The organism is Methylophaga sp. UBA2513, assembly GCF_002341285.1.
Taxonomy (GTDB): Bacteria; Pseudomonadota; Gammaproteobacteria; order Nitrosococcales; family Methylophagaceae; genus Methylophaga; species Methylophaga marina.
In genome coordinates, this window is the sequence record NZ_DDNT01000014.1 from 1 (window position 1) to 57,671 (window position 57,671).

Here is a 57,671-nt window from a genome sequence, read left to right on the forward strand (position 1 = left end):
TGCTGATAAATATGCGAAATTGAGGATAAGAGAATTTATGAAGTCTGTCAGGGCACTTCATTTATCAAGTGCTTTCTTATTTGAAACACTATAATTTTTGTGGGGATCGTACAGACTCTGACCCTATTGATTTTTCAGTCGCCCTGTTGAGCGTAGCGAAACGGGGTCGGCTGCAAGGCCTTGTTAGATTCTGTCTGTTCAATGTCTCTTATATATTCTGACGAAGATAGCTCACCCTTAAACCACAACCCGAGTTGATCCAATCTGTGAATGATTGATTCCTGACCAAAATCATGCTCTCCAGGGCTAGCCGACCTCGGAATCCAATCTTTATCTCCAATATGGCTCTCAAATTTCACTTCAACTGAATCAGTTGACATTAAGTCATTAAAGCCTTTCTGAGCTGTTCTTTTTGAGTAAAAATCACCGTCAAGATAGTCAAATAGAGTGGCAATAAATGCTGCAGTCTGCACATCAAGTCCATTTTCATCAGTTATTGAATATAGGCTGGGCACAATATTTTTGCCTTCCTTTCCTCCATGGTACGCATACTTTGTAAACAAAAAATGTTCATTTAAAGCACACACTGCGGTCACCTCATGATAGAGATACGGCACCTCTCGCGTCATTTTCGATTGGACGGCCTTTTCAAAATATGGCTTTCTGTAAAATCTGTTTATGGATTCCGCTACTTTCTTTGAATTCTCGAAATTCGAATTAAATGCGTACACACCTTTAAATATAGGAAGGCTTGGCTTAAATAACCCCGCTCTAAATATGTCATAGAATAACTGAAGTGAGCCTTTCAGTTTTTCACTATCGAGGGTTGTCTTTACCTCTATTATGCCTCTAACCGCCTCTTTATGAACAACAATCAAATCACCTTCTTTAAAAACGACGGGAAAGTTCACTTTGTCATATATGATGATATCCAATTGTCTAGACACATCCTCAATAAAGCCAGTGCCAACACCAAAACGAGAAGGCAGATATTTTTCGAGCAATGAACGTAGAATGTATTCTCTATAGTTGCCAGCAGTTTGGCCATGAGAAGTTAATAATGATATTTGCTTGCTCTTAACCGCTATTTCTTGGGCTAACGACCCATAATATTGCTTGCTATTTTCTGATTTTGTTTTTAACTCTGTGAACTCGATAAACTCCGACGTTTTTGTAGAGGCGTATCGATAAAGAAGCTTTTCGGAAATAAGAATTTTTAGAATAGCGGATATTCTTTCTGCTTTTTCATTTGTCTCTTCTTGGATCTTGCTTTCTGCTTTTTTTATTTCAATGCGATTAGACTTTGAATCAATAAGCAATTTTTTAAGGCATTCCTCAACAGCAATGTAACTGCTTAACTCATCATTCAGACCAGAAGGTCTTTTCCCCCTTAATAGGAATGAGGAAAAACTAGGAAAAAAAGGCCCATCCAGCTCATCAACAGGTACTTTTATAAAGCGCTCATCCTCTGGATGCTCAGGAGTTTTATAGTAATAAGCTATTAGGACTCCATCCTTCTCATATGTCAGATAGAGCCGTGCGTCAGCGTACGATGTATTTTCACAAATGAAAGCTTCCCCTGCTTCTGGTTTATATCCCATATGCCCTCTAAATTTGATAAAGAATCTAACGCCGCGCTCTGCGGCAATTTTGGAGCGCAGCGGTAAAATTGTCCGACAGCAGCGCTTTGTTATAAGCTCATACCACTATCGACCAGCAGCCTTTGCAGCCTTCTCAATCCAATCACCCATGTTATTGTAACCGTCATCATCAACCCAATCATATGTTGGATAAGTTATTACTTTTCCAGCTTTTTTGAACTCCCAATTATCAAAAGGATTTTTTCCCTTTTTACTAGTATTACCATTGCTATCTTTCTTTTTATGAATATAGATACCCAACATGCCATTTCCCTTTTTATGACTTGCTGTTATTTCGTAGTCAATCCACTTCTTGCCTGCTGTATCAGAACCGATTAAAACTACAGTAACTGAGGTCCCCTTCAGCTGCTCGTCAATCCATTTTTCAATATCAGTGTCTTTCTTCTTCTTTACCTCTTCCCATTTGGCCGTATCAAAAAAGCCTGATGCTTTTCGATCTTGGGTTACCCAGCTATTTCTAATATTTGCTGCTCGCCAATTGTCAGCCTTATATCTAAAACTAAAAAATGATTGTCTAGCCATTGATTACTCCCTATCCATTAAGTTAATAATTTTAATTACTGATTCGATTAATTCTTCAGACTTTGCTTTACTATTACCAATATCTGAAAAGAGTTTTTTCATTTCGTCTGAAGTCTCAGCGCAATTTTGTATTTCAGAGTTTTTCTCGTTCCATAGTTCTTCAGCCATATAACCAGTAGCTCCAACAGGAATCAAAAAAAGTCCCTTGCTCTTAGCAATTTCATACTCTTCACGCATTCCATTTGATAACAAAAGTTTTTTACCATCGGACTTATTACCAAATAAAAATAAAGCGATTCCAGCATGGTTTATCATGTCTTCTCTATACTTTGACCATAATGCAGACAAGGGCAGTCCACCTTCTGTGGACTGAGGAAAAGGGCGCAATACTAGTTGGTCTTCTACTTTAGCTTTAGGGCTGGTGAAAGTTTGCTCTAAGACTCCAGATATTACAGAGCTTCCAACCCCCAACCCAAATCCAGAAACAACACGAATACCTTGTGATACGAGTTTTCGACTTAATTGATATACAAATTTTAAGGCGTTGTGTTCCCCCATTTCACCATATTCATGGGCGGCACCTGATATAAAAATAGTTTTAGATTTATAATTCTGCTCTAATCGCCCCAGCAACTCTGTTATTTCAGAAAAATCGTCAACCAGAATTGTTTTTACGTTGAAGCGTTCCAAATCTTTCACAAAGTAATCTTGTTTTCTCTTTCGATACTCAAAATCAACTACCTCTTCAGAGTCTTTTTTCTCAACACCTCTTATGAAACAATAATGACGTCTTTGGTTTCCTTCATAAGCAACTCGAACCCGGCTGAGAATGTAATCCAAATTTGGATCGGTAAAACTGAATCCTATAAATATAAATGTTTTTGAAATCAGATCGCCTTTAAGATTCGCTAGATATTGATCCATCTTGACGTGATATCGTTCATAATCATCCTTGGTCAAGACAGCTTGGTTGGCGTGGTCGACATCGCCATGCATTTTGTATACGACCGCATCACGCTTTGGCTTTGTTGTAGACAAATGCTCTTTTGTATATTTTACATCTGCTATCTTTCCAGAATTATCAAGAGCATTTTCAATAATCTTGTCATAATTTGTTGTCCAGTAGGTTCTAATTGGTAACCTACAAAGTATTTTATGATTTTCTGTTTCTGAAGCCTCTCTTGAAAACTCTTCTATAAGTCTCTGGTTAAGCTGGCTTCGATTATTCGCATTGTCGTTGCAATGAAACTGCGCTAAAGCTACTAAATCATTTTCTTTATCTACATCCAATCCAAGCTCATCTGCGATTGGTCGTAACAATTCGGCCCAATTTACGAATCCAGCACCCGCTGACATTCCGGCCCCTGCAAAAACAGCCACGTTTTCTTCAAGTAGTTCTTTACCCACATCCCTTAAAAATGCTTGTTTCTTTAAATCCATTACTAATTTCTCAATTTAATTCAATTCTTACAGGGCTTATAACAGTCTGTTTTAAAAGGCCACCGGCCTCATAATAAATATTAAACAGGCCGCCTCATAATTCCTTTAGAAGAACTTTAACATATTGATTATTAATGGAAGTAATTTCTTATCCATGGAATTATGAGGCCAAAGTATTGAACTATTGACGAAAAATAGTGCCAGTCCTTAGGTATCTTCAGATACTGGTATATATACGTAAACTTGTTAGTTTAGGTTTTAATTACACTTCTCGTAATAAATGCATCGGTGGCACGCTGGATACTTTTCTGCTGGCAAATAAACCAATTGCTGAAATAACGATTACACCAATTAGTGGCCCTAAACTCCATAACAGAGGATGCCAGCTTGCTTCTGCTTTAAAGACAAATACCTGTAAACCATACAGGCAGGCTTCGGCTCCAGCGGCGGCAATCAGTCCGGAAAATAATCCCAGTGCACCGAACTCGACAAATAAGGCTTGTTGTACCAAAGATTTTTTAGCACCCAGCACGCGTAATAAAGCCCCCTCTTCCAGGCGCTCTTCTAATGTTGAGCGTACGCTTGCCAGTAATACCAACGCACCAGCACTTAATATGCACAGCAACACCAGCTGAATCGCCTGTGATAACTGCCCGATTACGGTCTGCACTTGTTTTAATAAATCACCGACATTCAACATCGAGACCGTAGGGAATTGAGACATAGCCTTATAAAAAGGTTGTGCATTTTGCTGGCTGATAAAGACACTACTGACAAAGTTAGCAGGGTAATCTGCTAAAGCCTGTTTAGGCAAAATCAGATAGAAATTGGGCTGCATTGAACCCCAGTCAACCTCCCGTACTGAGGTAATAGGTAAGGTAACGTCATTACCACCAATATTAATGGTGAGCATGTCGCCCATTTTCAAATTCGCTTCTTGCATCACCCGTTGCCCGATAGACAGGCCATTCGCATTAAAGTCACCGTCAATCAGCTTGCTACCCTTACCTATTTCCTCAGACCAGGTCAGGTTTAACTCACGTTCAAACAGTTCCGGCTCAGGTTTATCTTCAGGGTAAAGCGTTTGCACCGCAGTATCATTGATAGTGGTAACACGACCGCGAATCATGGGGTACCAGTCTGAACGTTTAATATTCAATGAGTCAGTGACCTTATCTATCTGCTCAATCTGATCGGCCTGAACATTAAACAAATAGTGATTAGGTGCATCTGCCGGCAACTGCTGTTGCCAGTCTGAAATCAAGTTGGATTTCACGCCAACTAATATCAGCCCCAGCATGATTATCAGCGTAAACACCAATAACTGAAATAAGTTAGGAAACAATCGACGATATAAAGCAGCAAAGCCAATCTGCCAACCACTGGTCGCCCCTGAGGTGAGTGAACGACCGAAGCTAAATACGCCATACCCGAGTAAGGCGACTAAGACGCCAATGCCCACAATGGCTAACATCATAATGCTCGGTAGAATTAAGCCGCCTGTATACAGGTACATCAAACCAAACATACCGACAAAACCAATGCCATAAATGATGAGGGTGTTTTGTTCTACTTTAAAACCGGGCTGCAACACGGACATCGGTGATACCTTAATCAGACGCTGCATTAAAGGAAAACAAAATGCCAGCATGGAAACCAGCCCTGTCGCCACACCCAGCCATAAGCGACTTAATGAAGGTTCTGGCAAGGCGGTCGACATTAGCCCCGCCAGCATGGATGAAATAATCAGTTGCCCTGCCCACCCAGCAACCAGACCAATGCCAGCCCCTATTACAAACAGGGCGATAAACTGGATAAGGAATACCTGCACTAGCTTTTTCGGTGTCGCACCTAGTGTTTTTAACACGGCAACCTGCATCAAGTGGCGTTTTACAAATCGAGAGGAAGCTAAGGCCATAGCAATTCCAGACAGGATAACCGCCAGTGTTCCAGCTAATAATAAAAAGGATTGTGCTTTACCAATGGTGTCACCTATACGCTCACCTTTTTGTGTTGGTGTTCGCCAGCGTTGCCCCTCATTCAGTTGTGGCGTCACCCATGTTTCATATTGCTCTAGTAAGTTCTTATCACCGGCCAGTAGCAGGCTATAACGCACCCGACTACCAGGAATAATGACTTGTGTTGCTGTCAGATCGGCCATATTAATCACCGCACGAGGTGATATAGCAAACGCTGAACTACTAGCATTGGGATCTCTGACCAGAAAGTGACTAACGGTTAAGCTTGTCTCGCCCACCTCAACCTGGTCACCAATCTTGACGCCTAATAAACTAGCAAGGCGTGAGGACAACCATATTTTCCCCGGCTGTGGTGGCTGAGTATATTCATGCCCAGTACCGAACAAGGTATCGTCAACCAGATAAACACCTTTGAGAGGATAAAGTGCTGTTACCGCACTAACCTGACTGAGTTGTAAATTATCACCGGCAAATATCATGGTTCGGAATGAGGTGCGTTGCGCCTGTTTAAGCCCCAGCTCATCGGCTTTTGTTTGCCAGTTGTTTGGTATCGCATCATCAGAGCTAATCAAGCGATCAGCCGCCATTAAATTGGCTGACTCGCTTTCAAATGACAATTGTAAACGGTCGATAAATAAACTAATCGCAGTGACGGTGCTGACAGAAATAATCAACGCAAAAATCAGCGTTAAAATGTCGCCACTACGGATATCACGCAGCAGTAATCGTAAGGCAAATTGCATTAGTTTTTTTCCACCAGCTGACCAGCAGACATCACGAGTTGACGATCACATTTTTCTGCCAGATGGTTGTCATGTGTCACCATCACCAGTGTCGTGCCCTGCTCTTTATTCATCTCAAAAAGCTGTTCAATAATGATGCGACCGTTACCTTCATCCAGATTGCCGGTAGGTTCATCAGCAAACAGAATTTTCGGACTGGAGGCAAACGCTCTGGCAATGGCAACACGTTGCTGCTCACCACCGGATAACTGGTTTGGATAATGCGTTAAACGATGTGAGAGCCCGACTTTTTCCAATAAAGCTTCTGCTTTTTGACGAGCGTCTTTATCGCCTTTTAACTCCGCTGGTAACATCACATTTTCAACCGCCTGCAAACTCGGTAACAAGTGAAACGACTGAAAGATAAAGCCAACATATTGCCCGCGAAGTAAGGCACGTTGCTCTTCATCCATGGCTGAGAAAGCATGGTCATAAAGATAAATCTCGCCCGATGTATTCACATCTAAGCCTGCCAGTAAGCCCAGTAAGGTCGACTTACCTGAACCAGATGCTCCCACAATGGCGACCGACTCACCTTCCTGAATATCTAAACTAATTCCTTTTAATATGGTCAAATCGCCTGTATTTGCCGATACCGTATGGGTTAAATTGCTTACTTTGATTGCAGTTGTAACTGCCATGTTTTCCACTCTTGAAGGTTTGTATGTTTCTAAAAAGACAATATTGGTTTGTGTTACTCATCAGTTTATTGATGAGCAACGCAGTATCAGCATCGACATTGCTTGTTATGGGAGACAGCCTGAGTGCTGCCCATAATCTACGACCAGAATTAGGTTGGGTTAGTTTACTGGAAAATCAACTATCTGAGTCTCATCCTGAAATCAGCGTTGTGAATGCCAGCGTCAGTGGAGAAACAACGCAAGGCGGTTTAGCCCGCTTTAAACAACTGTTGTCAGAACATAAACCCAGCTGGGTCATTCTGGAACTGGGCGCCAATGATGCCTTACGTGGCTATCCACTGACACAAACCAAACAGAATCTTGAATCCATGATTGAACAGGCACATAAAGCTGACGCCAAGGTGCTGTTAGTAGGCAACCAGATTCCACAGAATTACGGTAAACGCTATACAGAGATGTTTTTTAATTTATACAAAGAGTTGGCAGAGCAATATCAATTGGCTTATGTGCCTTTTATGCTGAAAGGCGTCGCTCTTGATAAAACCTTGATGCAGGCTGATGGCTTGCACCCAAATAAAGAAGGCCAACCTGTTGTATTACAGAATATTAAGCCGGCATTGCTGCCACTACTGGATGAGGCTAAATAAGAATAGTTTTACCACACACTGTTATAAGTGATGACAGAAAAAAGGCTACTCAAATGTTTATGAGTAGCCTTTTTTATTAATGGCCGAAAACGATCTTATCTTCTTGTTTGGCCTTTTTTGCTGCTTTCTTTTCTTTCGCCGTTAATAGCGGTGCTTTTTTCTGATTCTTTTTACTATCTTGACCTTTACTCATGATATTCACCTGTTAATTGAATGCATTAACCTCAACTGCTTATTAGCAAATTTGAGGACATGTTCTAGGTAGAAACATCAACGCCAATCAATGTCGGTACATAGATAGTCAGTATGGGCGCAATCACTAAGAAGTGATAGTTTATTTATTCGCTCAACCTCTTTATGTGAGCCCTAAAACATCACAATGACTAAATCATGTGATTAGATTTATGAATAAAGGCTAATCGCCATATCGATGCCAGGATTCAAAAGGGATATTGTGCTCTTCCAGAAACGACAACACATCGGCTGATTTTTCATCACTGAAACGCGTTTCAAGCAAGTTGATGATATCTCCCCCCTTACCCAGTGATTTTTGTAAGATCGTCGTATGCTCAGCTTTTATCGTCCACCGCCATTCATACTCTGAGGAGCCAAAAAACTCTTCAACAACAGGCCCTAGATCTTGTCCTTCAAAAACCAGATCGCCATTATGCTGAAGTTCAGCACTCAGAAACCGAAGTCCTCGCCTGTCGCGCTCATCTCGAAGAACGGTTTTCTTTTTATTCCTTGCTCCACACATTGATTTCTCTTGAACTTCCTCTTTAATTAACTAGCATACTTAATCACTTATACTCTGGTACGCCGCACAAAAAGACGCAGTTGCTTTTCCATTTCAATCGTAATAAATAACATCACACCAATAGCTATCACCAGAACACCATCCCAAAAAGAAATACTTTCAGTACCAAAAATAGTCTGAAGCCACGGATGATAGGTAATGACAAACTGGGCACAACTAATCACAAAAACCACCCGCCAAATGACTTTTGTGCCACAGATAGCTTTCCAGGTGATCGATGTACCGTGAATATTCCGAATAAAAAATAAGTGGAAAATTTCCATTACAACCAGCGTATTGACGGCTAGTGTTCGGGCAAGTTCAAGCGAATATCCCTGACTGATAGCATAGTCGTAAATACCGTAGACACCACCCAAGAAAAGCAAAGACACCAAAACAATATGCCACAACAACTCAGCACTTAATAACGATTCATTTCGCGATCGTGGAGGCCGGCGCATGGTATTTTCTTCTGTCGGTTCAAAAGCCAGAGCAATACCTAAAGTCACTGCTGTTATCAGATTCACCCAGAGAATCTGAACCGGTGTAATAGGCAAAGTCATACCAAACAGCAAAGCGACAATGATCGTCATGGCTTCACCAGCATTAGTGGGTAAAGTCCAGCTGATGATCTTTTTCAAGTTGTCATAGACCGTTCGCCCTTCGCGGACAGCTGACACAATCGTGGCAAAGTTATCATCGGCCAGTACCAGTTCAGCCGCTTCTTTTGCTGCTTCAGAACCTTTAAGTCCCATGGCAATACCGGCATCAGCACGTTTAAGTGCAGGGGCATCATTCACACCGTCACCGGTCATGGCAACAGTCAGATCATGTGCCTGTATCGCTGTAACAAGCCTTAATTTATGTTCAGGACTGGTACGGGCAAAAATATCGCAATCAATAACATTGGCTTTTAACTGCAAATCATCCATGCCATCAATATCTAATCCTGTCAGCACTTTATTCGGATTTTTCAGGCCAATTTGTTTACCTATTGCAGCAGCAGTTTCGGCATGATCGCCCGTAATCATTTTCACACGGATACCCGCCTGGTGACATTCAGCCACAGCACTTATGGCTTCCGATCGGGGAGGATCAATCATGCCGACCAGTCCTAACATTATCAGAGACTCGTTGAGATCATCCTGCTCCAAAACAGTGTAGTCAGTGTTAACGGGTTTAACGGCAAACGCCAACAAACGTTGGCCTTTTGCTGCAATAGTCAGCATTTGTTGCTGCCAATATGCCATATCTAATGGCTCAACTTTGCCATCAGTGCTGCGCTGACTGCCACACATTTCTAATAGGCGCTCCGGCGCACCTTTAACAAAAATACAGGCATGATGTTGATGATCATGACTTAGTGTTGCCATAAACCGGTGACGGGCATCAAACGGGATCGCATCACTCCTTTTCCATACGGATTGTTCCTGCCTGACATCGAGATTCATTTTGCCAGCAAAGGACAGTAAGGCGCCTTCCATAGGATCACCTTCGCTATGCCAGACACCCGACTTTTCTACCAACGAAGCATCATTACAAAGCGCGGCTGCACGAGCCATTTCTTCTAATGCACTATGCTCTGTTGGTGAAATACAGCGATCATTTAACTTCAAATCGCCTTCAGGATTATAGCCCTCGCCCTCTAAGGTAAACGCGTGCTGATAAGTGACAACCGAGGCCACCATCATTTCATTGCGAGTCAATGTGCCGGTTTTATCAGAACAAATCACAGACACCGAACCTAATGTTTCAATCGCGGGCAAGCGACGAACTATGGCCTGGCGTTTGGCCATAGCTTGAACGCCAATTGCCAGAGTAATTGTCAGTACCGCAGGGAGACCTTCCGGGATAGCTGCTACAGACAACCCCACCACGGACATAAACATCACAGCAAGATCATGCTGAGTAAAGAGATAACCAAAAACCAGCAGTAGTGAGGCGAGTACCAGAATAATCAGCGTTAACCATTTAGCAAACACATTCATCTGCCTGATGAGTGGCGTCGTTAACGTTTCCACCTCTGAAAGCAAACTACTGATACGACCAATCTCAGTATTTCCACCAGTAGCAACAACAATGCCTTTCCCCTGTCCAGACGCCACCAATGTTCCAGAAAAAGCCATACAGCTTCGGTCACCGAGCGCTGCTTGCTCATCAACTGAACGGGTCAGTTTTTCTACCGCTACAGATTCCCCCGTCAGAATTGACTCTTGTATAGATAAGCCATGGGCATCAAATAAGCGTAAGTCCGCAGGGACTTTATCGCCTGCTTCAATCAAGACAATATCACCCGGAACCAGCTCTTCACCCTCAATACTGACTCGTTCAGCACCACGAATAACATGGGCAACCGGTGCCAGCATTTGTTGGATCGCCCCCATAGCTGATTCTGCTTTACCCTCCTGAATAAAGCCAATAATGGCATTAGCCATAACAACGGCCAGGATGACACCTGTATCAATCCAATGGGCAAGAGCGGCAGTAACAACAGCAGATCCCAGCAACACATAAATAAGAATATTATGAAAATGACTGAGAAACCGGATAACAGCACTGCGTTTTTTTGCTGTTGGCAGACTGTTTTTTCCGTACTGACGAAGTCTCTCACTGGCTTCCTGCGAATCCAGTCCTGCTGCTGAAGTCGTTAATGCTTCAAATGAAGAGTCGACACTCAAGGTATGCCATGCTGTAACGCTACTTTTTGATGAACTCATCTTCACAGTGCCTCACATCATTAACTGTCTATCCGTGAATCTCAGTAAGTGCCGTCTGAATTCACTCTATTTAACTACTTTAATTCAAATGTCATTCAAAGAGAAAGTTGTCGAACTTAATTTAAGGACAAAAAAATGGGCCCCAAAGGACCCATTTTTCAGATGAACATTGTGTTGGTACTACCAACGCATCATTCTTCGCACAATGCCATCATTACGGAAGGCATGATAAATCGCGCCACTGACATGCACGGCAATAATGCCCAGCAGTGCCCATGCCGTCCACATATGCAGCTCACCCCAGAACTCGTTCATTTCCTCATCAGGTGCAGCAATGCGAGGGAACTCAATCGACCACCAGAACACGGTGTCCCAACGGGTATGAGCGGATGACAGATAGCCGGTCAAACAGACCGCAAGCACTAAACCATATATTGCCACATGTGCAGCAATGGCAGACCAGTGCATCCAGGGTGCCATATCCGTTGAGTCTGGTGGTGTAGGTCGGTGCCTGAGACGGACATACAGCAACATCAGAATAATGATCACTAATGTGATACCAATGTTTTTATGTAACTGAAATGGAAATGCCCGGAATTGTAATTCCGGTGATGGCAAAGGTAAGCCCATCATCCACCAGCTTGAGATAAATAAAAAGAAAATTGAAACAGCCAGCAACCAATGCAGGATTACCGCCGTTCTACTAAAACCTTGTCTTTGCATAACAGCTTCCGTTTATATTTCGTTGCAAATGTGGGAGATTAAGCATTGGCTTCACTGTGTCTGCCAGCTAATGTACCCACGACTAACATTAAATGCAGAATGAACCAGAGCAAAATACCGCCCAGATACACTTCACGTAGCGTTGGTCCTGTATTGACTACAGCAGCAAACTGCAATAAATCAATGGCTGCGAGACCACTAAAGACGACAATCGCCGCTTTCGATGCCCATGGCGTGTAATTCACTAAGGCGCCACCGATGATGACAGAAATAAATGCCAACACAGCCCCAATACCAGCCAGTGTCATTTGCACATTCGGGAACCAGTCTGGCGCTGCTAAAGCCACGCCTTTGACATGCTCAATGAGGTATTCACATTCAGCGATGGTAATCCCCTCCTCTTCCAGCTCTTCCTCTGGACAGTCAGCTGCCGGCATCACACCATCTGCTGGCATATTGCTGGTCACCACGGCCTGTTTCATCGCCTCATTACCATGCACAGCCGTCAGAAAGACACCGAGCATAATCGCGACAACACCGAGGATACTTGCCCAGTGTGGCAGTGAAGTCTTGTTGTTTTCATTAGACATGCAACACTTTTCCTCTTGTTATAGTTAATAAAATTTCTCTCTCTTGAATTGAAATAAAGCTAAAACAGTTTTGTGTTTCAGCTTTATATTCAACCTATTAGATAGTGCCAAAATGCTTGTATTAGCACAATCAGTTAAGTGACAGGAAGAAATCAGAATGGTTCAGAGGAAAAAAGAAGTGAGCATAGAAATCAAAACAAACGCCGAACATATCCATAAAATCATGGACTACAAAACATATGGAGTCGCTTAAAACACCTCTGTCTGACTAAGCAACCTCAGCTTGCTCTTTCATCAGTTCAATCAACGCTTGCGCCGGAATCGGTTTACTGAATAAATAGCCTTGCAACTCATCACAGCGATGCAGACGGAAGAATTTTGCCTGTGCATCTGTCTCAACCCCTTCAGCAATAATACGAAGATTGAGTCGTTTAGCCAGGTCAATAACCGACAAGGTAATTTCAAGTGAACTTTTATCTTCAATATCACGAGTGAAACACTTGTCGATTTTCAAGCAGTCCAGTGGAAACAGTTGTAGGTGTTTGAGTGACGAGTAACCTGTACCAAAGTCATCAATCGCCAAACTCATACCATGTTTTTTAATATTCATCATCGCTTCAACGGCGGTATTCATATTTCGCATCAGCGTGCTTTCAGTGACTTCAAGCTCCAGTCTTGAGGGCTCAATATGGCTACTTTTTAATATCTCGGCAATATCATCAGCAAGCGACATATTGGCAAACTGTAATGGTGATAAATTCACAGCAATGCGTATATGTTCCAGTCCGGCTTCTTTCATCAGCTTAAGATCGTCACAGGCTTTTCTAAGGACGAATTCACCCAGAGAATTAATCAATCCTGACTGTTCTGCAACCGGTATAAAAGTCTCAGGTCCAATTGGTCCTAAGTCTGGACTATGCCAGCGTAGTAAGGCTTCTGCTCCGATTATCTTTCCTGAGCTGGCTTCCACTTGAGGTTGATAGCAGAGTTGGAATTCGTTCCTCTCTAATGCCCCTGTCATCGCTTTTTCCAGCTCGACCCGGGCTTGTATTTCTTCACCGATATCGGCCGTGTAGAGACAAATCGGTAAAGACTCATCCATCCTGGATTTAAACATCGCGGTGAACGCTTTGCGAAGTAGTTCCGAGCTATCTCTGCTATCCATTGGCCAGACACTGATACCCATATTCGGCGACAGCACAATTTCTTCATCCAGGTAATGAAAAGGGGTTTGAATTTGAGCTAATAAAGCATTCGCTGATTGTTGAATAGAGGCAAGATCGCTTTGTCCAGAGAGTAAAATTGCAAAATCGTCTTCTTCTAAATGCGCTACAAAGACATCATCTCCTACAGCCGCTTTAATACGGTCGGCTATTACTACCAGTAAGGAGTCACCAATTGCACGGTGAATCACACTTATCGCTGATTCATGCTTATTCACATGAATAATGATCAAAGCGGTTAATTTGGCCGGTTGGTCGAGCGTGCCTAGTTTGTATAGCTCTTCCTGCAACGTAATGTGATTGGGTAAGCCGGTAATAATATGCTGTCTAGCTTGTGCATCTAACTGAACAATCAGTTTTTCAATAAAACGATCCGACATACGGTTTTGCCAGACAGTCCATAAAGGCCAGGCGATGGCTGTCAAAATGAATGCTGTCGCTGGAGCAAACCATAGTTTGTAAACCAACAATAAAAACAAGGAACAACTGAGAATGAATATGAGGCCAGAAACGGCTGTTATCAATGAATATCGTAGTGGTGACAGGACGATAGCACCCACACTTACTATAATCAGCAGTATGGTTATGCCGGACTGCATGGACGGCGATAACTCATACAAGTGTGAACCTTGTAAAAGTGTATTCATCTCCTGAGAAATAATCTCAACCCCTGGCATACGTTGATGAGAACGACTGGCTGGTGTTGAAATCATGTCACCGATGCCTGCTGATGTTGCGCCTATTAATACATACTTGTCCCTGATAAGCTCAGGGTCGACACGCCCCTCCAGCACATCTTTGAAAGAAATACGTTTGGCGAGATTGTCAGCGGAAGTAAATGACAACATCATCTTATGACTTCGTACCCAACCTGCTACCGAGTACTCACTCACGGGCTGACTTGGCGAGCCATAATCACCCGCATCCTTCCCCACTTTAAGCATAGCCAACGCAACATTAGGCCAGTGGGGATTCCCCAGTCCTGCATATAGATAAAAATGACGATTAGTACCGTCAATATCCAATTCCACATCAACATGCCCCAGAGCCGCTGCGGCTGACGCTAATAAGGGAATGGGTAAACGTTCAACAATCAGAGAATCAGAGGTTTCTTTGATGGGCGCCACCACTAGCACCGTGTGTTGATTCTGAAGCATAGCCTGAGCGAGAGACTGATCAGCATTACTGTTGATTTCAGGCTCAGAAAAGATCAAATCAATGCCAATAGCTTTTGGCGACATTTTTTGAAGTTCTTGGAGTAATTTCGCATGCTGGTGACGCGACCAAGGCCACCTTCCTAATGCCCGTATGCTGGCATCATCAATAGCAATAATCACAATTTGCTCACTCATTTTCGGTGAATGCAAAGGCAGCATCACGTCATAAATCAGCAAGTCTAATCGTTGCAGTGTTTTTTTCTCAGATAAGAAAAACCCTGCTGCAACAAAAAAAAGAACTAAAAATGAGCCAATAATCCAACTACGATGAGAGTCAGAAAGCCTCACAGTATTAGATAAGAATAATGGTAAAGATAGTCCACATACCCAAAGGCCAGTAGTTCACTGGTTCTTCAGGCAGAGGCTGGATAGTTTGTGTCGAACCCCATGGTCCTTCGTAGCCATCCTGCTCAATACTCTTGACACGAAGATAGCGTTCATCCCCCTTAAACGGTTCAAATGCATATTCAGCTTTATCAATTGTTTCATCAATAATGATGTCATTGAATGCCTTATCATTTGCAATTTGCACACGATAATTGGGTTGGCCCATCCCAACATTCCAGCTAGCGACTAACTGACCACTCTCTTCTGCCGAGACAGCCGCTTCAACTTTCTCAGGAATCGGTTTGATTTGATACGAACGTGCTGGTCCGACAGGCCCAACTTCACCGTCACTAGCAATACTGGATAAACGCCAGTAGTAATATCCCAATGCTGATAAAGAGGCAGTATCAAATTCTGAATCACTGAGCGTTTTGTCCAATAGCGGCTGGGTGAACTTGTCATCAGCTGCGATTTCAAGGCGATAGGCTTTAGCATTATCCGCTGCTGTCCATTGTAAGCTGGGCGACTGCTCACGGAAAACCTGCTGATCTACCGGTTTCAATGCAATCGGTGGTTGCGGCTGAGCATTAAGCTGAATCATGGCCTGCTGATTAATGCCCTCAAGCCCCAGTGAGTCAATGGCACGAACGCGGACAGCGTAGTGGCCATCGAGCAGATCGGGAAAAGCAGCACGATTGTATTCAGTGATGCCTTCCCAAACCAAGGTGTCAAAATCATTTTCTGTCGCTACTTCAACTCGATAGGCTTTTGCCCCAGCAACTTCTGACCAGGCTAATCGCCAATTGATTTCAGTGATGGTGTCAGGAATTGGCTCAAAAATGGGCGCAGGCAAAAGTGCTTTTGGCGGCAAAGGTGGTTGACCAGTGGCAACTTGGGTTCCATAACCTTTGTTCACCAGTAATTGCTTGTTGGCGCCTGAAACAGCGACCTTCCCGTGTAAGACTTCTATATTCGACTTATCGCCATTATCCATCACCAATGCTCGGTAAACCGTACCTCGAACAGCACTAATAGCAGAGGGTGTTTCAATTTCAAATCGTGAACCAGGCCCCACAGCAGGCGTGACTTTTGTGTCCATACGGCCTTTTAACAAGTTCAATCTGGAGTCGACCATGCCGGTGACACCATGAGCACTTAAATGGTCAAAATGCACAAGACTATTCTCATGAAGTGATAACACCGATTTATCGGCAAACTCGATAGCCACACTACTGTCATCCGCTGTCGATAGTTGATCACCAAGCTGCATTAACGATCCGACTTTTGCTGGCTCCGTTGTCGAGCTTCTGGCACGTTGAATTTCAGCGCTGCCGGTAATGGAGATAATTTTTGCAGCAACCGGATTGCTACGAATCCAGGCTAGCGGTACTCGGATTCTGGTGCCAGGCTGTAAATGTTTGGGGTTCTCAATATTATTTAGTTTGCGTAACTGTTCAAACCGAGTGACTTTATCAAGATGTTGTTCGCTTAGATTCCAGAGGTTGTCACCGTCAACAACGGTATAAATCCAATCCTGAGCATAAGCACTACTTGAACACAGCAACCAGATAATGGCTAAACAGATAAAGCGGTAAACACTAAGACATGACTGTTTCATTGAGGGTCCCACGTTCAAATAGATTTGTCTTTTGAACTATATACTAGCACTCTGCTTAAATACAAAAACACTGTTTTCCTAAAAAATCAGGTGTGTCTTATAAAACGAGATGATGAACTGTGCTTAAGCCTTTGCGTGACTGGGTCTCATCTCTGTCTGTGAAGATAAAATGCCCTGCCTCTCACAGATAATTTCCGATTTTTTCAACAATTTTCTATCAATTTAACAATTGTTAAAGACGGAGCATTCAAATAGCCATATCTTGGCGTCCTTGATGATCATCAGTCACTTTATCCCAAGGTTGGTGTGAATTTTTGATGATTGATATTTATTTCATCGTTCATCTAAAACGCTCAGCAATTTATGAATGATGATTATAGGAGACATGCTTTCCCCCATTTCCGAGGGAAGTAGCGCTTTCGTTTAACATTTTTCATGTGAGTTTTAATGGATCTAGCTTTTGGTAATGTACGGAGTTGTATCGTTCATCAATTTGAACGGGTGGTTGATTTAACGGAAGATGAAGTCAACTTACTGATGACACTAGAAAATAATGAACGTGGATTTCAAGTCGGTGAAGAACTGACACGTAAAGGTAAGTACAACAATTATTTCTATACACTCCAGTCAGGTCTGGCATGTGCCATCAAAACCCTGGCTGATGGTCAAAGACAGGTGTTGGATATTTTCCTGCCAGGACAAATTATCGGCTTACAAGAAATTGGGTTGAAAAACTCATTCACAGAATTTCGTGCGTTAACGAGGCTGAAAGCGCATCCATTTCCCAAACAATCACTAACGAAAATTTTTGAACAATCGCCTAAGCTGGCTAAAATTTTCTTCACCATCATGGCCAGAGAGCAAGCCATGTTAATTGAGAGAATCGTCAACATCAGCAGGCGAAATGCGCCTGAGCGACTGGCTCATTTTCTGGTAGAAATGAAAATGCGGCTGGGATCATGTGCCTGTGATTTTCATCTACCCATTAATCAAAGTCTGATTGGTGACACGCTCGGGATCTCCTCTGTTCATGTCAGCCGTACCTTAAAACACTTACGTGATTTAGGATTAATTGATAATAAACAGGGTCATATAGTGATCACTGATGTTGATGGACTGATAAAATTGTCTAGTTTTGATAGTGGCTATCTGGAAACGTTAGCTGAGTGGAATTAAGCATCTAACGCCAATCAGAACAGACTTTAAGCACGCATTTTCTAAACACCATCATCAGCTTGCTTTAACTGTTTATTTAAACCACTTTCACGTTGATGTCGGGTTTGAATGGTGTGACGCAGCGTGCCTTCTTTACTCAGAATAAACACCTGTTGTTTGGCTCGGGTAATCGCGGTGTAAAGCAGTTCACGGTTAAGAATAGGGCTGATTTCATCCGGTAATAGAATACTGACGCTATCAAACTCTGAGCCCTGGCTTTTATGCACCGTCATGGCAAAGGCGGTTTCATGCGCGGGAAGCCGGTTAATTGGTACCCAACGTACCTCCTCATCAAAACAAAAACAGGCGCGGAGCTGGCCGCTATCGTCATACAAAATAATACCGGTATCGCCATTAAACAGCCGTTGCCGATAATCGTTTTGGGTGATCATGATTGGTCTGCCAGCATAAAACGGTAAGCTTGTTCGCCAGCCGCGTTGTGCTAATAAACGCATCAACAAGCGGTTAACCGATAACACCGATTGTGGCCCTTGTTTTAAGGCGGCCAAAATTCTGAATGAATCAAACGCTTCTACCACCGTTTGCGGGGTTTGTTTAGACTCAACCGCGTCGATAAAGGCTTGGTACCCCTTTAGAAACCGTGATTGCTGTTGCTTTTCATCCGTGTCATACCAGATGTCACTGGCTGCTGGATTCAATAACGCGAGTGACGCTAACACATCACCATCATTCACCTGTTTAGCTAATTGTCCGATAGTACTGTCTTTATCAAAGCGGTAACTGTGTTGCAGACGCACAAAGCTATTGAGCAAAGTGGATGGCGCTGATGTTTCGGTCACTGGAATCTCCAGCTCAGGAAACTGCTCACTAAATTCAGCTGTGAACTGCCCTTGTTTACCTTCACTTAAATTTGCCAGCACTGCACCCGACTCAACTGAAGCTAGTTGCTGACTATCACCTAATAAAATCAGTCTGGCTGACGGCGATAAAGCTCGCATTAATTTGGCCATCAAACTGATATCAATCATTGAGGCTTCATCGATAATTAACACATCTAAAGGCAGCGGTCGTTCAGTATGGTAACGGCCCTGATCGTTATGCTCGGTAATGCCCAATAAACGGTGCAGCGTTTTGACCTCATAAGCATGCTGCGTACTAATAGATTGTTGCAATCTGGCAGCCGCTTTACCTGTGGGTGCAGCCAAACCAATATACAGCTCGGGAGATTGCTGCTGCAAACTATTGAGCATGCTTAATACTATCGTGGTTTTGCCCGTACCAGGACCACCGGAAATCACAGCAAACTCTCTGTTCAATGCCACCGCCACAGCGATTTTTTGCCAGTCTGGCCCTTCAATCACACTGGTCCAACGGCCTAAATCCTCATTTAGCTGTTCAAGATCAATATCATTCACAGGCTGTAAACGTTGTTGAATCAGACTGGCAACATCCTGCTCATCACGGTAATAGCGATAAAGGTAAAGCAAGCCCTGCTCTGTCAAAATCAGCGGTGTGTAATCGCCGGGTTGCCCGACTGTTTTGGCTAATGACAAGATTTCCATCCAGTCATCAACGCTTTCAGGTAATACCGGTTTCAGTGGCTGACAAAATGTCGGTAATTGCTGCAAATTCAGACAAACATGACCTTCCGCAATCGCTTCAGATAATAATGCTGCCGTGATACTCACCACTGGGCGCATGCCCTGCTCTTTACGATCAATATAAGCGGCAAACTGGCAGGCTAATTCGCTTAAACCGTGCTGGCGTAATAACTTCAGCAAATCAGACATCGCCTACCTCAGACATGCACAGATCAAGTGCCTCAAGTAATGCTGGCGATGGCCGCTCAAAATACACACCCGCTTGTCCCCAATCAGGATGCATGCCACGAATAAATAAGTAATACACTCCACCAAAATGCTGTTCAGGGTCATAGTCAGGCAATCGTGTTTTTAAATAACGATGCAAAGCCAGGCTGTAAATCAGATATTGCAATGGATAACTATGTGCCACCATCGCCTCATCCAATAGCGCTTGTTGATAGTTTTCTGCCTGAGTCCCTAACCAATTGGATTTATAGTCAGCAATATAAAAGCGACCATCCTGCTCAAACACCAGATCAATAAAGCCTTTCATAAAGCCACTCAAATCGGCGAAATGTAATGACTTCACGATAGGATTGAGAATCGGATAATCAGCCACAAATGGCAGTAAGGTGTCTTTTAAATGTTTTGTTGTTAAATGCGTCACTGGAAAGAAAAATGCCATTTCATCTAAACGCTGATGTGGCTGAATATCACGTAAGGTCAATCCGCTTTGCTCATCTAATGACGTGGTGACAACGGCTTCTAACCACGATGACACGGTGGCAGACCATTCTGTGTCAATGCCAAATTGGCTTAATGTTTTATCTACCAGCACATTGAGTTCTTCATTCTGCTGCTGGAAATCCCAATGCTCAAACAAGCTATGTAAACAGGTCCCCGCATTAGCGCCTTTTGGAAAACCAAAACGATCCTGGCGTGGTTCACTGCTAGGCATTTCAACTGGCAGCAAGGGTGCGTCATGATCTGGTAACTCCATATGCTGGCCATGACTCAGGCCAGTAAAACTGCCGATATGCCATGGTGTCTGAATCTGTCCCTGAAACTCTCGGGCCTGTAATGTCTCTGCTGTCGTTTCAGCTTGTTTGACGATAGGCGCTGCTTCCAGATCCCAGTTCACCCTATCCATATTCGTGTTTTGTGCGTTGACCATGTCTTGCAAATCTTGCTGCATCTGACCCGCATCAACACTCTCTAACTCGGGATGAAGTAGCTGAAACAACGCACTCTGCTGCACATTTTTCACTGGTGCCCAGACAATCACACAGCGCTCACGAGCACGAGTCAATGCCACATAGAGTAAGCGTAAATCCTCGGCTTGCTGTTCTTCAGCCACAATCGGTTGAGCTTCAGAGAAACCAGGTTCACCAAATGCCACACAAGCTTGATTATCGTCTTCACGGTGAAAGGTCATGACGGTCGGTGACTGATTGAACTGGCTCTGATGCCAAAGGAAGGGACAAAACACAATGGGGTATTCCAGCCCCTTACTGGTGTGGATGGTAATGACTTTGACCAGTTGCTCATCACTTTCCAGACGAATCTGAGCTGCATCGCCACTTTTATCCGCCGCCTGACGCTGTGAAGCTAACCACATCAAAATGGCTTCCATCGTATTATTGCGGCGGGTCGCATACGCCTGAATCAGTTCGGCTAAATGCAATAAGTTAGTTAATTGCCGTTCACCATCCGCCAACGCTAACCAGCGACGCTGCACATCCAGTGCAGCAATTAAGGCACGAAACATCACAATAAATCCGGCTTGCTGCCACTGCTCATGCAGAGAAACAAAGAAATCGGTTTGTTGTAACCAAAGCTGTTCGTCTTGTTGTAACTGATAGATATCCAACGCCGTTTTGGCAAATAGTGGCGTGGCTAAAGCCGTGGCAATCAAACTATCATTGCTCGGTTGAGCAATCGCCATTAACACCCGCTCCAACATTATTGCCTGATGGGTTTCAAACACACTGTCACGCGACTGTTGCACACTGTTCACACCACGAGCACGTAATGCTTGTTGAATCGTTGTCGCTTGTTTGTGACTTCTGACTAAGATAGCAATATCACCACCATTCAAGCGACGCTGACTGCCATCTTTATCGGTCAGCATGACCTCACCAGCAGCAGATTGATTTAATAAATCAGCTATCTGATCAGCTGAAATATCTGCCGCGTATTGCATCATATCACTGACATTAAATGGCTTGTCAGATGCCATCCATACCCACGATAAGGGCGACACGGCTTGTCCAGTGATGGTTAAACACGCTTCATCAGGAAGTGCAGCCTTGACCGGTAGAAACGGAATGTCTTCATATAAAAAAGGCTGTGGCACGCGTTCGAACAGATGATTAACGGCCTGCACTAAACGTGGATGAGATCGCCAGTTAGTATCCAGATTAAACTCATTACTAGCAGCATGTTTGGCTTGCAGATAGGTAAAAATATCAGCGCCACGAAAGCTATAAATCGCCTGTTTAGGATCGCCGACAAAAAACACGGGCTGTTCGGTATTTGCAAAAATCGTGTGAAAACAATCGTATTGAATCGGATCGGTATCCTGAAACTCATCAATCAATGCTGCTTGAAACTGTTCACGAATTTTAGCAATCAGCTTATCTGCCTGCGGTCCGTGAAGCGCCTGTTGCAAATTAAGCAGCAGATCATCAAAAGCCTGCAGTTTTAATTGCTGCTTGCGTTTTGGTAGCTCACTCGCCAGATATTCCGCTAACTGCTGACGTAGTTGTTGCAGCTGCAAAGAACGAGCTGTTTGCAATTGTTGATCCGTATCAAGCAAAGCATCACATGCCCGCCATAAATCGAGTTCAGGTAACTCCTGACCTTTTTTTAATGCCTGATTCAGTTCAGCCTGGCCAAACTTGACAAATTTCTCAAACAAGCCCGCCTGTTTTCCGGCTTGCATCAGGCTATCCATTTCAGCTATCCAGCTGCTGACACTGGCAGTACGATATTTATTACCGTTAAGTAAATTTTTGTCCTGCAATACAGCAATGGCTTGTTCACGCTGTAGCCACCACAGCGACTGTACGTGATCGAACTGCTCATTAAATAAGCTTTGTAATGGTTCGGTTGCCATCTCAGGTAGTGGGATGACTTCAAGATAAGGCTTGCCGATCACACTGCTCACCGACTGCAATAAGCTTTCCGGATTTTGGCGGTTTTGTAATAAATATCGAGCAAAGGCTTTATCAGCTGAGCTGACATGACGACGCCAAAAGTCATCAGCTACCGCTTGTCGAAGCTCTTGTTCATCAGCCACCATTTCCATATCGAAAAAATGGCCGCTCTCAAATGCAAAGTCTTGCAAAGCTCGCTGACAAAAGCCGTGAATAGTATAGATAGCGGCTTCATCAAAGCTTTGAATCGCCAGTTGTAAACGTTTTATCGCCTGAGGATCTGCCTGCTCTTGTTGACTCAGTTGTTTACGTTCATCAACCAGTCTTGCCCGTAAACGTCCTCGTAACTCTTCGGTCGCTGCACGGGTATAGGTCACTACCAGAATCTGACTGACCTCCAGTTTTTGTTCTACCACCAACCGGCAATAAAGCTCTGCCAGCGTAAACGTCTTGCCTGTGCCAGCACTGGCTTCAATCAGATTAATACCTTTGAGTTCAACCGTATTCACATCAAATTGGGCGCTCATAACTGCCCGCCCTGAATGTGTTGTTGAATCGGCTCGTACACTTGCAAAGCAATATCGGCAAAGCGTTCATCCAAAGGATTAGCAGGAAAACAGTATTGATAATAGGCATCATCCTGCTCAGCCATCACAAACTCATTAGCTGGGGCCCAAGTTCGTTCAGCAACCTGCTGGGCTTTTTCTCGTTGCTTACTCAAGGCTTGTTTGGCATAAGCCAGGCTGGTTTTATCAAACAAAGGCAGAGGTTGCTGACAGCCTTGCCAATATAAGTTTAGGTAATGTTCTAATAAAAACTGAGCATCGATGACTGGGGTAAAGGTAATCTCTTCGTCTTCAAACACCAGTTGTGTTTCCAGTGTGACGCCTTCGGGTTTAACAATATTGAGAATCAAATGCTCTAACCAGCCGTTAATCAGATCGCGGCCTTTTTTACGTGATAAACGGTATCGCAATAATCCTGATGCACTCAGCTTATCGAGCTGACCACTTAGCGTGAATTTGCCAATCTCTAATTCAAATGGCACAGCAGGAAGACGCTGCTCAGTTAAATATGGCGTTAAGATATCAAGAAATGCCTCGACTTTCTGATTCTCTTGTTGCAGCCATTCATCACCAAACTCACCTTGCGGTAACATGCCCGTTGCCTGCACCAGCTCAGACATATTCAGATCCGGCGTATCACTCAGTTTGTTTTCTAATAACCACTGCCGCAGTTGCCAGGCTTCCAGCCCGTTTAATTCAAAGGGTTCTCGGCTGCTGAGTTCATCTTCATCCAGTTCCAATCTGACTCCCAATCGTTCACGACAAAGGAATCTAGCCGGATGCATAAAGAACTGATTAAGTTGCATCAAATTGATATCACGCCATGAGTCATCCGCTTCTGGCAACGGCTCTGAAAACCAGTCTTGAGGTGCTGTTATTGCCTGAGAAACCGGACATTGCAAAGCATTAAAACTAAACAGTTTCTTATGTTGCTGATCAAAATAACGACGGCTAAATGCCTGTAATGGATGATATGTCACCAGCTGCTTTATTACCGACTGGCCTTGCTCATCGATAAATCGCTCATCCAGATAATCCAATAAATCACTAATTAACACAGACGGTGGAATCTCGGCATTATCAGTAATGCTGGCACCGATATAACTGATATAGAGCGTTTGCTGAGCAGATAATAAAGCTTCGAGGAACAGATACCGATCATCATCACGGCGAGAACGATCACCTTCACGATGATGGTGTGCCAGCAAATCAAAGCCTAAACTCGGTTGGCGGCGTGGGAAAACATCATCGTTCATTCCAATCAGGCATACCACATCAAAAGGTATGCTACGCATCGGCACCATGCCGCAGAAGGTGACACCATGTCCCATAAAACGATGACTGTTATCCAGCGGTTCCAGGTGTGATTGCTGCCAGCTCAAGATCACGTCAATGCTAAGTGGCTCATCAAATCCGGCCAGTTCAGTACTTTCAATTATACGATCGAGCTGGGTACGAATAGAAATCAGCTCGCGTTCTGCCAATGGATCATCCAGATGCTCGGCATCAAAAAAACTATCCATGCACAGATTAAGCTGTTGTTGCCAATCTTTTGGTGTACGAGGCTTAGCTAACCATTGTCGCCAGTTATCCAGTGCCGCAATAAACTGTGATACTGCTGCCACAATCCGGGCTTTATCACCAGTAATACCATCCATAGCAAGTTGGCCATCAAACAAGCGCCAGGGTTCGCCCTGCTCGGTCAGCGGCATAGCATAGCCCAGTAATAAACGGTCCAAACCTGCTCGCCAGGTATTGGCGTCATTAGCAGGTAAATCCAATGCCATTTTATCTTTGGCATCATGGCCCCACCGAATCCGGGTTTGCTGACACCATTCGCGTAGCCATAATAAGGCATTTTCATCGAGCTGGAAACGTTGCTGGATGGCCGGACATTCCAGTAATGCCAGCACACTTTCCACATCAAACCGCGACTGTGGCAAAGCCAGAATAGTGAACCAGGCATTGAGTAAAATACTCTCTTGCTGGCCGCTGCTATCAGCAATACTAAAGGGAATAGCATGGGCAGGATCAGCGGCTCCGAATACAGCTTCAATCCACGGTGCATAAACATCAATATCCGGCGTCATCACCACAATATCGGTGGGTGATAAATCAGGGTGCTGTTCAAATAAGGCCAGCAATTGATCCTGCAGAATTTCCATTTCCCGCATCGGGCTATGGCAGACCTGAATCAGAATAGAGTTATCGTCAGCACTCACTGCTTGCTGTTCACCGACCTCCAGCTCAAACATATCGCTTTTCAACATGCCAAGCATGGTGTCTGGTATGGGCGCAACAAAACAGGTCTCGGCGTCATGAGGCAAGTCCTGACACTGGCGAAAAAACTCCTGGCCTTGTTTGCCTAAACTTGCCAATAAAGGGTGACCTACATCCGCATTCAATTCTGGCTCGGGATCGTCCAGCATCAATTCCAACTGCTGACGTTGTTGCTGTTTGGGGTCGATCAAATCCCCCCAATAATGCTGGCTGGGTGATAAATAAAACAGCGTGATATCGACAAACTTCGCCATCAGAGAAAAGGTCTGTAAATAAACAGGTGGTAGCGAAGAAATACCAAAAATACTGAGTCGTTCTGGCAGACCTGCTGGCTTTTCTGTGGCTGTTTGTAAAAGCTGATTGAGCTGGTTTAACAATCTGGCGCGATGCATGGGTTCAGCATCGTCAGCTGTTATTTTCTGCCATAGATGCCCTTGCCAGTTTGCGCTTTCTCCCTGCTCCCACTCAGCTATCCAGTCCGGTCGATACATCAGATATTGGTCATAAGTATCAGCCAGCCGTTCTGCTAACTGGAAACGCTTTAACTCATCTGTTTGCTCACCCAAATAGGCGGCAATAGCCTCAAACTCGGGCTCATTGGCTAACTCAGGCAGCATGGCAAATAAACGCCAGCTAATCGGCGCTTTAGCATAAGGAGAATGTAAAGGAATATCGGGCCAGATTTGCCGAAACAAACGCCAGATATAGGCCGAAGGAAAAGGAAACTCCGTGTTGGCAGCAATGCCTTGTTCATTGGCGATAAATAACGACAACCAGCGCGCCAGCTCGTTACTTTGCACAATAATATTTTCCTGCTCAAACGGGCTGAGCGGTTCAGACTGAAGTTGTTCAGCAAGCCAGGCAGCAAGTTGTCTGCTGTCATTACTGTAAACAATCTTCAGCATGTGGATTCCTTCACGTCAAAAGCCACATATTACGGGATGTTGCAGTTGAAACAAACTGCTTTTCTGATTCTTTGCTTAACTTGGTCTCATCGTATTGTTTTCGACAAAAGCATCATTGATACACACTTAAAATTTATATTCGATAGCATATTTTATTTTTCTCATTTGTGTCATAACTCACATTAATTCCAAAATTCATAACATTGTCATAAAGCATCACTACTCTAGCCATCGATATCCATTATCTGACCTGGAGGTAACGTGAAAAATACACATAAACTACTTTTTGTTTCGATGCTAGCAGCACTCTACAACGCACCGGCTATGGCGGCGGATTGTGTTGAAGGTGGCACAAGCGGCTCACCCACTCTGCTATGTACTGCGACAGACAGCAATAATATTGATGACGACCGCGACAATTTATCTGTGACCGTTGAAAACGGTGTAGAGCTGGTTGATGCCAATGATCGTCCAGTGCAACTGGAAGGTGCAAACCAATCTATCGTCAATTATGGCCTTATCGAAAGCGGCGATGATGATGCGATTCGTGGTAAAGGCGCCAATCTGACCGTTGATAACTCAGGCACTATTATTGGTGGTGACCGTGGCATTCGTCTACAAGACGATGCTGACAACTTCACTTTAATTAACCGTGAAACAGGCATTATTTCAGCTGAAAATCAGGCCGTCAGATTAGATAACGATGCCGAACTGGAAAATGCCAGCATCACCAATTACGGCCTTATTGAAAGTGAAAAAGGACGTGCTATTCAAAGTCGCGGCCCAGGCACAACAGTCGTGAACTACGGCACTTTACGTGGTGATGAAGAAGTCATCGAAGCACGTGAAGACTTCACACTTGAAAATCACGGCACTATCGCTCTGAATGGTTTGTCATGGGATGCAGGCACTCAAACATGGACAAATGCTGGCGCGACGGATGATGAAGACGGTGTGCAATTTGCCGGTGGTACAGCAGATAACTACGGTGTCATTCTAGGCACGGACGACGGTATTGATATTGACGAAGGTAAAGTACATAACCATGCTACAGGCGTCATCGTTTCTACCGGCACAGCCAGTGACTCACTCAATGGTGGTAATGGTATCGACATCGATCCTTTATTCGAACCGACCAAAGGTGATGACCGTGTCGCAGGTCCCCTGACTATTGTTAATGAAGGTTACATCGAGGGTGTCCATGCCATTGGTGCAGACGAAGCCGCTACATCTGAAGTGACGGTAACGAACAGTGGCACTTTAGTCGGCCGCTCAGGCACCGCTATTCAATTTGCGCCTAACCAAGGCAACAGCAGCCTGACACTGACTGGCAACAGTGAAATTGCGGGCGATGTGATATTTGGTGGTGGTGACGATAAAGTCGTTGTTGATGGACTGACTTCCACATCAGGCTTATTAAGCACAGGCATTTTTGACGGTGGTGAAGGTATCAACAGCATTTTCTTCAATGATTTCGAGCTGTCAGATATTTTGTCATTTGAGATTTCTGATGCCCTCGTCTACTTATCATTAGGTGTGGATAGTGGCGAACTGTTATCAGGCAAGTTCAAAAACTTCTCATCATGGGGCTTCGGTGGTGATGGCATGTTCTCTACTGAGTATCTTGCTAGCCAATTCTCTAACCCAAGCGCCGTACCATTACCAGCAGCACTGCCTCTGTTTGCTTTTGGTTTAGTAGGTATGTGGGCTGGCCGTTCACGTCTGAGAGGGGCTAAAGCAGCCTAATTTGGTTGTCATTTAAAGACCTGAGTTTAGGGTCAGTGTAAACACTTAATATGGCGTGTTTGCACTGGCCCTAAATTATTTTTAAGCCGAAAAAACGCTTGTTAAAGCAACCACCATTTTAATTAGGTATGTTAGTGTCTCACTCACTATTTCAGTGTCAGAAAGAGGCCAGTTTTGAATTCTCGACATATTATTTGGTTCACTTTTTTATTGCTGCTTCAGGCATGTTCCTCGATACCGACGACACAAAACCGCTTGGATACCGCATTACACTTGGCTAACAGCCAGGGCTGGCAATCACAGATCCTCACCACGTCTTCATTTCAGTTGCAAAGCTTTGTTCCTAAAAACAGCAAACCATCAAAACGTTTAACAATTTATATCGAAGGTGATGGTTTAGCCTGGTTAAATCGTCGAAAAATATCTTCTGATCCCACTCCGGTCGATCCGCTGGTACTCAAACTTGCAGTGCATGATAAACAAGCAGTCTATCTGGCTCGCCCTTGTCAGTATGTGAAGTCAGACCGTTGTGACAAAAAGCTATGGACCTCAGCCCGATTTTCAACCGAGGTTGTAGAATCCATGAATCAAGCTGTGACTGAACTCAAAAATCAGTTTCAGGCTTCATCGCTACGCCTAATTGGTTACTCAGGTGGTGGTGCTATCGCTACTCTCTTGGCAGCTGAACGAAATGATGTCGACCAACTGGTCACCGTGACAGGTAATCTTGATACAACAGCCTGGACAGAGATGCAGCATATTTCAGCGTTAACAGATTCACTTAACCCGGCAGATGCCTGGCAAAAACTCACCGATGTGCCACAAATTCACTTTGTCGGCAGTGAAGACAAGATCATGCCTGAGGCCGTTGCCAGATCGTATCAACAACATTTTCCTGACGCGAAACAACCCGAAGTCAGAGTGATTACCGGCATGAGCCATCATTGCTGCTGGGTAGAGCATTGGTCAGAATTACGACAAGAAGTTCAATAGCATCAGCATCAAATTGAATAAGCAAATACAAAAAAGCCCCAGCAATATCTGCTGAGGCTTTTTAGCTTGAACAGTCAAGTTTAGCTTAGAACGACATACGTAAGTTCACAGAAGCCGTTTGGTTTAAAAAGTCTTCACGACCTTCTACATCGTATTGAGCGGTGATATCAGTGTAATCGTTTAAATTAACGGTGGCACCGACACCAGCTCTAGCTAACCATGGTGAAGGATCAATCCCATCCGTAGTAAAGGCAGTACCACCACCAGTATAAGATGCTGTCAGACTAGTATCGTCATTGATGACGTCATAGCCCACGCCGATATTAGCCAGTAAAGTCGTCTTATCATTTAACTGATGGTCGATATCGGTTTGTACCATTAAGATAAATTCATCGGAATGAACGCTGTCCACATCAAGGTTAATCGCCCCTGCGCCTTTTTCTGTGTAACTTTCATCACGAATATACGCATAATCGGCACGAAGGCTTGGCATTACTGTGCTGCTGTCATTCAGCTCAAAACGTTTGCCAATACCCACACCCACATGGGCAGTGTAGCTATCGTAATCTGCTTCAGCGGTACGGCCAATAAAACTGATTTGGCGTTTGCTATCATTTTTATTCATACCTACATCGGCTTGCCAGTTCAGTTCCACATTTTCAAACTGGGCTAAGTCATGGCTACCGTAGGCAATCAACTGATAGGCATCAATATCGGCTTTGTTACCGGATGACATACCATTACCATCAACGCGGGTGTTCATATACGATAAAGCCAGACCTAGTCTGCTTGATTCGGTAACATCACCGTCCATACCTACCACAAAACCGTAAGAGTCGGCATCATAACCACTGACGCCATTACGTTCTTGTTGACGGGTCCAACTACCCACCGGTTTTAACCACATATTTTTATCGGTCAGGAAGGCATCACCCGATGATAAACCACGGGTATTGGCCTGACGACTTTGAATCACACGGTTAGTACTGTGCAAAGTATTGGCAGCGAGTTTTGTGGTGCCACCCACCAGTAAAGGCAGTGTTTCGGCCACCGCTTCTGTGATTTTCTGGTCATTGGAAAGACGCCCGAATGCTGTTGACACGTTTGCAATATCTGTATTTGTAGAGCCGCCGTTCACAAAACCGTCTAATACACGTGCTGCACCACGACCGGATTTAAAGCCTTCACTGTTGACGCTTTGAAGTACACTGGTATTACCATCTCTTGTTACACGTAAGCCGACAGTATTCCCTTCTTTTTCTGCAGCGAATGAATAGAGTAATGAATTATCCGTCACTTCAAAGCTGCCTGCATCCAAAGTGCCTGCGCTAATCACCTTGCTGAGAAGGCTCCCATTAGCGAGCGATGGTGCACCTTTAACATCTACATCAAGCTTCGAACCATCAGCAAAAGTAGCAGTGCCCGTCACATTTAACTTACCGTATTGACTTGCATCGATAAGTCCCAGCCTGAGAAGGCCATTCAACGTTTGAGTATAGTCCGCCGTTGCTCCAGCCTGCCCCAAAGTTAAGGTGTCACCCGCAGCGATCGATAGAGTACCGCCATTCACCTTAGCCGTACCTGAAAAACCTTCTAAGTCACCAGTTAAACGTGTAGTACCTGACAGAAAATTAATTTCGCCATTACCGTTGACGTCTACCACATCCTGAGAAAACACATAGTCAGTATTAGAGTGATTAAAGTTAATGCTGCCACTGCCAGCACCAAATTCAACAGTGGCTGCATCCAAAGTACCGGCAGCAACAATAATTGAATCACTCTGATCGGCACCAATATTTAGTTTGCCGGTTCCAGTCGCCTGATCACCTAAAATGAGTGTGCCAGTGCCGTTGTGTATATTGAAGCTACCACCAATAACCAGACTTAAAGTCCCTGCCCCTGAAACACCGAGTTTCACATCCTGATCCACTGTAAAGCTAGATCCGGTGCCAGTTATCAGAATTTTTCCTGTAGAACCATTTGCGTATGCGATATCAATCGATGTTGTGTCTAAAGCACCACCATTTTTTATGATTAACTCACCATCACCTGTGCCGCCAACTGTGAACATATTAGAATTAAGCACAGCATTGGCTGAATCGATCTGTAATGTATTCTTTGTGTCTGCTTTATCAGCAACGGTAGTCCAGTTCGTTGTGAGAGAACCATTCGATATCGTGAGGTTACCGGTTCCACTCGCAGTTCCCCCGAGTCTTAAATTAGTCACGTTTTGATTTGAACCATCGCTAATCAAAACGGTACTACCATCAGACACATTGGCTTCAGAAGTGGGTAAAGAGTCACCAACCCAGTTCGTCGTAGTTGACCATTCACCATCACCAGCCTCATTATCCCAATCTGTCGCCAGCACAGTCATTGGTGATGCAGCAAACAGGGCTGCTGATAACACAACGGCATGACCGACCGTTTTGGTCTGAACGTTGGTCGTTTGTGTTTTTGTTTTACCTTTAGCTGATGTGAACTCAGAGGCTACCATCCATGCTTGCCTACTGACATTCCAAACGATGCGATATGCGAGGTTCATACTACTTTTCCATTCCTGTTTTAATTAAGGGTCTACCGAAAACGTTTCTTACTAAAACGAATTTTGTGGTTTGTAAAAAAACGTTAAAAACGAATAAACACTAATCAATAGAAATGGTTTTTTTAAGCTTATTTTTGTATCAATTTGTATCAGACAATCGCGATCGGTTTGGTCAGCTGATAACCAACGTTACGTATGGTTTTGATGGGAAATTGAAAGTCATCCGAACTGAAGCGTTGGCGCATCCGTGAGATATGTAAATCCAGGCTTCGACTCTCAGGTGAATAGTTAGGATTACCCAGTGCACTATAAAGCGCCTCACGTGAGGTCGCCTGATTCTGCATAGACTGTTTAGCTAATAGTGAAAGTATGGTCAGTTCACTATTATTGAGTGGGTGAGGTTCACCATCAGGTGTTATCAATAACCAATTCACCGTATCCAGTTGCCAGGAATGTGTTTGCTTAGGCTGATGTGTTGTTAATGCTTGAAAGCGATTATTGATAACGGCCAGAAGTTCACGAATATCAACCGGTTTTGCCAAATAATAATCGGCACCAGAAGTAAGACCATTGACGCGATGCTCAACCTCCCCTAATGCAGAAAGCATCACCACATCAATACGCTGGTTTTGCTTTAGACGACTAACAATATTGAGGCCACTGTCATCCGGCAGATTCACATCAAGCAGCACCATATCGGCATCAAAATCATTCAGAATGGCATCCATTTCTTGTGCTGAAGCAGCTTCATTGACTAGCAGACCTTCGCTAGTCAAAATCGCTTTAATTGGTGCACGAAAATCAGCATCATCATCAACAATCAAAATCTTCGGCTTAGTCATGAGACACCTCATGTTTTGCTATTCGCACACTGAAGACAGTGTGTTGTTCACAACTGAGTGAGATAACAGCCTGATGCATATCGCATATACGCTTGGCAAAATATAATCCCAGACCTGAACCGCCCGCCGAGTCAGAGGATTCGACTCGAAAATATTTATCAAATATATAGGGGCGATGCTCTGCAGAAATACCGGAGCCATCATCCACAACCTGAATAATGTAGTCACCGTTACTTTCTATCAGTTCCATATACACGGACGATCTGTGTCGAGCATTTTTAAGTGCATTTGAGACCAAATTAGAAAATAACACGCTGAGGAACATCTCATCGCCGAGCACATTAGCCCCTGAAGGTAATGAATGAATAAGAGGAATGTCATATTCCGTGGCTATATTCTCCAGAACAAGAATTAGCGAAGTATCGTATAGAGCCTTCTCCTCCTGCTCAATCGAGTGAGCCATCCATTCATCATTTAAACAACGCTCGACCAAGGCATTCAGTCTCTCAGAAACATGCTTTATCCGATGCAAACTCTCATCGACGATAGGCGTTTTCACTTGCTGCAACATAAGAGCGGCATCAGCATTTGCTTTAATCGCACCGATGGGTGCTTTAAATTCATGAGATAACATGGAAAGAAAATGTTGTTGTTCTTTCAATGATTGATGAGCAATATCACGTGCCTGAGTGACTTTATTCACCTCATTCCGCAATTGGTTGTGTAATTTTTCTGAGGTCAAGACAATAAAGCCCACCGTGATGACAAAGCTGCTGACAATAGCCATCAAGAAAATCACATAGGCGGCATTGAAATCCAAAAACGAGATGTCTTTTACAGGTGCGTAGAGCATATTGGCTATTCGCCAGAGACTGATCATTCCCAGCACCAAAAAAGTGAGAGACATACCTAATCGTCCAGGCAGGTTTCTAGCATTTTTCCATAAAACATAGCTTGTCATCAGTGTAAGAATAGCGACACCGGTTGCTGAAATAATGATACGTTCTGCTAGATAATGGCTGCTTTGATACCACCAAAAAAGTGGCGATAAACATATAATCAACGAGACAGGAAAAAGCCAGGCAGGCTTTAACCCGGTTAATTGTCTTGAGGCTTGATAATAAAAGAGTAAGGCGAGGAAATAACTGACATTCGTCACCATGATCGATAAAGTGACATCCATACTATCTCGAAGCAGTAAAAAATAGGAGGCTATAGCCTGAAAACCTGCGCCGATAGCCGCGTATTTCAAGCCTTCCACGTCTTTCAACAGACGATAAAATAAAAATAAAGCGATAGCTGAAATAGAAGTAGTGATGACTAAAACAAGAACGATGGTGCGTAAATCGGGTAACAAAAGTAACTCACTTTTACAAAGGTACTAAATGGTATATGTCTGCTAATTGCAGCAACAGAGCTGCTGCAAGCAGAAAATCACCACAGATTATGACAAACCATCACCGTAAAGTGAAAAACGTTCTGATCAAGGGCACTCTCATTGCTCATAAACTTGTTTCGCCAAACAGATTTAGTGAGAGAATTTAAGCGTCTGTTCTAAAGATTTATGCCACTTTCACAACGATTATGTGTCAATACACTTACAGCAAAATAATCAAAGGACGAATATGACGAAGATATACCATAAAAACGACGCGGCCATTTCTGAGCTTGATGAACTGCAATATCACGTCACTCAGCAATGTGGTACCGAGCCCCCTTTTAACAATGCCTACTGGGATAACAAAGAACCGGGTTTATATGTAGATGTAGTGTCTGGCGAGCCTTTATTTACCTCGTTAGATAAATACGACTCGATGTCTGGCTGGCCTAGTTTTACCCGCCCACTCGATGCCAACAATATCACTGAGCATAGTGATGACACGCTAGGCATGGTCAGAACCGAAGTGCGTTCAAAATATGGTGACTCGCACCTGGGTCATGTCTTCCCTGATGGGCCAGAAGAACATGGTGGCTTGCGTTACTGTATTAACTCGGCCAGCTTACGCTTTATTCCAAAAGACCAGTTAGCCGCTGAAGGTTACGCTGACTACCTGCCCTTGTTTGATAATGACGAGTCAACGGATACCGACACTATTGAAACCGCGATCTTAGCTGGTGGCTGCTTCTGGGGAATGGAAGAATTATTCCGTCATCAACCCGGCGTGATTAATACCCGTGTAGGCTACACTGGTGGCCATGTACCTGATGTCACTTATAAAGATGTAAAACAAGGTGATACTGGTCATGCTGAGGCGATTGAAGTGATGTTTGATTCTTCACAAACCAGCTACCGTGACATCCTGGAGTTTTTCTTTATGGTGCATGACTCCACCACTAAAAACCGTCAGGGAAATGATATCGGTGACAGTTATCGCTCAGCTATTTTTGTGGAAAATAGTGAACAAGCCAAAGTCGCTGATGAGTTAATAAGAGAACTCGATGCCAGCGGGATTCTCCCCGACCCTATCACCACCGAAGTCACTAAAGCCGGCCCATTTTACGAAGCCGAACCCGAACATCAGGACTATTTACAGCATTACCCCAATGGCTATACCTGTCATTGGATTCGAAAAGACTGGAAGTTGAAAAAGTAAACCACCTCAATCAAACAGGGCATCAAATGATGCCCTGTTTTTAAAGATTAATACGTCCAGGTGACTGAACCGATGGCACTTCTCGGTGCCCCGTAATTCGCTTGTCCCCATTGAGGACTTTCCAGGTACTTTTCATCACCGACGTTGTATAAGTTCAGGGCTAAAGAGACATTTTTATTTAGTTGATATTGAGCAAATAAGTCGACTAAAGCATAACTTCCCTGCACTTCGGTATCACCATAGTAAATTTCATTCTGCCAACGAACACCACCGCCTATGTTTAATCCGTTAACATGAGGCACTTGATAGCTGGCTGCTAACTTGAATTGTTTGGTTGGAATAAACACACGCGTGTCATCACCGTTTTCATCTTCCATATTGAGATAGGTATAACCTGCACTCATATTCAGTCGCTCGATAACCTCACCAGATAACTCGATCTCATAACCTTTGCTCTGTAACTCTATACCACGGTAAATATTGAGTCCTGTTGCATCATTACGTGTCACATATTCACCAAAGTTTTCTTGCTCGGATTCAAAGCGTGCAAGGGTCAATACGGCATTGCCGTCATTAAACTCCTGCTTGATACCAAACTCGCGGCTTTCTCCTTTTACCGGGCCCAAGGGTGCCAGACTGGCATCAACCCAAGTTTGTGCTTTAAATACTTCACTGTAGCTACCATAAAGCATCGTGCCATCAATCACTTCATACGTTAAACCCGCATAAGGCACGGTTTCAGTATCGGACACTTTTTGAGGTGCACCATAACTCACCCCATCCTGCTCAATCTTCACGGTGCGTGCTCCTAGCAATACAGACAGTCTGTCAGTTGGTCGCAGGCGAGTTGAAAAGTAAGCGGAATCTTGTTCTTGATCGATATCGGTAGATTGTTGGGAGGCATCATAAACATCAAATACTGGTTTTGGTGTCAACCCAGCTGACCAGTTGCCACCAATGGGATCATAATTCCATGTACTTGAATAAACTGAACGTCCAGTCAGCTGGATATCTGCGACATTAATCCCTGCAACCACTTCTTGCTCTCTGCCAGCTAACTCAAACTTACCGCTCACATATAAATCAAATATTTTTTCTTTGTCCTGCGCTTTGTAATCACTGGCCTGAGCAGTCAAACCTGACTCTGTAATTGGATCAGGATTGCCGGCTAAATACAGTGAGTTCCATTGCTTTTCTTGTTTGTTTTGGGTGTACATGGCTTTGATTGCCAAATCATCACCTATTCTTTGTTCCAACTCGATGAAACTTCGAGTTTGTTTCACATCTTGCTGAGCCCAGCTAGGCGCCGTATTGGTTGACTCATCGTAATCGGTCAATGTGCCATCACTATAGAAAAGTGGTAATGCTCCTGATGAGTTACCATCACTATGATGGTCGTTCACACTGTGAGAAAAAGTTAGCTCAGTGCTGTCCGTCAGATCTGCTGAAACAATGCCGTAAAAGACATCACGGTCTGTGGAGTAGCGATCAAGGTATGAATCTCCTTTTTCTTTGGCAACGACTAAGCGACCACGAACGCGATCATTAATAGGCCCGGAAATATCGGCATCAACACGACGAGTATTCCATGAACCATAAGAGGCTTTAGCTGATGCCTGAAATTCATCAGTGGGGCGTTTACGCACAAAATTGATGGTGGCCGAAGGATTAGCTAAACCAGTAATCAGACCACTCGCCCCTTTAATGACCTCCACTTTTTCATACATCGCGGTGTCATCGTGACCTTGTGTCAAACCATATGAAAAAGGCACACCAATGCCGTCATACTGAAAGTTAACGATATCAAAACCACGTGCGGTGTAGTACGTTCTACCCGTTTCTACCTGCTCCACCGTCACACCCGGCACATATTTCAGTAAGTCATTCACCTCATTTAAGGCAAAATCTTCAATCTGATCTTGTGAAATAACCGAGACAATCTGAGGCGTTTCAAAGATGGTTAAATCCAGTTTTGTTGCTGATTTGGTTTCCTCTGGTTCGCCATAAATGCGCAATGAATCCAGACTAATCACTTCGCTAGACTCAGATACTTGTTCAACTGGCTCCGCATTAGCTAAGCCGCTATACAGCGAGACCAATGACAAGCTAATGGCATATCGTGTGCTCCGTTTCATATGTCTTATCTCATGATTTGCTATTTAAAAAATGACAGCACTTTACAGATCATAAAATCTAAATACAAATCATTATTATTTAATAACTAATATGAAAACACTGGTATTCAGTCTCCTAATTCAATCAAGTGAGTAAGTTTGAGAGTTTCCTGAGATGAAAAGAGTGATTCTATTTTTTCCAAATACATTTAAAAATCTGGCATGCTACGTATCAACTAAAAATAGAAATATTGAACAGAAAAGAGTTATATGAAATCTAGACAAAATATCAAACACAATGACCCAATTGGTTTCGACTAGAGGCAAGGCTGAGATGTCAGACGATATACAAAATAACCACACCATGCCAGCAGATGCCAGCCCCGAGTTAGTGTCAAACAATATGCCTGCCACCAACATATTTAAGTCAAGTTCACACTGGGCAATAGTCGGTATATTTTTACTGCTATTACTGGGCAGTGTTGCTCACGCTCGTGATTTTCTCGTGCCGGTAGCGCTTGGCGTGTTATTGGCACTAGTGTTTAGTCCGGTGCGACGTTTCCTTGAGCGCCGACGACTACCACCAGCTGTCTCCGCGTTTATTATTGTCAGTGGACTGATGACATTAATAGGTTTGGGTTTAAGCACGCTCGCTGATCCCGTGCAAAGTTGGATTAAAGAAGCCCCCACCATCGGCTTTAAAATTGAACAGAAATTGCGTGGTGCGAACCAGTCAGCGAAAGAGGTCATTGATGCTGGCAAACAGATTGAGCAGATCGCCTCCCTGGAAAACGAGACAGAGCAAGTGCAGAAGGTCTCACCACGCGAGCCGGGAGTGCTTGTCAAACTCGCTACTTCGGTGCCTGAAATTCTGGCACAAATGGTATTTACCCTAGTGTTGCTGTTCTTTCTGCTGGCCTCAGGTGATATGTTTTACGAAAAGCTAGTTCACATTATGCCGACGTTTAAAGATAAGCGTAATGCGGTCAGAATTAGCTATGACATCGAACGCAAGTTGTCGAATTACTTATTCACTATCACTCTTATTAATACTGTGCTCGGCATAACGGTTGGCGTATCAATGTGGCTGCTGGGCATGCCAAATGCCATCCTATTTGGTGTGTTAGCGTTCGCCTTTAATTTTGTACCGTATCTTGGCGCTATCGTCGGCGTTGTGATCGCGGCCCTCGTAGGTTTACTTACCTTTGACCATACCGTTACCGCGCTGCTGCCCGCCTTAGCCTATTTGACGTTAACGATTATTGAAGGACAGCTTGCCACGCCTTATTTCGTAGGGCGGCGCTTAGAAATGAACCCCGTCGTGATTTTTCTCTCGGTCGCATTATGGGCCTGGCTGTGGTCCATTGTGGGTATGCTTGTCGCAGTGCCGTTATTGGTCGCTGTTCGTACCTTTTGTGAACATATCCCCAGCTTGCAGGCATTTGGTACTTTTCTCTCCGCAAGAGGTAGTGAAAACTTTCACCCAGAAAATGCCGAGACAGAAACCTGATGTGTTACTAGAGGAAAAATAGAGATAGCATCTGAAAAGAGAAGCATGAAAATAAAGAAACAAAATCAAACATTCTGACTATATTGAGTCGTGCCCCTATTGATTTAACCTCATTGATTGAGTGTACTTATGGAAAAATCAAAGAAGAATTTGCTCCTACTAGAACGGGCACTGCACGATATTGAATTACCATGTAACGATAAAGTTATGGTTGCTAGTGCGTATTACTCGATATCTATGGAACACTATCGCTCAATTTTAACTTTACTCGAAATACAGCTTTATAGCTCAGCAGGTGCACTTTTAAGAAGCCTTTTTGAAAGTTATGTTAAAGGCCTATGGTTTTACTACTGCTCCAATACGGAAGACATCGTTCGACTAAGAAAAGATAAGTTTGAAAAGCCATTTTCGATGTTAGTTAGTGAAATTGAAGATAAAAAAGGTAAGGGGCTATCAACCGCTAAGAAAAATTTGTGGCGAGCTTTAAATGGATTAACCCACTCTGGTGCAGGGCAAGTTTCGCGAAGAATTTCTGACGAATCAATCGGTTCAAATTTTGATGAACTCTTTATCGAGGATGTAAAAAAGTTTACAAATAACTATGGCTTGTTAGTTGCTGGCGAGCTAGCATTAATTAGCAATGATAGAAATGCTCAAAACACTGTGCTAGAAGTTCAGGAAACTCTAGGTTTCTCGAAGTTGAATTTATAAGAACCGATGGGGGCAGAGCGTTATGACTTTTGAATAATAAACACATCTAACTAAAAAGCCATCTGAATTAACTTGAACTTGTCGGCACAAATGACGATTTGAAGAGCTTCCCTTCTCCCGTCTATTGCCGCCAAAAATTAGGTTTGTTTGATGGATTGAGTGGTCGAATGTCTGACCGAAGGGAGTTATCGACCACGCCATCAAGCAAAGTTAATTTTTGGATCAAAGGCAATATCGGGTGCCCTTTTGTTTGGTTCGTTTATTTTGGGCATACAAAATAAATGAACGCCTCGCGGCAGCGTGTGGTTTAACAAAAGAGACTATCCGTTGGGTTTCGTTCCTCTACCCAACCTGCATAACCAATCGTTTTTTCTATAAAAATAAATTCGTTATACAACTTAAAATATTCTCTTATAATTTAAAGAAGGGTGCGCTTGCGCGCACCCCGGATGAGTTAGGCTGCTTTAGAAGTGTCAACGTTTTTATCTTCCACATCATGTTCCAAAGCTTTGTTACCTGTTTGACTAATCGGAATCGATTTAGGCTTCATCGCTTCAGGAATTTCTTTCACAAGGCTGATAGTCAGCAAACCGTTGGAAAGATCGGCGCCAGTCACTTCGACGTAGTCAGCAAGGTTAAACTTACGTTCAAATGAACGATAAGCAATGCCTTGATGGAGGTATTTACGCTCTTCTTTAGCCGCTTTTTCACCTCTTACAGTCAGCACACCATTTTCAACCTGAATATCAAGCTCCTCTTGGGTGAAGCCGGCAACGGCTAGCGTGATGGCATAGCGGTTGTCCTCGATGAGCTCAATATTGTAGGGAGGGTATCCACTGGAAGTGGAGTCTGCAGTAAGTGCATGGTTAATCAGTGATCCCAAACGATCAAAACCAACACTACTACGATAAAGAGGGGTTAGGTCAATTGCATTCATGGTATATCCTCCGTTAGAAGCAATATAAAACAAAAACAATCAATGGTGAGGGCCCCTTCATGGCAGCCTCTCACGTTATTTTTAATAAGGTTTGACTCAGCAGATTTCAAGTCGTTTTATGAAATTTTTTATCTGGACAATATGAAAATGGCAATGTACTTATCAGCACAAACGGGGATATGAAAAGCTCCTAACCCCCCGTTTATTGCCGCCAAAATTTAGGGTTGGTTGATGGATTAAGTGGTCGAGTGTCTGACCGAAGGGAGTTATCGACCACGCCATCAAACAAACCTAATTTTTGGATCAAAGGCAATATCGGGTGCCCTTTTGTTTGGTTCGTTTATTTTGGGCATGCAAAATAAATGAACGCCTCGCGGCAGCGTGTGATTTAAAATAAGAAACTATCCGTTAGGTTTCGTTACTCAACCCAACTTAGTATCGACACCCAAGAATTCAAGGAAGAAAATGAAGTTTCAAGGCAAAATCTCAAACTGGAATGATGATAAAGGCTTTGGTTTTGTTGAACCCAATGGCGGCGGAGAACGCGCCTTTGTTCATATCAAAGCTTTTAACCCCAGAACACGCCGACCAATCAATGGTGACGTTATCATCTATGATTTATTGCAAGATAAAGACAAGCGCTATCGAGCTGAAAATATTCGTTTTGCTCGTGATTCAAGACAAAAAAACAAACCACAAGCTAGCAAGAAAAACCGATAATTTGGTGGCGTTTTAATACTACTTTTTAGTATTGGACTCGTGATATCAGTTTTAACAGGAAAGTTGCCTTTAGCTATTCCACTTGTTTATCTCGTGATGAGTGTCATTACCTTTATCGCTTATGCTATTGATAAGTCAGCGGCTGAAAATGGACGCTGGCGAACGCAAGAAAACACATTGCATTTATTGGCTTTGGTTGGTGGCTGGCCCGGAGCTATTCTTGGTCAAATGCTATTACGGCATAAATCCAAAAAGAAAGCTTTCCGTCAGGTGTTTTGGTTAACTATCATCTTAAATATTGCTGGTTTAGTTTGGCTTCATACTTCATCAGGAAGTGCCTTTTTACAGAGTCTGGGCATGTAAACAAAAAAGGGAGTCAGCATCGGCTAACTCCCCCTCTTTTATTTCTACTAATTTTTATTACTAATGCAAGGTGTTGGGATCACTCGCAGAAGCGATGGTGTCATTAAACAACTTGGCAACATCGACTTTATCGAAGGTGTAATGTTGATTACAGAACTCACAAGCGACTTCGATTTCACCTTCGGTAGCGATAATGTCATCGGCCTCTTCCTGCCCTAACATGGCGATGGTTTCTTCTACTCGCTGACGTGAGCAAGTACAGGAGAAACGTAGATCAGTTGGTTCGTATAATCTGACTTGTTCTTCATGAAACAGGCGATGTAATAAGGTTTCTGATTCCAGGGTTAGCAACTCTTCATCGGTAATGGTGCTTGCCAGTTGGCTGATACGGAACCAGTCTTCCTGGGCATCCTCTCGTTGGTTTTCTTCGCTGGGTAATTGCTGTAAGAATAAGCCAGCCACATTATGTTCATTCGCTGATAACCAGATTTTGGTGGCTAATTGTTCTGAGTTCTCAAAATAGCTTTCCAGCGTTTCTGACAGATTGTCACCGTGTAAACTGACCACGCCCTGGTAAGGTTGTTTTGCGCCTTCTTGTTCAATGGTGATGGCTAAGGTACCGCCGCCCATCATATCAGTCAGGCTGGCATCGTCGGCGATATCCCCATCCCACTGAGCCAGACCACGTAAGGTATTTTGGCTGGTGCATTCCACCATCATTAGAGAAACCGGGCCTTCAGAACGCACTTGTAAAACCAGTCGGCCAGTAATTTTGACTGTGGCGGCTAACAATGCTGCCGCGCCCATCATTTCACCTAAGACATTGCGTAAGGCTTGAGGGTAGTCACGACGCTTTAGGACTTCCTGCCAACTTTCCTGCAAATTGACCCATTCACCACGAATCGCTGCATTATCAAAAATAAACCGTTGTAAACAATCTGATTTCACTACTGTGATACCTATTTCTTTAAGTTTGGGAGTGAGCGTTTTTTAGCAAATCAGGAGATAAGAAATCACCACATTTCTTTCACCCAATAAAAAAGCCGGACAACTACTTGCCCGGCTATTCTATCGCATATGCGTGTTTTAACTAAGCAATCTTCAACAAAATTTCGTTGATACGTTTGACATAGGTAGCTGGGTCTTCCAGTTGTCCACCTTCTGCCAGTAGTGCCTGGTCAAACAGAATCGATGTCCAGTCGGTAAAGCGACTTTCATCTGATTCATCTTTCAGTTTTACCACCATTGGATGCTCAGGGTTCAGCTCCATAATCGGTTTAGTCCCTGCCACATCCTGGCCGGCCGCTTTTAACATACGCTCAAGATTCATACTCATATCGTAGTTATCGGCGACTAAACAGGCTGGAGAGTCTGTTAAACGATGCGTGATACGCACGTCTTTGACTTTGTCTTCCAGTGATTTTTTGACTCTTTCGACTAAGTCTTCGAAGTTTTTATCGGTTTCTTCCTGCGCTTTTTTCTCTTCTTCGTCTTCCAGTTCACCTAAGTCTAAGTCACCTTTTGCGACAGATTGCAGGTGTTTATCATCAAACTCAGTCAGAGAATTTACTAGCCATTCATCGACACGGTCAGTCAGCAATAAGACTTCGATACCTTTCTTACGGAAGACTTCCAGGTGTGGGCTGTTTTTCGCCGCGGCATAGCTTTCTGCGGTGATGTAGTAAATCTTCTCTTGCTTGTCTTTCATCCGGCTGACGTAGTCTTCCAGAGACACGGTTTGGTCTGACGAGCCAGATTCTGTGGTAGCAAAACGGAACAGTTTCGCTAATGTTTCTTTGTTAGCAAAGTCTTCGCCTGGGCCTTCTTTTAAGACCTGACCAAACTCTTTCCAGAACTCAGCATATTGCTCAGGCTCATTTTTCGCCAGTTTGCTGATTTCACTCAGCACTTTTTTCACTGATGCTGCACGAATGGTGTCAATGGTTTTGCTGCTTTGCAGAATTTCACGTGACACATTCAGTGGTAAATCGTTGGTATCAATCACACCACGAACGAAACGCAGATAACGTGGCATTAATTGTTCGCTGTCTTCCATGATAAAGACACGTTTTACATACAGCTTGATACCGTGCATGCGGTCACGGTCCCACATATCAAACGGCGCTTTAGATGGAATATACAGTAGAGAGGTATATTCAATATTGCCTTCGACTTTGTTGTGACTCCACAGCATGGGATCTTGGTAGTCGTGGGCAATTTGTTTATAGAATTCTTTGTACTGATCTTCAGTGATGTCGTTTTTTGACAAGGTCCATAAAGCCGTGGCTTTATTGATGGTTTCATCACCTTTATCAGCTTCATCAATTTCGCCGTCTTCATTTGGCAATGGCTCTTTTGCCATCAGAATCGGTAGATTGATGTGATCCGAGTATTTGGTGATGATGTTACGTAAGCGCCAGCCATTTGCGAATTCTTCTTCACCTTCGCGAAGATGTAGCGTAATTTCTGTGCCACGCTGAGGCTTTTCGATGGTTTCAATAGTGAACTCACCTTCACCAGCCGATTCCCACTGCACGCCATGCTCAGCCGTCAAACCAGCACGACGTGTTCTCAAGGTGACTTTGTCAGCAACGATAAAGGCAGAGTAAAAACCAACACCGAACTGGCCGATTAATTGTGAGTCTTTGGTTTGGTCACCGGTTAAGTTGTCAAAAAACTTACGTGTACCACTGCGTGCAATGGTACCGATGTTTTCGATTACTTCTTCACGTGTCATACCAATACCGTTATCACTGATCGTGACGGTATTTTTGTCTTTATCAAACTCAACACGAATCTTTAATTCTGCGTCATCTTCATAAAGTGCATCGTCTGATAACGCTTCAAAACGCAATTTATCTGCTGCATCCGCTGCGTTTGAAACTAATTCACGTAAAAATATCTCTTTGTTGGAGTACAAAGAGTGAATCATCAGATTCAATAGTTGTTTGACTTCAGTTTGAAAACCTAGCGTTTCCTTATGTGCATCAACACTCATTGAAAAAATGCCTCCGTATGGCTATTTATTTGAACATGGGAAGCAGATGGGGTCGGCGCTTTTTAAAATCAAGAGCAAACCATCAATAACTGTGACTTGGATTTTTCTTTCGGGCCAACCATAATAGAGATTCATTTTCTCAAGCCGGATAGTGCTCGGTTGACACAAGTACATTGGATTTTAAATACATGTCGAAAAACCAGCTCCGCATTCTGACCTACAATCTGCATAAAGGCTTTAACACCAGCAACCGCCAGTTCACGCTGCATCCCATTCGAGATGCCTTGGTGGAGACCAATGCCGATATCATGCTACTGCAGGAAATTCAGGGCGAGCACAGCAAGCATGGTTTGATTCATGACACCTGGCCGGAAGGTCTGCATTCTGAATTTTTAGCCAAAGATGTGTGGCCGCATCATGCCTATGGCAAAAATGCGATTTACGAAGTGGGTCATCACGGTAATGCCATTCTGAGTAAATTCCCACTTGTCAGCTGGGAAAATATCAATGTGTCTCCTTTCACCTGGGCCAGCCGTAGCCTGTTGCATGGTGAAGTTCAATTGCCCTGGTCTGACGATATTTTGCATATCATTTGTATACACCTTGGACTCACTGGCATTGAGCGACGCAAACAATTTAGCTTGTTATGTGATCGCATTCAGGCACACGTACCGGACAGTGCACCACTGATTGTTGCTGGTGACTTTAATGATTGGACCGGGCAAGCAGAGAAACGTATGGCACAGCGTTTACATCTAAAAGAAGCCTACCGCACATTGCATAATCGTTATGCTCGCACCTGGCCCTCATGGATGCCTATGTTAAAAATGGATCGCATTTATTATCGGGGCATGGAGCCAACATTGTGCGGCAGACCACCTCATTCATCATGGAATCAGCTGTCAGATCATGCCCCGCTTATTGCTGCTTTTGATCTACCCTGACTGCTCATAGCTCTGCGAATGAACATTTTTGGGCAGCTCAAAGATTGGGCTAAGGCACTAAAAACTCAAATATCGGCTCTGTATATCGCCTATCAGCGCCCTGATGTACCACTCATCAGTAAAATGATTATCAGTCTTGTCATTGCTTATGCCGTTAGCCCAATCGATCTGATTCCAGACTTTATTCCTGTATTGGGATGGTTGGATGAACTGCTGCTGTTACCCATTGGCTGCTGGCTGGCTATCCAATTTATGTCTGAAGAGGTCTGGTTCGATTGCAAGCTAAAAGCGAAGGAAAACCCCATCCAGCTTCCAGAAAACCGTTGGGTCATGTGGGCAATTATCTTGTTGTGGTGTGTGCTGATGGCTTGGTTTGTTTATCTTATTTGGCCCAGCTTCACAGGCAGTGTCTAAGCTCTGCTGACTTGCAGAGATAAAGTAATTTTCATTTAATGTACTGCTTTGAGTTACACAGGCCGTGTGTAATGTCATCTGAAAAATCCGTCTATATCTGAGGTGAACATGTCTGAGTCAAAAAAACTCGATAGTCCATTAACATTCACAATAGGTCACGAACAATTACAGATTCGTCGACGCTATGAAGTGCTCAGTATTCTTAATGACTTTCTGATTGCTATCTGGTTTTTGATTGGCAGTATTTTATTTCTGTATCCCGTCTATGAAAAAACCGCGATATGGCTGTTTATTATTGGGAGTTTTCAATTTCTATTACGTCCGACTTTACGTTTAGCTTCACACATTCACCTGCAACGTATACCTGAGTCTGAGTGGCAAAAATAGTAGCTCGACAACCATCACGATCATCATGACTGACTACATCGGACGCTATGCCCCCTCTCCTACCGGACCATTACATTTTGGTTCTTTGGTAACGGCTGTCGCCAGTTATCTTGATGCCAGAACGCAGTCTGGCAAGTGGTTATTACGCATGGAAGATCTGGATAAACCCAGAGAAATGCCAGGCGCAGCAGATGAAATATTACGCACGCTCGACGGTTATGGCTTTGAATGGGATGGTGACGTCATATACCAAAGTGAACGCAGTGAGCTGTATCAATCCTATCTTGAAAAGCTAAAAGATAAACAATGTGTCTATCCCTGTAACTGCAGTCGTCGCGAGGTCGCAGATATTGCTCACGCAGGCATAGAAGGCCCAGTTTACCCTGGCTCTTGCCGACATGGCCTATCATCAAACCGCACACAGATAGCCTGGCGGCTACGCGTGGATAGCGACAATCTGATGTTTAATGACCGAGTGTATGGTGATATTCAGCATCATTTACAAACCGATTTTGGTGACTTTGTTTTAAAACGTGCAGATGGTCTTTTTGCTTATCAACTGGCCGTGGTTGTCGATGATGCAGAGCAAGGAATCAATCACATCGTTCGTGGTGCCGATTTATTAAACTCGACCAGCCGTCAGATTTATCTACAGCAACAAATAGAGGCGACATCACCGAGCTATGCTCATATTCCTCTGGTAACAAATGCGCAAGGTGAGAAGTTGAGTAAGCAAACTGCTGCGCCGGCTATCGCTATCCATGATGCCTCTGAACAACTCATTAATGCTCTTTTTTTCCTTGGCTTGGATGCGTCAGCCCTATCTTCAGCTATGCCGATAGCCCATGTCTGGCACTGGGCTTTAACGAATTGGCAACTCTGCCAAGTTAAGAAAAAAATCATATAAAAAAACAGTGAAAAAGGCTAAGGAAATGAAGTGTCTGACCGCTAAGTTGGTTAGCGTTGTCAATCAACATGACCTGTTCATGTTTTTTCAAGGAAAACCCCATGCTCAATCAACTCACTGTGAAAAAGAAACTCTTTGTATTGTCGGTCCTCGTTGGAATGACAATCTTACTGATGATTATCTTGGGCCAGATATTCCTGTCTAAAATTATTCGACTGGAAGAAGCTTCGATTCAGGCAGTGAAGCTAGAAACGAATATGCTGATGTTGCGCCGCCATGAGAAAGATTTTCTTAACCGACATGAGCTGAAATATCAAGATGAGTTCCATCAATCTCATCAGCTCTTCCTTACCAACCTCGATCAGCTTGGACAGCGTCTCGACGCACTGAATCAGTCACATGAATCAGAAAACCGCGTTCGTACTGTCTTGGTAGAGTATGGCGAAAAATTTAACCAAATAGTGAATATTGAACAAACCATTGGCTTAACACCGACTGATGGCCTTTATGGTAAGTTACGTAGTGCCGTGCATCAGGTTGAAGAAACCATCAACACATACGATGACGATAGTTTATTAGCTGCCATGTTAATGCTCAGAAGACATGAAAAAGACTTTATGCTTCGCTCTGACAAAAAATATGTCAGTAAATTTGAAGATGGGTTTACCGACTTCAATCGCCGTCTGGAAAACAGTTACCTGAGTAGTAGTGTAAAAAACCAAGTCCGTAGTGAAATAGAATCGTATCGTGCTGACTTTCTGTCATTAGTGAAAGGCTACGAAACGCGTGGCATGAATGCTGAGTCAGGCTTACTGGGTGAGTTGCGTAGCACGATTCATCAAAGTGAAGATGCTCTTGCGGGGCTTGGTCAACATATTTCTGACGAAATACCCACTGCTGTTAAAAATGCAAAAATTACTGTGTTTGTGATTGCTTTGACACTGGCTGCCCTGATTCTATGGCTCATCAGACTAATAAGCCAAAGTATTATTATTCCGCTTCATCAGCTTTCTGAAACCATGCAGGAAGTCGAAAAAAATCGTGATTTAAGTTTACGAGTTGATGATAGCGGCAAAGATGAAATTGCTGAAATGGCACGTTCATTCAATCTGATGACCGCATCCTTTCAAAAATTGATCCAACAAGTCATGACTTCTGCTCTCACTGTAAGTGCCGCAGCAGAAGAACTATCCGTGGTCGCTGAACAGACCAAAAAAGGTGTTATCAATCAACAAAGCAGTAGTGAACAAGTGGCCACGGCCATGAATGAAATGACGGCAACTGTTCAAGAAGTGGCTCGATACGCTGCAGAAGCGGCGAATTTATCCAGAAGCTCTGATAGTGAAACCAGTCAGGGTCAATTGTTAGTTAAAGACACAATCAGCTCTATCAAACAGTTAGCTGACCAAAGCTCAACCAATGCCGATGCAATTAAAAACTTACAAGCTGAAAGTGAAAACATTGGCACAGTCCTGACCGTTATACAGAGTATTGCTGAACAAACTAATTTATTAGCCTTGAATGCCGCCATTGAAGCTGCCCGCGCCGGTGAATCCGGCCGTGGTTTTGCTGTTGTTGCTGATGAAGTCAGAACCCTTGCGCAACGTAGTAAAGAGTCTACTGAAGAAATTAAAACCATTATCGAACGTCTACAAAACGAAGCAAATCAGTGTGTCGCTGCTACCTTGAAGGGTAAAGAGTATGTCGAAGCCACTGTCACCAAAGTGGGAGCGGCGGGAGAAAGCCTGACCACCATCTCTGAAAAAGTCCGCTCTATTATGGATATGAATACGCATATTGCCAGTGCAGCAGAAGAGCAAAGCGCTGTGGCTGAAGACATCAACCGCAATGTGAATCATATCGCCCAAGTAGCAGAAGAAAATGCAGAAAGCACTTCACAAACAACGGAAACCAGTCAGGGCCTTGCCGGATTAGCGGCAGACTTGCAAAAACTCATCACTCAGTTCAAAGTCTGAATCTAAGATACGTCATGGATGACGACTTGATGTTATAGCTTGGCTGTACAGGTTACATTTATGATGAATACTCAGGACTAGATTCAGGATGACATATTATGCCCTTGTACCATTTGTTCATATTGGTGTTACTGAGTCTGACATTACTCGGATGTGATTCAGACTCTGCTCAACAAACACTCAAACAACAACAGCTAACGATAAGTGGCAAAATAAGCTATCGCGAACGTATCGCGTTACCCAAGCATTCCAAACTCATCATTAAACTCGAAAACATCACCAGCGCCCAAAAAAATGGTGAGGTGGTGGCTGAAAAAACTATCTCTCTCGGCAACCGCCAAGTACCTATTGATTTTCAGCTGCAGGTGTTCAAAGACCAACTCAATGCCGATGAAAATTATGCACTTCGTGCTTCCATTCAGAACAAGCAAGGGGAATTAATCTGGACCACAGATGAGCTGAATCTGATTCCCACTGACACGCATGAAGTGTCACTGGGTGTGCTCAATTTGATCTCTTTCCAGCCACCTGAACATCAAAACAGTCATACGGTCATGTTTCAATGTGGCGAGCAGCAGATCACTACCGTCACTAAGAATGAATCCATGCAGCTCAAAATGAATGATGATTTATATATGCTGTTTCAAGTACCCAGTGCCTCAGGAAGCAAGTACCAGTCTAAAGATAAATTGGTCAACTTCTGGAATAAAGGCCATCAGGGCATTTTGACGATTGCTGATATGAGTTGGAGTCACTGCACTGCTGTGAACCAGGATCAAGTCGAACAACTCCCATTTCGCGCTCAGGGACACGAACCAGAATGGTCGCTGTCGGCCACATACGACCAAGTCATCATGACATGGGATGGAGGACAGAAACAGAGCGTCCTCGGCGAAACTGAATTGCATATTTACCATGCTGGTTTTGAATTGAAAGCCTATTCAGACACTCGTTATATCAAAGTTGAAACGTTAGCAACACTATGCCGTGACGATATGTCGGGATTACCCTACCCTTATCAGGTCAGTGTACGTTTAGATAATCTCGATTTTCAGGGATGTGGAGGGCACAGCCGTGACTTATTGGTTGGACAAGAGTGGATTGTTCAGGATATTAATCAGCAAGGCATTATTGATTTTTCACGTCTGACCATGACCTTCGATGATCAAGGCCGCTTATCAGGCTTTACCTCTTGTAATCAGTACAGCACAGCTTATGAGTTCAATGAACGGCTGGACATTGCTTCTGCCATCACTACACAGAAAGTTTGTCCGGTGGCCATCATGAATCAGGAAAAGGTATTTTTGACGACCTTAGCCGATGTTGAATCGCTGGATATCAGCATTAATGGTGCACTAGTATTGAAAACAGCAGACGGGCGGACGATTACCGCCCGTCGCTGATAAAGCCGGGCTTTATTTCATTACCACATGATTGTGACTATGGTAACGGCGTTTACCTTCCAGTTTTCTTAACATCACATAGAAAACCGGGGTAAAGAACAAGCCGAAGAATGTGACCCCGAGCATGCCTGAGAATACAGTGACACCAATATCATTACGCATTTCGGAACCGGCACCGGTAGATAAAACCATCGGTACCACGCCCATAATGAAGGCGAATGATGTCATTAAAATTGGTCTTAAACGCATACGGCTGGCTTTGATAGCCGCTTTTACCGTTTCCATGCCATCGATTTCAAGCTCTCGGGCAAACTCAACAATCAATATGGCATTTTTACTGGCCAGCCCCGCCAACACAAAGAAACTGATCTGGGTGAAGATATTACTATCCCCATCGGTTAACCAGACACCCGTTACTGCAGCCAGAATCGATAATGGCACAATGGTGATAACGACCAATGGCAAGATTAAACTCTCATATTGTGCCGCTAAAACTAAGAACACCAGTAACAAACACAATGGGAAAATAAATAAGGCAGTATTCCCACTAATGACTTGTTGATAGGTTAAGTCAGTCCATTCAAACTCCATGCCTGAAGGTAGGGTTTTCTCCAGAATTTCGCTAATGGCATCCTGTGCTTGTCCACTGGAATAGCCAGGCGCCGCATTACCATTTAAATCTGCCGCGAGATAACCATTGTAGTGAGCGGCACTTTCCGGCCCATAACTCTCTTTCATCTCAAGCACGCTTCCTAATGGCACCATATCACCATTGCTATTACGTACTTTTAAATTCAACGCATCATCGGGCGCATTACGATAATCTGAATCAGCCTGAGCAATAACCTGATAGGTACGACCAAACTGGTTAAAGTCATTGATATAAAGCGACCCCAGATAAATCTGCATGGTGTCAAAAATATCTTTGATGTTTAAGCCGAGCTGTTTCGCTTTTGTTCTATCCAAATCAGCATAAAGCTGTGGCACATTGATTTTATAGTTTGAGTACACACTGGTCAGTGCCGGACTCTGCCAGGCTTGACCTTGGACTTGCCCAACGACTTCAGCCAGTTTCTCGTAGCCCAAGTCAGCACGATCCTCAATCTGTAGCTTGAAGCCACCCGTCGTGCCCAAACCACGTACAGGTGGTGGTGGGAATATGGCGATAAAGGCCTCTTCCACCTGAGCATATTTTGCCTGCAAGCGGCCAGCAATGGCAGCAGCAGATAAATCAGGTGAATGCCGTTTATCAAATGACTCCAAGGTCACAAACACAATCCCAGCACTTGGACTATTGGTAAAACCATTTACCGAAAGCCCAGGAAACTGAACGGCGCTCTGCACGCCTGGTTCTTCCAGTGCCAGTCGTCCCATCTCCTTGATCACTTCCTGAGTACGAGCTAAAGAAGCGCCATCGGGCAGCTGGGCAAAACTGATTAAATATTGCTTATCCTGTGCAGGGACAAAGCCTTTGGGTAAACCATTTAGTCCGTAAACTGTCATCCCCAGCAGGATGATATACAAAAATGACATTAAGACTTTATGTTTAAGCAGGCCACCAACTGAGCTCGAGTAGCCATTCGACGCTTTTTTAAAGGTCTTGTTAAAGATGTTAAAGAACCAGCCAAACAGAAAATCCATAATTCGCGTCAGCTTATCTTTCGGTGCATCATGCCCTTTCAGTAACAGTGCCGATAATGCCGGGCTCAATGTTAAAGAGTTAACAGCAGAAATGACGGTTGAAATAGCGATAGTTAAGGCGAACTGCTGATAAAACTGCCCGGTTAAACCACTGACAAAAGCAATCGGTACGAACACGGCCACCAAAGTCAGGGATATCGCCACTATTGGACCGCTGACCTCGCGCATGGCCTGATAACTGGCTTCTAGCGGTGACAAGCCATTTTCAATATTCCGCTCGACGTTTTCTACTACCACGATGGCATCATCCACCACGATACCAATCGCTAGAACCAGTCCAAATAAAGACAGAGTGTTAATGGAAAAACCAAACACATGCATTAAGGCGAATGTGCCGATAATCGATACCGGGACAGCCAACAACGGAATTAAAGATGCACGCCAGGTCTGTAAGAACACCACCACCACGATAACAACTAAAACAAGCGCTTCTAATAAGGTTTTGATAACCGCCTTAATCGAATCACGAACAAACACTGTCGGGTCATAGACAACGCTGTAATCAACGCCTTCCGGGAAGTTATTTTTCAACTTCGCCATGGTGCTGCGAATATTATCAGAGATATTAATCGCGTTTGCGCCAGGTGATTGGAAAATAGGAATCGCGACAGCAGGTTGGTTATCCAGCATTGAATTCAGGCTGAATTCAGCCGCTTGCAGCTCAACTCTCGCGACATCTTTTAGACGCGTCACCTGACCATCACTACCTGCACGGATAATAATATTTTCGAACTCTTCCGGTGACTCCAGCCGGCCTTTAGCATTGATAGGCAATTGCACATCAACCGGATCCGTCATCGGCGACCCACCAATGATACCTGCAGCCACCTGAACGTTTTGTTCTCTGATGGCAGCAATCACATCCATGGCCGTCAGACCACGTTCGGCCACTTTTTCAGGATTGAGCCAGATACGCATCGCGTAGTCACCAGAACCAAACAGACGCACCTGCCCCACACCTTCTACTTTGGCTAGTTCATCTTTAACATGCAGCACGGCATAGTTACGCAGATATAACTCATCATACTGCTTATCTGGAGATGTTAAATGCACCACCATCGTCAGATCAGGTGCACTTTTCACTACTGTTACACCAAGCTGACGCGTGACTTCTGGCAACCTAGGTGTGGCCTGAGTGACACGGTTTTGCACCATCTGTTGAGCAAGGTCAGGATCGGTACCAATTTTGAACGTGACCGTCAGTGTCATACGACCATCTGAGGTAGCCTGAGAAAACATATAAATCATGTTTTCTACACCACTCAGTTGTTCTTCCAATGGACGCGCCACGGTTTCAGCGATGACTTTTGGGTTAGCACCTGGGAACTGAGCATTAACGACAACAGATGGCGGTGAGACTTCCGGGTATTCTGATATCGGTAACTGAAACATTGACAGTAAACCGGCAATAAAAATAAGAATGGATAAAACACCCGCGAAAATGGGTCTGTCCACAAAAAACTTTGAAATATTCATTGCGTTCCTTCGTTACGCTACAAAGCGATTTAACTGACTGGCAGCATTATTCTGTCGTGGCGGCTTCATCTGTTTCAGCCACGGATTTGGGTGACACCACCATATTCGCACGGACATGAGACAAGCCATTCACCACGACTCGGTCACCCGTATTTAATCCTGATAACACCAAGCGTTTACCTTGATGATGTCCGCCTAACTGCACTTCCTTATACACAGCCTGATTTTCAGCATTGATAACAAAAACAAATTTCTTATCTTGGTTGGTGCCGATAGCCCGATTTGGAATCAATAAAGCCTGTTGTTTCTCTGCAGCCCCAACTCTGACATTGGCATACATACCGGGTGTTAACGCCCCATCTTTGTTATCAAAAATGGCACGTGCCCGGATGGTGCCGCTGGCAATATCTAACTGGTTATCTAAAGAATGGATTTCACCGTGATAGACCACACTTTCATCTGCTGCCAATGTCATATCGACTGGCATTTTCTGCTCGGTATGATTATTTCTCATCATTTTGATATAGGTTTGCTCATCTATATCAAACTCAGCATAAAAACGATCATTGGCTACGATGGTAGTCAAAACAGGTGAACTTGGCGCCGTCTCAATAATATTACCTACCGTTAATTCAGCGCGGCTGACTCGCCCGGCAAACGGCGCACGGATATAGCAATAATTCAGGTTCAGTTTCGCTTGAGAAACAGCACTTTCCGCCTCACGTATGGCAGCCACAGAAACCTGATTCTCATTTTTTGCTGCATCAAACACACTGTCTGAGACTAATTTATCTTTAACTAATCTTTCCGCACGAGCTAACTCATCTTTCGCTAATGTCGCTCTTGATTTAGCGGATGCCAATTGTGCCTCAGCGCTCGCTAAAGCAGCTTTATATGGACGTGGGTCAATAACAAACAGCAGTTCATTCTTCCCCACTAGTTGGCCATCATCAAACAATACTTTTTGAAGTTCACCACCCACCAAAGGTTTGATATCCGCTTTATCAACCGCACTGAGACGACCTGAGAAGCGTGTCCAGATACGGACTTCTTCAGGTTGAAGTGTAATGACCTCTGCCACAGGCGGTGGCGGCGTGTTTGGCGCTGCCGCTTGAGCCGGCTCTTCACCTTCATTTGCGTAAGACATATACGCTGCGCCAGCAGCAATACAAATAAAAATAAACAGAATCAGCTTTAACCAGCCACGGTTTTGATGATTTGATGATAGTTCAGACATGAAAATCTCCGTGAGCCAGACAGCTCTGGCAGGTCCCTATAAAAACTATCCTTGACAGGATAAATCGCAACAGAATACATACCGACCGGTATGCTAGTCAATATGACTGATAAAAATAGTCAACTTTTCACTAAGTTTTATATAAAACAACCATATACCCCTTAAAAAGGTAGATGTAATATGGCTGATGACAAAAACGCGAGGGATTTATTCATCCATTTTTCTTGTCACACAAACCAAGCGGTATTTATACTATCCAATTAAACGAACGGTTTATACATATATGTCTGTTACTGAGACTCGAGAAAGACTATTAGCCACAGCACTGGAGCTGATCTGGCAAAGCAATTACAACTGTGTGGGCGTCAATGATATCTGTCGTCAGGCAGGCGTCACTAAAGGTGCGTTCTATCACCACTTCGAGTCTAAAGCCTCTTTGTTTTGTGAAGCAGCAAGTTATTACTGGCAAGTGATAAGAGCTGATCTGGACGCGGTTTTTTCTCCTCTATACACCCCACTTCAACAACTCGAAAATCTCATCGAATTCGTTTTCAAATCTAAAATCAATACTCCAAACAAACGCATACCAGGTTGCCCTTTTTTTAATGCGGGTGCTCAAATTGGAACAGATGATGAAATGGTGTTAGAGGCCTTACGCTCTCTATCACAAACCGCTATTAACTATGATATTGCACTTGTTAGAGCACTGGACTCTGCGGGTTACTTACACTATAAAACAGAACCAGAAAGCTTAGGCCGGATGATGTATAACTACATTCACGGTGTGATGAGTTTTTCTCATCTTCAGCCTGATATCTCGACCGTGAGAAAAGATCTGCCTGAGGGCTTGTATCGTTTACTTGGGGTGAAAGAAGAATTCTGGTTTGCTGAATCGGCTACCTGGCAATCTGAGCCGACATTAAGTAAATAAAATTATCCCTCACGAAGTGGCCAACTCTCTATAACCTGATACTGGATACCATCTTCAGTGGATATAGACTCAACCAGTGCAAAAGATACAGCTGCTAATGACACGGGTTTAAATGTGATGTGAGGCCGTTTTTTTGCTTTTCTTGCTAGCGTGATGTGGGCACGAAATGGACGAGCTTCCTGTCTTATAGGTAGATCTGCCATCATCAGGTTTAATGCATTCACCAAGTTATATAAAGACATGGGTTGTCTTTGACAGGTCAGGCACAATACTTTTGGTTTCGGCCAATAATCCAGCTCGTTAAACTCAAGTGATATTGGCGTTACTCGAATATTTTTGGCTCGCTCAAGCAAAATGGTGACAAGTCGTTCTTCGACATTGCCAATAAAAAACAATGTCATGTGAAAATTACTTGGCTTTAATTTTCTCAACCCAAGCTGATCACACTGTTGAGATAACAACTTGAGTCTCGTTCTGGTGAGCTCATCTGGCCATAATGCAAAAAATAAACGTCGCACTATTGTTCAATCAAAACACAATGGTTTGATTTCTGCCTTGCTCTTTTGCTCGATATAAAGCCATATCGGCACGTTTAATACATTCATCAACTGCTTCATTTTCATTATATTCAGTGACACCGAAGCTTGCCGTGATGTGTATAGCCTCCAAACCAAAGTCGGTACCCGCAATAAACTCTCTCATATGCTCGGCTACCGCTCTTGCCCCCACATTATCGGTTTCAGGACAGACAATTAAAAATTCCTCACCGCCCCACCGGCCAACAATATCAGTATCTCTTAAATTATCAGACAACATATCAGCAATCTTCTTGATAACTTCATCGCCAACAGTATGCCCATATGTGTCATTCACTTTTTTGAAATGATCGATATCTATGATGATCACAGAAAATTGATGCTGATAGCGGTAATATGTTTGTAGGGCTTTTTCAAATGCTTCGTGTAAATAGTATCGGTTAGGTAAGCCAGTTAACTGGTCATTTTGTGACATACGGACCAGTTTTTTATTTACGGCTTGAAGCTCGTGATTATGACGGTGAATGACGCGGTAGCGATACAAGGACAGTGCCAGAATAATCAGCAAGCCAGCGAGTAGCTTCCACACCAAACTATAATCTGCATCATATTGCACCGTCACAGATAACCATTGATTCATAATCTGCTGACGCTGAGACTCATTTGTTGCGTCAATGGCTTTGTTATAAATGGATAACAGTTCAGGTAAATCGCGTCTTATTCCCACCGACATATCGTAGTGCTCATCAAGCACACCACTTATTTTTAAATGTGAAACGCCGTAAGCCAGCATTTGATAATTGATACTCGGTACAGTATCGATAAAGGCAAACGCCATACCTTTCTCAACTAATTTAAGCCCCTCACCTGCATTATTGACTTCAATAATAGTTAAGTCTGGATAATTATTTTCGATTAATTTAATCGCTGCATAATCTTTCACCATGACAAATTTTTTGTCTTTGACCTGAGCAAGGTTAATGATGAAAGGAATATCAGGATGAGTGGCTAGAGCTAGTGAATACTGAATATGAGGTTTAGTAACGGTTAGATAGTCGCGTCTTTCAGCCAAGTCCTGAGCGCTGGATAAAACATCACACTTTTTTTGTTTAATAAACGCGAGGGATTGTTCCCA

General features: G+C 43.7%; 41 protein-coding genes (1 of these 41 running past the window's edge). 16 read left to right on the top strand and 25 right to left on the bottom strand.

What is annotated here, in order from left to right; translation table 11 throughout:
* Positions 1-134: 134 nt before the first annotated feature.
* The 5 genes from B3V56_RS07840 to B3V56_RS07860 form a co-directional block, all read right to left on the bottom strand.
* Complete coding sequence (locus B3V56_RS07840) at positions 135-1,601, bottom strand: DUF6602 domain-containing protein (RefSeq protein ID WP_289283723.1); 1,467 nt, start codon at positions 1,599-1,601, stop codon at positions 135-137.
* Positions 1,602-1,706: 105 nt separating this feature from the next.
* The gene (locus tag B3V56_RS07845; RefSeq protein WP_289283722.1) at positions 1,707-2,183 is read right to left on the bottom strand and encodes a TIR domain-containing protein; all 477 of its coding nucleotides are present in this window, start codon (positions 2,181-2,183) and stop codon (positions 1,707-1,709) included.
* 3 nt (positions 2,184-2,186) lie between these two features.
* Positions 2,187-3,623 carry an SIR2 family protein gene (locus B3V56_RS07850; protein ID WP_289284141.1) on the bottom strand — a complete coding sequence of 479 codons (1,437 nt, stop codon included), beginning with the start codon at positions 3,621-3,623 and terminating at the stop codon, positions 2,187-2,189.
* A 262-nt stretch (positions 3,624-3,885) separates the two neighbouring features.
* Positions 3,886-6,345 (bottom strand): ABC transporter permease, encoded by a 2,460-nt coding sequence (locus B3V56_RS07855; protein WP_289283720.1) that lies wholly within the window; start codon positions 6,343-6,345, stop codon positions 3,886-3,888.
* The gene (locus B3V56_RS07860) at positions 6,345-7,025 is read right to left on the bottom strand and encodes an ABC transporter ATP-binding protein (RefSeq protein WP_289284142.1); all 681 of its coding nucleotides are present in this window, start codon (positions 7,023-7,025) and stop codon (positions 6,345-6,347) included. Before B3V56_RS07860 ends, B3V56_RS07855 begins: the two co-directional genes overlap by 1 nt.
* A 23-nt stretch (positions 7,026-7,048) precedes the next feature.
* Here B3V56_RS07860 and B3V56_RS07865 point away from each other — a divergent pair, with 23 nt between their 5' ends.
* Entirely contained in the window at positions 7,049-7,672 is a 624-nt protein-coding gene (locus B3V56_RS07865; RefSeq protein WP_289284143.1) for an arylesterase, read from the top strand.
* Positions 7,673-8,087: 415 nt separating this feature from the next.
* Here the strand turns inward: B3V56_RS07865 and B3V56_RS07870 are convergent, their stop codons facing one another.
* The 6 genes from B3V56_RS07870 to B3V56_RS07895 all read right to left on the bottom strand — a co-directional run bounded on the left by B3V56_RS07870 (position 8,088) and on the right by B3V56_RS07895 (position 16,883).
* The gene (locus B3V56_RS07870) at positions 8,088-8,429 is read right to left on the bottom strand and encodes a hypothetical protein (protein ID WP_289284144.1); all 342 of its coding nucleotides are present in this window, start codon (positions 8,427-8,429) and stop codon (positions 8,088-8,090) included.
* A 47-nt stretch (positions 8,430-8,476) separates the two neighbouring features.
* Positions 8,477-11,185 carry a cation-transporting P-type ATPase gene (locus tag B3V56_RS07875; protein ID WP_289283717.1) on the bottom strand — a complete coding sequence of 903 codons (2,709 nt, stop codon included), beginning with the start codon at positions 11,183-11,185 and terminating at the stop codon, positions 8,477-8,479.
* A 180-nt stretch (positions 11,186-11,365) separates the two neighbouring features.
* The gene (locus B3V56_RS07880; RefSeq protein WP_286304119.1) at positions 11,366-11,908 is read right to left on the bottom strand and encodes a cytochrome b; all 543 of its coding nucleotides are present in this window, start codon (positions 11,906-11,908) and stop codon (positions 11,366-11,368) included.
* A gap of 38 nt (positions 11,909-11,946) precedes the next feature.
* Entirely contained in the window at positions 11,947-12,498 is a 552-nt protein-coding gene (locus B3V56_RS07885; RefSeq protein WP_289284145.1) for a hypothetical protein, read from the bottom strand.
* A gap of 268 nt (positions 12,499-12,766) precedes the next feature.
* Positions 12,767-15,226 (bottom strand): EAL domain-containing protein, encoded by a 2,460-nt coding sequence (locus tag B3V56_RS07890; protein ID WP_289283715.1) that lies wholly within the window; start codon positions 15,224-15,226, stop codon positions 12,767-12,769.
* Between the two features lie 4 nt (positions 15,227-15,230).
* A complete protein-coding gene (locus tag B3V56_RS07895; protein WP_289284146.1) occupies positions 15,231-16,883 on the bottom strand; it encodes a FecR domain-containing protein in 1,653 nt (550 codons plus the stop codon).
* A gap of 447 nt (positions 16,884-17,330) precedes the next feature.
* On the opposite strand from B3V56_RS07895, the gene B3V56_RS07900 reads away from it, so the two are divergent.
* Positions 17,331-18,059 (top strand): Crp/Fnr family transcriptional regulator, encoded by a 729-nt coding sequence (locus B3V56_RS07900; RefSeq protein ID WP_289283712.1) that lies wholly within the window; start codon positions 17,331-17,333, stop codon positions 18,057-18,059.
* 41 nt (positions 18,060-18,100) lie between these two features.
* On the opposite strand, the gene recD is transcribed toward B3V56_RS07900, so the two are convergent.
* Genes recD through recC form a run of 3 tightly spaced genes read right to left on the bottom strand, consistent with a single transcriptional unit; the run spans position 18,101 to position 26,551 of the window.
* Entirely contained in the window at positions 18,101-19,849 is a 1,749-nt protein-coding gene (gene recD / locus B3V56_RS07905; RefSeq protein ID WP_289284147.1) for an exodeoxyribonuclease V subunit alpha, read from the bottom strand.
* A complete protein-coding gene (recB, locus tag B3V56_RS07910; protein ID WP_289284148.1) occupies positions 19,842-23,327 on the bottom strand; it encodes an exodeoxyribonuclease V subunit beta in 3,486 nt (1,161 codons plus the stop codon). The genes recD and recB overlap by 8 nt, the downstream gene beginning before the upstream one ends.
* The gene (recC, locus tag B3V56_RS07915) at positions 23,324-26,551 is read right to left on the bottom strand and encodes an exodeoxyribonuclease V subunit gamma (protein WP_289283707.1); all 3,228 of its coding nucleotides are present in this window, start codon (positions 26,549-26,551) and stop codon (positions 23,324-23,326) included. The genes recB and recC overlap by 4 nt, the downstream gene beginning before the upstream one ends.
* A gap of 261 nt (positions 26,552-26,812) precedes the next feature.
* Here recC and B3V56_RS07920 point away from each other — a divergent pair, with 261 nt between their 5' ends.
* Positions 26,813-28,297: a hypothetical protein gene (locus B3V56_RS07920; protein ID WP_289283706.1), complete on the top strand. Its 1,485-nt coding sequence runs from the start codon at positions 26,813-26,815 to the stop codon at positions 28,295-28,297.
* Between the two features lie 174 nt (positions 28,298-28,471).
* Positions 28,472-29,290 carry an alpha/beta fold hydrolase gene (locus B3V56_RS07925; protein WP_289284149.1) on the top strand — a complete coding sequence of 273 codons (819 nt, stop codon included), beginning with the start codon at positions 28,472-28,474 and terminating at the stop codon, positions 29,288-29,290.
* Between the two features lie 85 nt (positions 29,291-29,375).
* On the opposite strand, the gene B3V56_RS07930 is transcribed toward B3V56_RS07925, so the two are convergent.
* From B3V56_RS07930 to B3V56_RS07940, 3 genes are all read right to left on the bottom strand, one after another.
* Positions 29,376-31,835, bottom strand: coding sequence for an autotransporter domain-containing protein (locus B3V56_RS07930; protein WP_289283705.1), 2,460 nt, complete (start codon positions 31,833-31,835; stop codon positions 29,376-29,378).
* A 149-nt stretch (positions 31,836-31,984) separates the two neighbouring features.
* Positions 31,985-32,677 carry a response regulator transcription factor gene (locus B3V56_RS07935; protein WP_289283704.1) on the bottom strand — a complete coding sequence of 231 codons (693 nt, stop codon included), beginning with the start codon at positions 32,675-32,677 and terminating at the stop codon, positions 31,985-31,987.
* Positions 32,670-34,034, bottom strand: coding sequence for a sensor histidine kinase (locus B3V56_RS07940; RefSeq protein ID WP_289283703.1), 1,365 nt, complete (start codon positions 34,032-34,034; stop codon positions 32,670-32,672). The genes B3V56_RS07935 and B3V56_RS07940 overlap by 8 nt, the downstream gene beginning before the upstream one ends.
* A 268-nt stretch (positions 34,035-34,302) precedes the next feature.
* On the opposite strand from B3V56_RS07940, the gene B3V56_RS07945 reads away from it, so the two are divergent.
* Positions 34,303-35,271 (top strand): bifunctional methionine sulfoxide reductase B/A protein, encoded by a 969-nt coding sequence (locus tag B3V56_RS07945; protein WP_289284150.1) that lies wholly within the window; start codon positions 34,303-34,305, stop codon positions 35,269-35,271.
* Between the two features lie 47 nt (positions 35,272-35,318).
* Here the strand turns inward: B3V56_RS07945 and B3V56_RS07950 are convergent, their stop codons facing one another.
* Positions 35,319-37,406: a TonB-dependent siderophore receptor gene (locus B3V56_RS07950; RefSeq protein WP_289284151.1), complete on the bottom strand. Its 2,088-nt coding sequence runs from the start codon at positions 37,404-37,406 to the stop codon at positions 35,319-35,321.
* A 313-nt stretch (positions 37,407-37,719) separates the two neighbouring features.
* Here B3V56_RS07950 and B3V56_RS07955 point away from each other — a divergent pair, with 313 nt between their 5' ends.
* Positions 37,720-38,895 (top strand): AI-2E family transporter, encoded by a 1,176-nt coding sequence (locus B3V56_RS07955; protein WP_289283697.1) that lies wholly within the window; start codon positions 37,720-37,722, stop codon positions 38,893-38,895.
* A 129-nt stretch (positions 38,896-39,024) separates the two neighbouring features.
* Positions 39,025-39,606, top strand: a complete 582-nt coding sequence (locus B3V56_RS07960) for a DUF6988 family protein (RefSeq protein ID WP_289284152.1) — start codon at positions 39,025-39,027, stop codon at positions 39,604-39,606.
* 454 nt (positions 39,607-40,060) lie between these two features.
* Here the strand turns inward: B3V56_RS07960 and B3V56_RS07965 are convergent, their stop codons facing one another.
* Positions 40,061-40,543 carry an Hsp20 family protein gene (locus B3V56_RS07965; protein ID WP_339608395.1) on the bottom strand — a complete coding sequence of 161 codons (483 nt, stop codon included), beginning with the start codon at positions 40,541-40,543 and terminating at the stop codon, positions 40,061-40,063.
* A gap of 465 nt (positions 40,544-41,008) precedes the next feature.
* On the opposite strand from B3V56_RS07965, the gene B3V56_RS07970 reads away from it, so the two are divergent.
* Both B3V56_RS07970 and B3V56_RS07975 read left to right on the top strand, forming a co-directional pair.
* Complete coding sequence (locus tag B3V56_RS07970; RefSeq protein ID WP_289283422.1) at positions 41,009-41,263, top strand: cold-shock protein; 255 nt, start codon at positions 41,009-41,011, stop codon at positions 41,261-41,263.
* A gap of 39 nt (positions 41,264-41,302) precedes the next feature.
* On the top strand, positions 41,303-41,626 hold the full coding sequence (locus B3V56_RS07975) for a DUF1294 domain-containing protein (protein ID WP_289284153.1): 324 nt from the start codon (positions 41,303-41,305) through the stop codon (positions 41,624-41,626).
* Between the two features lie 60 nt (positions 41,627-41,686).
* On the opposite strand, the gene hslO is transcribed toward B3V56_RS07975, so the two are convergent.
* Together hslO and htpG are read right to left on the bottom strand one after the other, a co-directional pair.
* The gene (hslO, locus tag B3V56_RS07980; protein ID WP_289283420.1) at positions 41,687-42,574 is read right to left on the bottom strand and encodes an Hsp33 family molecular chaperone HslO; all 888 of its coding nucleotides are present in this window, start codon (positions 42,572-42,574) and stop codon (positions 41,687-41,689) included.
* Between the two features lie 142 nt (positions 42,575-42,716).
* Complete coding sequence (gene htpG, locus B3V56_RS07985; protein ID WP_289283419.1) at positions 42,717-44,624, bottom strand: molecular chaperone HtpG; 1,908 nt, start codon at positions 44,622-44,624, stop codon at positions 42,717-42,719.
* Between the two features lie 188 nt (positions 44,625-44,812).
* On the opposite strand from htpG, the gene B3V56_RS07990 reads away from it, so the two are divergent.
* The 6 genes from B3V56_RS07990 to B3V56_RS08015 all read left to right on the top strand — a co-directional run bounded on the left by B3V56_RS07990 (position 44,813) and on the right by B3V56_RS08015 (position 50,655).
* Complete coding sequence (locus tag B3V56_RS07990; protein ID WP_289283418.1) at positions 44,813-45,568, top strand: endonuclease/exonuclease/phosphatase family protein; 756 nt, start codon at positions 44,813-44,815, stop codon at positions 45,566-45,568.
* Positions 45,569-45,586: 18 nt separating this feature from the next.
* On the top strand, positions 45,587-45,982 hold the full coding sequence (locus B3V56_RS07995; protein ID WP_289283417.1) for a YkvA family protein: 396 nt from the start codon (positions 45,587-45,589) through the stop codon (positions 45,980-45,982).
* A gap of 108 nt (positions 45,983-46,090) precedes the next feature.
* A complete protein-coding gene (locus tag B3V56_RS08000) occupies positions 46,091-46,369 on the top strand; it encodes a YrhK family protein (protein WP_286304101.1) in 279 nt (92 codons plus the stop codon).
* 25 nt (positions 46,370-46,394) lie between these two features.
* A complete protein-coding gene (gluQRS, locus tag B3V56_RS08005) occupies positions 46,395-47,276 on the top strand; it encodes a tRNA glutamyl-Q(34) synthetase GluQRS (protein WP_289283423.1) in 882 nt (293 codons plus the stop codon).
* A gap of 101 nt (positions 47,277-47,377) precedes the next feature.
* Positions 47,378-49,252: a methyl-accepting chemotaxis protein gene (locus B3V56_RS08010; RefSeq protein WP_289283416.1), complete on the top strand. Its 1,875-nt coding sequence runs from the start codon at positions 47,378-47,380 to the stop codon at positions 49,250-49,252.
* 98 nt (positions 49,253-49,350) lie between these two features.
* A complete protein-coding gene (locus B3V56_RS08015; RefSeq protein ID WP_289283415.1) occupies positions 49,351-50,655 on the top strand; it encodes a YbaY family lipoprotein in 1,305 nt (434 codons plus the stop codon).
* A 12-nt stretch (positions 50,656-50,667) separates the two neighbouring features.
* On the opposite strand, the gene B3V56_RS08020 is transcribed toward B3V56_RS08015, so the two are convergent.
* Together B3V56_RS08020 and B3V56_RS08025 are read right to left on the bottom strand one after the other, a co-directional pair.
* Complete coding sequence (locus tag B3V56_RS08020) at positions 50,668-53,832, bottom strand: efflux RND transporter permease subunit (protein WP_286304097.1); 3,165 nt, start codon at positions 53,830-53,832, stop codon at positions 50,668-50,670.
* 46 nt (positions 53,833-53,878) lie between these two features.
* On the bottom strand, positions 53,879-55,069 hold the full coding sequence (locus B3V56_RS08025) for an efflux RND transporter periplasmic adaptor subunit (RefSeq protein ID WP_289283411.1): 1,191 nt from the start codon (positions 55,067-55,069) through the stop codon (positions 53,879-53,881).
* Between the two features lie 283 nt (positions 55,070-55,352).
* Here B3V56_RS08025 and B3V56_RS08030 point away from each other — a divergent pair, with 283 nt between their 5' ends.
* On the top strand, positions 55,353-56,000 hold the full coding sequence (locus B3V56_RS08030; protein ID WP_286304095.1) for a TetR/AcrR family transcriptional regulator: 648 nt from the start codon (positions 55,353-55,355) through the stop codon (positions 55,998-56,000).
* A 2-nt stretch (positions 56,001-56,002) separates the two neighbouring features.
* Here B3V56_RS08030 and thpR read toward each other — a convergent pair whose 3' ends face one another.
* Together thpR and B3V56_RS08040 are read right to left on the bottom strand one after the other, a co-directional pair.
* Complete coding sequence (thpR, locus tag B3V56_RS08035; protein ID WP_289283410.1) at positions 56,003-56,518, bottom strand: RNA 2',3'-cyclic phosphodiesterase; 516 nt, start codon at positions 56,516-56,518, stop codon at positions 56,003-56,005.
* A 10-nt stretch (positions 56,519-56,528) separates the two neighbouring features.
* On the bottom strand, positions 56,529-57,671 hold the 3' portion of the coding sequence (locus tag B3V56_RS08040; protein WP_289284154.1) for a diguanylate cyclase. 261 nt of this gene lie beyond the right edge of the window; only the last 1,143 of its 1,404 coding nucleotides appear in the window; the start codon falls outside the window, past its right edge; it ends in the stop codon at positions 56,529-56,531.

Bases quoted from the DNA above. Each gene is read 5' to 3' on its own strand.
- B3V56_RS07840 (WP_289283723.1), bottom strand. From the start codon at position 1,601: ATGGGATATAAACCAGAAGCAGGGGAAGCTTTCATTTGTGAAAATACA.
- B3V56_RS07845 (WP_289283722.1), bottom strand. From the start codon at position 2,183: ATGGCTAGACAATCATTTTTTAGTTTTAGATATAAGGCTGACAATTGG.
- B3V56_RS07850 (WP_289284141.1), bottom strand. From the start codon at position 3,623: ATGGATTTAAAGAAACAAGCATTTTTAAGGGATGTGGGTAAAGAACTA.
- B3V56_RS07855 (WP_289283720.1), bottom strand. From the start codon at position 6,345: ATGCAATTTGCCTTACGATTACTGCTGCGTGATATCCGTAGTGGCGAC.
- B3V56_RS07860 (WP_289284142.1), bottom strand. From the start codon at position 7,025: ATGGCAGTTACAACTGCAATCAAAGTAAGCAATTTAACCCATACGGTA.
- B3V56_RS07865 (WP_289284143.1), top strand. From the start codon at position 7,049: ATGTTTCTAAAAAGACAATATTGGTTTGTGTTACTCATCAGTTTATTG.
- B3V56_RS07870 (WP_289284144.1), bottom strand. From the start codon at position 8,429: ATGTGTGGAGCAAGGAATAAAAAGAAAACCGTTCTTCGAGATGAGCGC.
- B3V56_RS07875 (WP_289283717.1), bottom strand. From the start codon at position 11,185: ATGAGTTCATCAAAAAGTAGCGTTACAGCATGGCATACCTTGAGTGTC.
- B3V56_RS07880 (WP_286304119.1), bottom strand. From the start codon at position 11,908: ATGCAAAGACAAGGTTTTAGTAGAACGGCGGTAATCCTGCATTGGTTG.
- B3V56_RS07885 (WP_289284145.1), bottom strand. From the start codon at position 12,498: ATGTCTAATGAAAACAACAAGACTTCACTGCCACACTGGGCAAGTATC.
- B3V56_RS07895 (WP_289284146.1), bottom strand. From the start codon at position 16,883: ATGAAACAGTCATGTCTTAGTGTTTACCGCTTTATCTGTTTAGCCATT.
- B3V56_RS07900 (WP_289283712.1), top strand. From the start codon at position 17,331: ATGGATCTAGCTTTTGGTAATGTACGGAGTTGTATCGTTCATCAATTT.
- recD (WP_289284147.1), bottom strand. From the start codon at position 19,849: ATGTCTGATTTGCTGAAGTTATTACGCCAGCACGGTTTAAGCGAATTA.
- recB (WP_289284148.1), bottom strand. From the start codon at position 23,327: ATGAGCGCCCAATTTGATGTGAATACGGTTGAACTCAAAGGTATTAAT.
- recC (WP_289283707.1), bottom strand. From the start codon at position 26,551: ATGCTGAAGATTGTTTACAGTAATGACAGCAGACAACTTGCTGCCTGG.
- B3V56_RS07930 (WP_289283705.1), bottom strand. From the start codon at position 31,835: ATGAACCTCGCATATCGCATCGTTTGGAATGTCAGTAGGCAAGCATGG.
- B3V56_RS07935 (WP_289283704.1), bottom strand. From the start codon at position 32,677: ATGACTAAGCCGAAGATTTTGATTGTTGATGATGATGCTGATTTTCGT.
- B3V56_RS07945 (WP_289284150.1), top strand. From the start codon at position 34,303: ATGACGAAGATATACCATAAAAACGACGCGGCCATTTCTGAGCTTGAT.
- B3V56_RS07950 (WP_289284151.1), bottom strand. From the start codon at position 37,406: ATGAAACGGAGCACACGATATGCCATTAGCTTGTCATTGGTCTCGCTG.
- B3V56_RS07955 (WP_289283697.1), top strand. From the start codon at position 37,720: ATGTCAGACGATATACAAAATAACCACACCATGCCAGCAGATGCCAGC.
- B3V56_RS07960 (WP_289284152.1), top strand. From the start codon at position 39,025: ATGGAAAAATCAAAGAAGAATTTGCTCCTACTAGAACGGGCACTGCAC.
- B3V56_RS07965 (WP_339608395.1), bottom strand. From the start codon at position 40,543: ATGAATGCAATTGACCTAACCCCTCTTTATCGTAGTAGTGTTGGTTTT.
- B3V56_RS07970 (WP_289283422.1), top strand. From the start codon at position 41,009: ATGAAGTTTCAAGGCAAAATCTCAAACTGGAATGATGATAAAGGCTTT.
- htpG (WP_289283419.1), bottom strand. From the start codon at position 44,624: ATGAGTGTTGATGCACATAAGGAAACGCTAGGTTTTCAAACTGAAGTC.
- B3V56_RS07990 (WP_289283418.1), top strand. From the start codon at position 44,813: ATGTCGAAAAACCAGCTCCGCATTCTGACCTACAATCTGCATAAAGGC.
- B3V56_RS07995 (WP_289283417.1), top strand. From the start codon at position 45,587: ATGAACATTTTTGGGCAGCTCAAAGATTGGGCTAAGGCACTAAAAACT.
- B3V56_RS08000 (WP_286304101.1), top strand. From the start codon at position 46,091: ATGTCTGAGTCAAAAAAACTCGATAGTCCATTAACATTCACAATAGGT.
- gluQRS (WP_289283423.1), top strand. From the start codon at position 46,395: ATGACTGACTACATCGGACGCTATGCCCCCTCTCCTACCGGACCATTA.
- B3V56_RS08010 (WP_289283416.1), top strand. From the start codon at position 47,378: ATGCTCAATCAACTCACTGTGAAAAAGAAACTCTTTGTATTGTCGGTC.
- B3V56_RS08015 (WP_289283415.1), top strand. From the start codon at position 49,351: ATGCCCTTGTACCATTTGTTCATATTGGTGTTACTGAGTCTGACATTA.
- B3V56_RS08020 (WP_286304097.1), bottom strand. From the start codon at position 53,832: ATGAATATTTCAAAGTTTTTTGTGGACAGACCCATTTTCGCGGGTGTT.
- B3V56_RS08025 (WP_289283411.1), bottom strand. From the start codon at position 55,069: ATGTCTGAACTATCATCAAATCATCAAAACCGTGGCTGGTTAAAGCTG.
- B3V56_RS08030 (WP_286304095.1), top strand. From the start codon at position 55,353: ATGTCTGTTACTGAGACTCGAGAAAGACTATTAGCCACAGCACTGGAG.